We start from the raw sequence: 56,992 nt of genomic DNA on the forward strand, positions 1-56,992 counted from the left end.
AGTGGTGGCTGCCCCACTACCCCGAGCTCAGCGCGGTGCGTATCTCCGAGACCCCCACCTCCTCGGCGGAGTACCGGCCGTGAGCCCCGCCCGGCCGGTGGGGGGAGGTGGTGCCGTGGTGGATGCGAAGCTCGTCGTGAACGAGGTCTTCGGCCCCACTTGACCGTCCAGGGCGAGGGTCCCTCCCTGGGCCGGCGGTGCGCCTTCCTCCGGTTGGGCGGCTGCAACCTGTCCTGCCGGTGGTGCGACACCCCGTACACCTGGGACTGGACCGGCCGGAGCGATACCGGTGTGGCCCACGACCCCGGCAAGGAGCTGCGGGCCGTTCCCTGGCGCGAGGTGTACGAGGAACTCCGCGCCTTCGCCGTGCCGCTGGTCGTCGTGTCGGGCGGCGAGCCGCTCAACCAGCAGAAACGGCTGTTGCCGCTGGTACGGGCGCTGCGCGCCGACGGCTGCCTGGTCGAGATCGAGACCAACGGTACGGTCGCGCCCTCCGCCGAGCTGATCCGGCTCGGCGTGCGTTTCAATGTGTCGCCCAAACTGGCCCACGCGGGAGACCCGGCGACGCGCCGGCTGGTGCCCGACGCGTTGCGGGCGCTCGCGGAGGTGCCCGGAACCGCCTTCAAGTTCGTCTGCCGCGGTACGGCCGACCTCGACGAGGTGGCGGAGATCGAGCGCCGGTACGGGACCTCACCTGTCTGGATCATGCCCGAGGGGCGTACGGCGGACGACGTCGAACGGCGGCTCTCCGCCCTCGGCGACGAGACGGTGGCACGCGGCTGGAATCTGACAACCCGACTGCATGTCGCCGTGTGGGGCGACAGGAGAGGCGTGTGAAGCGATGACCACGGCACACGAACGGGAACTCCTGCCCGAGAGCGAGGAGCTGCGGGATCCCCTGGAGGACATCGCCCGCAGGCTGCTCGTGGAGATCGGGGAGGACCCCGAGCGCGACGGTCTGAAGGAGACACCCGCACGGTTCGCCCGGTGGTGGCGTGAGTTCAGCACCTTCGACCCCGGGGTGGTCTCCACGACCTTCCCCCAGCGGACCGAGGGGCAGCTCGTCATGGTGTCGGACATCCGTGTCTGGTCGCTGTGCGAGCACCATCTGCTGCCGTTCTCCTGCTCGGTCACGATCGCCTACCACCCCCGGGGCTCCGTGCTCGGCCTGTCGAAGTTCGCACGGATCGCCCAGCGCCACGCACACCGGCTCCAGGTACAGGAACAGCTGGTGCGCGACATCGCGGACGAGGTACGGAAGGTGACCGGCTCCGACGATGTGGCCGTGATCGCCAAGGGCGAGCACCTGTGCATGAGCATGCGGGGCGTCCGCACCGCCGCGGTGATGACCTCCACCGCCTTCAACGGGGTCTTCGAGACCCATGGCCCCGCGCGCCAGGAACTCATGGCGACGGGTTTCGGGGCCTAGAGCCCTGTCGGAACGGTCGCGGGCGCTCCGGGAGGAGCCGGAGACCATCCGGCGCCGCCCGGGGCCCCCACCGCGCACGCCACCCAGAGCAGACATCCGACCGAGGAGGACACCCATGAACGCGCACCCGGCCACCCGCCCGGCGGCGGCCCCCCGCCTCGATGCGGCGGGGGTGAGAGACCATCCGCTCTGTGGCCCGCTCGACCGCTGGCCGGCGGAGTACCGGGGACCGCACCGCCTGAGCCACACCGGCTGGCTGGACTTCACCAGCAGGCTCGAACGGCGGGAGGAGGTCGCCGCCGTGCGCTCCGCCGTGCTCCCCAACCGGCGTGTGCTCGATGTCGGCGGCGGGACCGGTGAGCTGACCCGCGCCATCGCCGCGCAGCTCGGACACTGCACGACCGTCGAACCCCACCGGAGCCGGGTGGCCACCCTGCGCGAGAGCGCGGAGACGGGAGGGATCGGCACCATCGAGATCCTGCCCGGCCATGCCGAGTCGCTGCCCTTCTCGGACGCGTCGTTCGACGCCGTCCTCGCGTCGTGGATCCTGCCCTATGTGGACGACATCGAGCGGTCCGTGGCCGAGCTGGCCCGGGTCTGCGACCCCGCCCACCCCGAGGCGAAGGTCGTCCTGATCGGCGGCTCCGCCGACAACGAACTCGTGAGCATCCTCAACGAGAGCTGTCTGACGCTCGTGGGCGAGGACCACGACCACCAGGGCTATCTCCTGGCCACCGCCGCGCAGGCGCTCTCCCGGCACGGGTTCGGCGACTTCGCGCTGCACCGTACCGAGGCCGCCCTCCACTTCCCCGAGCCCGATCCGGAGGAACGGGTACGGGCCGCCGCGTCGACCCTCGTCAACTTCTGGTTCGAGGACCATCCCCGGTCCGAGGAGTTGCGTACGGCCATCGCCCCCTCGGTACGCCGCCACTTCGCCCGCCGGCCCCATGCCATCGGCGACCAGGGTGTCGTCCTGATCGCCCGTCCGACGCCGGGGAGCACCGGATGAACATCGCCTTCGTCCTGCTGACCCACAGCCCCGACGAACCCGCGGGCATCGAGCGCGTGATCGACTCCCTCGCCGACGGCCTCCGGGAACTCGGGCATCGCGCCCTGATCGTGGCGGCCGGCCCGCCGACCGGGGCCGATGACGCCGACCTGCTGCGGCTGACCTCCCTGACGCTGCCGCGGCCCATGGTGGTCGACGAGATCCTGCATCTGCTCACCGACCCCACCCCCGTCGAGCGGGAGGTCGAGGAGCTGCTGCGCCGGCACCGGGTGGATCTGGTGTGCTGGGTGGACGCCGTCGCCGGCCTCGGCTATCTCAGCCCCGCTCCCGCCGGGGTACGGACCGCGCTCATGGTCCACTTCCTGCGGGCGGACGACGCCATGCGGCAGAGCCTCGGCCACCGGCCCGACGCGGTGCTGACGGTCAGCGACTTCCTGGCCGGTGAGTCGGCGCGCGCCGGTGTCGACTCCGGCGACTGGTACGTACTGCCGAACGCGCTGCCCCTGCGGAGCGCTCCCCCGGGCCGGGACGAGCGCGAGCGGCTGCGGTCGACCGGACCGGTGCGCACCCTGGCACGGGCCGATCCGCAGAAGGGCATCGTGCCGCTCCTGCGCGCCTACCCCGAGGCCGGTATCGGGCGCCCTGTCCAGATCGTGCTGGCCCATGCGCGATTCGAGTTCTGGCCCGGGATGCAGAACCAGGTGGTGGAGGAGTGCCGGAGGCTGGCCGCCGCGCTGCCGGAGGTCGAGATCCTGCCCGCCATGCCCTGGCACGAGGTGCAGCCCTTCCTCGCCGGCTCCGCCGCCGCCCTGATCCCCTCGATCGAGCCGGAGACCTTCGGCAATGTGGCCTCCGAAGCTCTGTCCGTCGGCACTCCGGTGGTCGGGTACGGCCTCGGGCACCTGCCCGCCCTGATCGGTGAGGGCGGTCGCACGGTCGACCTGGAGGACGGTCCGGAGCAGCTCTGGGAGTCGCTGACGCGGCTGCTCGACGACGCATCCGCGTACCATGCCGCCTCCCGGTGCGCCCCCGCGCAGGTGGCCGACCTCGCCCCGGATGCCGTGGCGCGGACGTTCCTCCGCGCGGTGGCACCGCCCGCCCGGTGAGGTACCGGGCCGGGCCCACCGGCCCGGCCGGGTCCTCGCGCTCCGGCTAGTTGGGGGATCCCCCGGGGTAGAGCAGAGCGATACGGGCGCCCCGGGTGGCCTTCTCCTCCTGGTACAGCTCCCGCAGCCGGTCGACGGTGTCCTCGCCGATCCCGAGCGCGCCCGCGGCCTGCTTGATCCGCTCGATCTCGCCGGGCGCGAGCGCCCCGTCCGCGTCGCACGCCCGCAGCGCGTCGAAGATCAGCGCGCCGCGGCTGTGGTCGACGATCTCCGAACCCGTGACCAGCTCGACGACATCGTCCTCGGCGGGATACGCGGCGATCTCCTCCAGCAGCCCGGGTGCATCGCCGGAGAAGGCGGCGATGTACCCGAGGACCCAGTCGCGTTCCTCCCGTGTGATGACACCGTCGCCCCGGGCACAGATCAGCAGGGCCTTGGCATACGTGAGGATGTCGCTGTCACCGGGCGAGCTGTTGAAGCCCCACTCGTGCCGGAACAGCCACGTCCGCGCGAGCGGGCCGGGCTCTGCTGCCGGTACGGCCATGTCGAACCTCCTGGGTACGTCGGATACTTCCGGCGGAACGGGGTGCCGGAGACCGTGCCCCCGCCCACCCCGCCGCAATGGCTTCCCCCCGTGCGGCGCGCGCACCGGCCCGCCGGGGGCGTGGAGGCCCGCGCACCGGGTTCACGGAAGCACGGCCCGGTGCGCGCCGGGACACGCGCGCCGGTGCGTACGGGAATCCGCGCCCGGGAAGGGATGTTGAGAGACACAGGCGGCCGGGGGCATCCCGGCGGCACGACCGCGACGGAGGGGCGGACATGGCCGGCGACTCAGCGATCATCTTCAGATCCGGGGAACCGGGGCCGGGGGACGGGCCCCCGCCCGCTCCGGTCCGTACGGGCCCGGAGGGCGCCGCGCGGTACATCCTCACCGCGCCGACCCCCGCCGCGGCGGCGGCTCTCGCGGCGGAGTACGTGGACCGGGGCGTGACCACCGTCGAACTCTGCGGCGCGACGGGCTTCCCCTGGCTGGCGGCGGTCGAGGCGGCGGTCCGGGGCCGCGCCCGGGTCGGGACGGTCCTCTTCGGCTTCGAGTCCCTCCTCGACGTCGCCCGCTACAAGCAGCGCGCGACGGACGGAGAGCCGCTGCGTCAGCTCTTCCTCCATGTCCAGCCGGGCGCGGACCCGGCCGAGGACCGCTTCGTCCGGGTGGAGGGACCGAGCACCTCGACCTTCGTGGCCGTACCGGACCCGTCCTCGGGCGCGGCGGTGGCGGCGGAGTTCGCGGACTCCGTGCAGTTGATCGAACTCTATGGCGGCTGGGACCCGGAGTCGGCGGCGTCGGTGATCGCGGCGGTGGGGGAAGGGGTCCCGGTGGGGGTGGCGGTGCGGGCGGCCTCGAAGGGGTGAAGGGCCGGGCCGGGTGACGCTCCCGGGGGGGACCGCCGGACACACCGACGTCCGACAGGGGACTGTCGCATCCCGGCGCTCCTGGTGAACCATGGCCCGGCTGACACCCGCCTGCCGGACCCGCACCTGGAGTCGCCCGTGCCGACCGTCGACCACACCGCCCTGGACGCCCTCTACCGCGACCCCTACCCCCTCTTCGCACGGGCACGCCGCACCGAGGGGCTCCTCCCCGTCCCGGAGTGCGACGCCTGGCTGGTCGCCCGGGACGAGGACGTACGGGAGGTGCTGCTGCGCCCCGATGACTTCTCCTCCCGTGATGTCCTCCGTCCCGATGTCCTCCCCGGCCCGGCCGCCCTGGCGGTCCTGGCCGGGGGCTTCGAACAGCGGCCCACCGTCGTCTCCAGCGACGGGGCCGAGCACCGCCGCCACCGCGCACCGCTCAACCGGGCCCTGTCGGCGGGTCAGGTGTCGGCCCTGATGCCGTACGCCCGGCGGTGCGCGGAGTCGCTCGTCGCCGCTTTCACGGGCGGCGGCCCGGACGCGGGCCCCGGCCCGGTCCCCCCGCACGGCACGGCCGAGCTGATGTCCGCGTACGCCCTCCCGCTCTCCGGCCGGGTCGTGGGACGGCTGATCGGCTTCGACGACGAGGCCGACGCGGACACCGCCGTCCGCCGGGCGAACCGCGCCGAAGCGCTGGTGTACCGGCCGCTGGCCCCGGACGAGCAGGTCGGCGCGGCCGAGGAGGTCGTCGCCCTCCAGCACCGGATCGACGCGCTCGCCCATGACCGGCGCGCCGCCCCGCGCGACGACCTGTGCTCGGCGCTCGTCACCGCCCTCGCGCCCGGCGACGCCCCGCTCACCCCGGACCAGCGCCACGAGATCGTGGCCCAGGTCCAGAACTTCCTGCTCGCCGGAGAGCTGACCACCACCGCACTGGTCGGTACGGCCCTGCTGCATCTGCTGACCGCCCGTGACCAGTGGGAGCTGCTCTGCGCGAAACCGGAGCTGATCCCGGCGGCGGTGGAGGAGGCGGTACGGTACGACACCGCGATCCAGGCGTTCCGCCGCACCACGACCCGGCCCGTCACCCTCGCCGGAACCCGTCTCCCGGCCGGAGCCGTCCTGCTGGTCGCCTATGGCTCCGCCAACCGCGACGAGGCCCGCCACGAACGGCCCGATGTCTTCGACATCACCCGCCTCCAGGGCCCCGGCCATCTCGCCTTCGGCCATGGCCCCCACCGCTGCCCCGGCGCCCGGCTGGCCCGGGAACAGCTCCGCCTCACCCTCGAACTGCTCACCGGCCGCCTGCCCGCGCTCCACCTCGACCCGCACCGTCCCGCGCCCGTGATGCGCCCGACGCTGATCCACCGCTCCCCGGAGAGCCTCCCCGTTCGCTGGTGAACCACCGCCGGTCGGCGTGACCGGACGGCGGCCGGCACGGTCACTTGCCGAAGTAGGCGTCGTACACGGTCACGCTCGCCCTGCCGCCCTTGGTGTCGGTGGCCTCGCCGCGCAGGGCGAGGGACTTCCCCCGGGCGGGGTTCTTCAGGGTGACCTTGCCCTGGGTCACCGTCAGCTTCTTCCAGGTCCTGCCGTTGTCGTACGAGACCGAGACCGCCAGGGACTTCAGCGCCTTGCCCGCCGCCGGGCCCTGCACCGTGACCGGGAAGGTGACCGTACGGCCCGCCGGGACCGTGCCGTCCAGCGCCACCTGGGCACCGAACCGTACCGCCGAGAGCGGGGTCCGCGTCTCGTCGTTCCCGGCCGGGCGGGTGCTGCGGAAGGTCCACGACGCGTCCACACGGGTGGAGACGCGGGAGACCGACGGGCTCCGCTTCACCGAGGTGGCCAGGGTGTACTCGGCGGCCTCGGCGGGGACGGCGAAGCCCGCGTCACCGCCCAGCGGCCGGTCGCTCCTCTTGATCCTGATGGCGCCCCGGTGGAGCGTGGTCCTCGCCGAGGTGTACGCGGACTCGCCGCTGTTGTCACCGCTGTCGGAGAAGAGCGGCACTTCGACCAGGATGCGGTTCTCGCGGCGCAGGACGCCGCTGCCCGGGTGCGTCATCGGCGAGTGGACGGCGCGGCCGAGGGTCACCTGGTGGGTCCTGCCGGGCGCGTACTCCCGTACCGGGGAGGTGTACTCGGCGCCGGGACCGGCCCCGGGACCGCCGTCGTCGCCGAACTGGTGCGCGAAGACGATCCAGGGGTTGCGCTTCCCGTCGGTGGCCACATGATGGGTCCGGGTGCCGGGCAGGGCGAAGGAGTGGCTGTTGGCGTGGATGGAGCCGTCCAGTCCGCTCACCACATCGGTGGCCGCCCGCTTGCCCTTGACGGAGACGCCCATGTTCACGGAGAGCTTCGCGAAGTCGGCGGCCTTGAACCTCTTGTCCACACCGGTGGCGAGCCGCTCGACCGGACCGCCCCAGGCGGCGTCGTACTGGCGCGCCCCGCGCACCCACTGGCTGTGGAAGGTCTGCCTCAGGGTGACGCCGGTGGGCCGCGCCGGGCCCAGCTGCGCGGTCCGGAAGTCCTCGGCCGTCCGGGCGTCGAGCGCGTACTCAAGGGACCGGCCGCCCTTCTTGATGACGTAGGTCATCCTGCTGCCGGTCTGCTCGGCCCGGGTGTCGGGGATCCTGATCGAGACGGGCTTGGCGCGGCGGGCGTCGAGGGTGACGGTGGTGTTCTTCGTCAGCGCCAGCCGGGGCTGGATCAGGCTGTCGAAGCCCGGCCGGTAATCGCTGTTCCGCGTGGTCTCCAGGGTGTAGTCGCCCTTGGGCAGCCGGAGCGTCGCGGAGGACCTGCCCTCCGCTTCGTCGAAGGGGGCGTCGGCCGGGCCGGAGAGCGGATACAGGTAGGTGGTGAAGTCCTTGCTGGGCCTGCCGTCGCGGCCGGTGTACTTGAGGGTCAGGGCGTACGACTCGACCTCGCGTTCCACGGCGGCGGTGGTGCGGACGGTCTGCCCGCCGCCGGTCGCGACGACGGTGGCGGTATGGATCCCGTTGTTGGTGCCGCCGATCCGGGTGTCGGCCGTCAGGGGGACGGACGCGGTGCCGCCGGCGGGGACCGTCAACCGGCCGGCGCCGAGGGCGAAGAGCCCCGCCGGGCCGGGCCTGCCCTTCGGGTCCACGGCCTTGACGGCCAGGTCGAGGGTGATGTCCTGCTTGCCGAGGTTGCGGTAGGTGATCCGCCGGGTGACCGGCTTGTCATCGGTGTGCGGCCACCGATGGAGGCCGAAGGAGAGGCCCGTCCGGTCGGCGACGACGCTCTGTGTCAGGGCACGGTCGACGGCGATCCGGCCGGTGCCCTGCTCGAAGACACCGTGGCCGCCGTCCTTCGCGGACGCGGTGAGCACGGTCTTGATCCGCTCCCCCGACCACGACGGGTACCGCTGCTTCAGCAGCGCCGCCGCCCCGGCCACATGCGGTGTGGCCATCGAGGTACCGGAGATGGTCACATAGCCGACCGGACTCTCGTTCTCCCGGACGGCGGTGGCGCTGCCGCGCGCGGAAGCGGCGGTGATGTCGACACCGGGAGCCGTCACGTCCGGCTTGATGCCGCCGTCACCGATGCGCGGACCACGGCTGGAGGTACGGGCCATCCGGCCCGCGCTGTCCACCGAACCGACCGCGAGGGCCGCGTCCGCGCTGGCCGGGGAGCCCACGGAGGTATGGACCGGTCCCTCGTTGCCTGCCGCGATGGCGAAGAGGACGCCCTTCTCCTTCGACAACCTGTTGACAGTGGCCTCCAGCGGGTCGATACCGGGGGCGTCCGAGGTGCCGAGGCTCATATTGATGATCTGGGCGCCCCGGGCCACCGCCCACTCCATGCCGGCGATGATGCCGGAGTCCTGGCCCCTGCCCTCGTCGTTGATCACCTTGGCGTTCAGGATCCTGGCCCCGGGGGCGACCCCCTTGAACCTCCCGCCCGAGAGCGCTCCGGTGCCCGCCGCCGTCGAGGCGACATGGGTTCCGTGGCCGTTCCGGTCCCGGGCATCGGGGGAGTCGCTGAAGTCGCGCTCGCCGACGACCCGCCCCTTCAGGTCGGGGTGGTTCCTGTCCACACCGGTGTCGACGACCGCGATGGTGACACCCGTGCCGTCGTACCCGGCCTCCCACGCCTTCGGCGCACCGACCTGGGCCACGCTCGTATCCATGTTCACCGTACGGACCGCGTCCAGCCAGACCTTGGCGACACCGGGGACGGTACGGGTGGTCCGCGCCCCCTCGGCGGCGGACCGGGTCAGGGTGTCCCAGAGCCCGCCCGCGTCCCGCTCCGGGATCGTGACCGCGTCGGCGTTGAGCGACGGCAGCGTGCGGCGGACCTCGGCGTCGCCCCGGACCCCCTTACGGGCGGCGGGGCCGTCGCCGCCCTCGTACGCGACGATGACCTTCAGGCCCTTGCGGTAGGCCCGGCGACTCTCCGGCGTACTCAGTCCGGTGACATCGAACAGCCGTCGGTCCAGGGTCCCCCGGGCGATCAGCCGCTCGGCGTCGGCCGGGACGACGAAGGTACGCCCGCTGTCGGTGAAGGACCGGACGGGTATCCTCCCGCGGCCCTGGGCCCGGTCGACGGAGACCGCCCTGCCCCGGGCGTCGACGCCGATACGGTCACCCGTGATCAGGGTGACCCACCGCAGCCCGGTGCCGGTGCCGCCCCCCGCGGCGTCGGGGACGGTGGTGGCGGCCGGGCCGCCGACGCCGGGTCCGGTGGTGTCCGCGAACGTGGTCGTGCTGGTCAGTCCGGCGACAAGAGCCGCCGCCACCAGCGCCGTGGTGACGGTCACGGCCCCCCGGCCCGGACATCCGATGGTGAACAAGCTGACTCCCCCATGCTCAGCGGGTTCGGACGGCGCAACGCCGGGAGTGGCCCCGCTCCCCACCCCCGGCGGGAAAGAGCGATCACCGGGTAACCGCGTTGTCACACGGTCCAGGGATGGCCAAAAATCGACCGCCCGGAGCCCGGTGACCCCGCCCGCCCCTCCCCGTCCTCCGGGGTGCTCAGCGGCGGTTCCACTCCTCCGCGAGGAGCTGGTAGGAGCGCACCCGGTCGGCGTGGCCATGGGTGATGGTGGTGATGATCAGCTCGTCGGCTTCGGTGGCCTCCTGGAGTTGTTCGAGCAGGTCGGCGACGCGTCCCGGGGAGCCGACGAACTGGGTGTCGACGCGGTCGGCGACCAGGTCCCGGTCCGCCTCGGTCCAGGGGTGGGCACGGGCCTCCGCCGGGGTCGGGAAGGGGATGGCGCCCTCGGCGGTGCGGATGCTGCGGACCCATGGGGCGTAACCGGTGGCCAGTTCGCGGGCGGTCGCGTCGTCCTCGGCGACGACCACGTCGGCGGAGACGCTGACATAGGGCTTGTCAAGGTGGTCGGACGGCTGGAAAGCGGCACGGTAGCCCTCGGCGGCCTCCAGGACGGTGGCCGGGCTGACATGGTAATTCGCCGCGAAGCGGAGGCCGTTGCGGCCCGCGACATCGGCGCTCTGTCCGCCGCTGCTGCCGAGGATCCACAGCTGTACGTCGGCGCCCTCGCCGGGGACGGCGTGCGCTTCGATCCCCTCGGCGGAGCGGTAGTCGCCGCGCAGCAGCGCCAGGATGTCGTCGATCTGGTCGCCGTAGTCCTGGCTGCCGGCGCCCGGCTGGTGCAGCAGCCGGTGCTGGAGCCGGAACCGGGGCTCGCCGAGGAGGTGCTCGAAGGAGAACCGGGGCGGGATCAGCAGCCCGTTGGGGGCCCGACCGTCCACGACCGGGACGGTGGAGGGACGGGTCTCGGCCGTCTTCCCGGAGGGGCGTCCGCCGGAGCGGCCGAGGCCCAGGTCGAGCCGTCCGGGGTGGAGGGCGTCGATCAGGCCGAACTCCTCGACCGTGGAGAGGGCGGTGCGGTGGCCGAGCTGGACGGCACCGGATCCGATCCTGATGGTGGAGGTCGCGGAGGCGGTCAGGGCCAGGACGACGGCGGGGGAGCTGCCGGCCACGCCCGGGTTGAGATGGTGCTCGGCGAACCAGTAGCGGCTGTAGCCGAAGCGCTCGGCCCAGCGGGCGAGGTCGATGGTGTCGCGCAGCGCCTCCGCGGCGGTGGAGCCGGACGGGATCGGGACGAGGTCGAGGACTCCGAGAGGTATGCCGGACATGATCGGGTGTTGCTCCTCAGCGGTCGATGGGCGCGGGCGCCGATGCGGATACGGGTGCCGATGCGGGTACGGGTGCGGGTGGCGATGCGCGTACGGGCGCCGGTGCGGATACGGGTACCGGCGCGGGCGCGGGGACCCGTACGGGCCGGGCATCTCATGACGCCGCCCGCCGGTTCCCCGGCCGGGCGCGGGCGGCGGCCCGGCGGGGCCGGTCCAGGCCGAGATGGTCGCGGAGCGTGGTCCCGGTGTAGTCGTGGCGGAACACCCCGCGCTCCTGGAGCAGGGGGACGACGGTGTCGGCGAAGGCGTCCAGACCGCCGGGGGTGATGTGCGGGACCAGGATGAAGCCGTCGGCGGCGTCCGTCTGGACGAAGGTGTCGATCGCCTCGGCGACGGTGGCCGGGGAGCCGATGAAGGACTGCCGGCCGGTGGTCTCGATGACCAGCTCCCGGATCGACAGCTTCCCGGCGGCGGCGCGCTCGCGCCACTGGCGGGCGACGGCGAGCGGATCGCGGACCATCCGGACACTGGCCCGGCCCCGGGCGACGGTGTTCTCGCCGGGGTACGGGTCGATGTCGGGGAGCGGGCCGTCCGGGTCGTAGCCGGACAGATCCCGGTTCCAGATGTGTTCGAGATATCTGATCGCGGTCTGACCGCTGACCTGCTGACGCCGTATCTCCCGGGCCAGTTCCCGCGCCTCCGCGTCGGTGTCGCCGAGGACGAAGGTCGCCGCGGGCATGACGAGCAGTTGGTCGGGGGTGCGGCCATGGCGGGCCAGACGCCCCTTGACGTCGGCGTAGAACTCCCGGCCGGCCTCCAGGGTGCTGTGCCGGCTGAAGATGGCGTCGGCACTCGACGCGGCGAACTCTCGGCCCTCGTCGGAGTCCCCGGCCTGGAAGATCACCGGGCGGCCCTGCGGGCTGCGCGGGACATTGAACCGGCCGGCGATGTCGAAGTGCCGGTCCCGGTGGACGAAGGCGCCCGCCCGTGCGTCCCCGAGGAAGACACCGGACCGCTGATCGGCGACGATCTCGTCGCCGTGCCAGGAGTCGAACAGCTCGGTGGCGGTGGTCAGGAACTCCTCGGCCCGGGAGTAGCGCTCCTCCTGCGGGAGGAAGCCGCCGCGCCGGAAGTTCTCACCGGTGAAGGCGTCCCAGGAGGTGACGACGTTCCAGGCGGCGCGTCCGCCCGACAGATGGTCGAGGGTGGCGAACTGGCGCGCCACCTCGTAGGGCTCGTTGAAGGTGGAGTTGATGGTGCCGGTCAGGCCGAGCCGCTCGGTGACGGCGGCGAGTGCGGTCAGGACGGTGAAGGTGTCGGGCCGCCCCACCACATCCAGGTCGTAGATCCGTCCGCCCTGTTCGCGCAGGCGCAGCCCTTCGGCGAGGAACAGGAAGTCGAACTTGGCCCGTTCGGCGGTCCGTGCCAGATGGGCGAAGGAGTCGAAGGCGATATGGCTGCCCGCCCGGGGGTCGCTCCAGACGGTGGTGTTGTTGACGCCGGGGAAGTGTGCCGCGAGATGGATCTGCTTCCGGGGCCTGCCCCCGGCCCGCTCGCGCTCGGTCGGCTCGCTCATGGTCGGACGGCTCCTCCTCGGTCAGGCGGTGGCGTAACGGTTGGCGGGGCGCGGGAGTCGGAGCAGCCCGCGCAGGGTGTCCGCCTCATAGGCGTGCCGGAAGACGCCCCGGCGCCGGAGTTCGGGCACCAGGCCCCGGGTGATCCGCTCCAGGTCGTGGCCGATCACTCCGGGGCGCAGCCGGAAACCGCTCAGACCGGCCCGGTGCCATGCGAGGAGCAGATCCGCGAGATGTCCGGGGGTCCCGGTGAAGATCTCGGCGTCGCTGGTCCAGGGGTGGCCCGCGAGACCGTCGAGGCGCGCCCTGCGGTCGGTCGCCGTGGCCTGGTGGTCATCCAGGAACACCACCAGGTCCCCGAAGATGTGCAGGGGCTCCTCCGCCCGCCCCGCCGCGGCCTGGGCGGCCCGGATCCCGGCGACGGCGGTACGGGCCTGTCCGGTGCTGTGCGGGGTGACATAGCCGATGTCGGCCGCCCGGCCCACCAGCGGGTACGGGAGGTTCCGGTGCGCGAGCACGCTGACGACGGGCTGTCCCTGCGGCGGCCGGGGGGTGATCGAGGGTCCCTTGACGCTGAAGTGCCCGCCCTCGAAGTCGATGTAGTGGAGCTTCTCCCGGTCGATGAAGCGTCCGGTGGCGACATCGCGGATCTCCGCGTCGTCCTCCCAGCTGTCCCAGAGGCGGCGCACCACCTCGACATGGTCGCCGGCCTCCGCGGAGAGCGAGGCGGTCAGCTCCCGTCCGGCGGGGGTGTCCCGGTCCTCGGGGCCGAGCCGGGGAAGCGTCCGGCGGCCGAAGTGCGCGGCCTCGTCCGGCCGTGCCGAGACCTGGACGAGCAGGCCCGCACGCCCGGTGCTGACATGGTCCAGGGTGGCGATGGCCTTGGAGATGTGGAACGGCTCGGTGTGGGTGGCGACCACGGTCGGCACCAGCCCGATGAAGCGGGTCAGCGGTGCGACGCGGGCGGCGACGAGCACCGCGTCCAGCCGGCCCCGTACCCGATCGGTGCGGGTGTCGGGCTCCGTGGGGTGCGAGGACTGCAAGCCGAGCGAGTCCTCGAAGGTCACGAAGTCGAGCAGGCCGCGTTCGGCCTCGGCCACCAGGCCGGCCCAGTAGCCGGCGGTGAACAGGGCCTCGGGCCGGGCGCCCGGCTCGCGCCAGGCGGCCGGGTGCCAGCCCGCGCCGTCCAGCGCCACGGCGAGATGGAGAGGGGAAGATGTGGACACGACAAGGGTGCCTTCCTGATCGACCGTCGAGGATCACGGGCCCTGCTGCGGAGGGCCCGGCGGCGGAGGGCCGGTCAGGAACGACAGAGCGCGCCGGCCACCCGGCGCAGGTCGATGTGGAGCCGGGCGTACAGAGGGGGGCGGTCCGGTACGGCGGGGGCCCCGGTGGGCGGGACGGGCGCACGGGAGCCGGGGATCAGCACCGTCATCTCCGCTCCTCCCCCCACCTGCCGCCCACCGCCTGCCACCGCCGCTGCCAGGGCCCTGGCAGGACCCCTGCCCTCGGAGCCTAGGCGGAGCCGGACGGCGGGAGGTGGAGGGCGTATTGCGGTTTCATGAAGCCGTCCATGGCCCGCGGGGAGGGCCCGCCGGTGGCCCCGTCCGGGATCTGCCCGGCCCAGTCGATGATCTGGACCGCCGCGCCCGCCGCCTCCAGCCCCCGGCAGTGGCCGTGGTGCCGGCGGGCGATGCCCTCCAGGTCGAGGTTGCCGCCGAAGGCGGGGTGGGCGGTCAGGCGCCGCGCGTACAGCCACAGCCGTGGATGGTCCGCGACACGATGGACCGCGGCGGCGTCCAGATGCAGGCGGTGCACGGTGTCCAGCTGCACCAGGGCCACCCACACCCGTACATCGGCGGCGGTCGGCGCGTCACCGAGGACGAAGGGCTGCACGGTGAGGAGCCGCTCCAGCGAGCCCAGGACCCGGAGCAGGGTGCCCAGCGCCCGCCGGCGCTCCGTGGCGTCGGCGTCGGCCCGTCCGGCGTGCTGCGCCGCTTCGTCGATGCCGTACTCGCAGAGGCGTCCGACGGCTTCGATCTCCTCCTGGGCCCCGGGCGGGTGGAGGGCGGCCAGGTCCGGGCCATGGGCGCCGAAGGGCCGGGTCAGGTCGCGGAGGATGTCCGGGGTGTGGGTGCTGACGATCCGACCCGTCCAGTCGTCGCTCAGGACGGGTGCGGCGGCCGGTCCGGGATGGCGGTGCGCGGTGGCCTCGTACAGGGGGCGCAGCGCGGAGTACCCGCCGTCGGGGCTGTCGGGCACGGCGGGCAGCAGGATCACCGGGAGGACCTCGCCGAGGCCGAGCAGGCTGTGGGTGACCGCGATGCGGAGACAGTGGGGGCAGGAGAGCGAGAGATGGAGGCGGTAGCGGCGCGACGCGGCGTAGTAGCCGCTGCGCGCGTCGTGGCCGATCCGGCCCCGGAACGGCGGTGGGGTGGCGGGGGACGGCTTCGCGGTCGGAGGCGTGCTGGTCAGGGGTGCGGCGGGCATGGGTCTCCCTGGGTCCGGGTCCGGCTTCTGAGGTGCGGAGGTACGGCGGGCGGCGCACACGGAGAAGGGGCGCGGCGACGCGTACACGACCGGGACGCGGTGCCGGTGGGCACCGCCGGTTCAGCGCGGAGGGCTCGCCGCGCTGCAGACGCGCAGGAGATCGATGTGGCGGCGGGAGGTCAGGAGCAGAAGCGGCCGAGGCGCGCACGCGGCGCGGTCGGCGGGCGACTCCGGACGCTCCGTCATGTCCTACCCGTCCACTAGGGATTCTGCTCTGGAGTGTCCGGCCGCTCGCGGGCCGCGTCAAGGGGGTATCGCCCACCTTCCGTACGGCGGCCCGCTCCGCCCCGGCTCCACTGCCCCCGGACGGCGGGGCCGCGGTCCATGGTTCCGCCGCTCATCCGGCGCACGACAGCAGGGCCGTACGGCCGTCGAGGGCCGCGGAGAACTGGTCCACGATCTGCGCCAGGGCCCCGGCCGCGCCCGGGGCGACGGTCACCGCGCCGTCGTCGCCCACCGTGATGTCCTTGTCCAGGGTGAACCAGCCCTGGACGACATGGGTGGCGCCCATCGAGCTGAGCACCGGGCGCAGGGCGTAGTCGATCGCCAGGACATGCGCGGTGGTGCCGCCGGTCGCCAGCGGCAGGACCGTCTTGCCGGCCAGGGCGTACTGGGGCAACAGGTCCAGCAGGGACTTCAGCAGCCCGGAGTAGGCGGCCTTGTAGACGGGGGTGCCGATCACCACTCCCTGGGCCCGGTCGAAGAGCGCGGTCGCCCCGGCGATGGCCGGGTGCCGGAGGTCGGCGCCGAGCAGTGCCTCGGCGGGGAGGGTGCGGACATCCAGGGGGATCACCTCATGGCCCTGGGCGGTGAGCCGCCGGTCCAGATGGCGCAGCAGACGGGCGGTACGGGAGGTGGCGGAGGGGCTTCCGGAGACGGACAGAACGGTGGCCATGGCGGACCCTTCGGGAGCGTGCGGTGGGTGGGGGTGACGGGGCGGGGGCGCGGCGGGAACAGAAGTAGGGCGGCGGTCCCCGGCGCCCGCGCGGGCTAACCGGTGGTCCTGGGCAGTCCGGGCGGGTTGATCTCGGATGTGGTCACGGCCTCGTCGGAGAGGCCCCAGCGCGCCAGCACCCGGGCGTAGGTCCCGTTGCGGATGGTCTCGTTCAGCGCGTCGGCGAGCGGCCCGACCAGGCCGTTGTCCTTCCTGGTCGTCGCCGCGATCAGGCCCTGGAGGGTGGCGCCCGCCCCGGAGTGGGTGCCGACGACCTCGGTCTCCCCGGTGGCGGCCGCATGGTAGGCGGCGGTCGGGTGGGGGCCGAGGTGGAGGTCGATCCGGCCGGACCGGAGGGCGAGATAGGTGTCGCCGGCGCTCTGGTAGTACTTGATGTCCACCGGTTCCAGGCCGTCCTTCACCCCCCGCTCGCTCCACTCGACCAGCAGCTTCTCCTGGTTGGTGCCGCTGGCCACGGCGATGGTCAGGCCGGCGGTGTCCTCGGGCCCGTCGATGGTCAGACCGCTGCCCTTCTTCGCCTCGAAGCCCAGGTTGTCCTTGCGGTAGGTGGCGAAGTCGTACTTCTCCTTGCGTTCCTCGGTGTCGGTGATGTTGCTGAAGCCGACATCGAACTTGGCGCTGTCGAGACCGACGAAGATGTTCTCCCAGGAGACCGTGGTGATACGTGGTTTCAGGCCGAGTACCTGGGCGACCAGATGGGCGATGTCGGTCTCGACGCCGATGACGGTTCTGTTGTCGTTGGCGTAGAAGGTCAGGGGTGCCGAGGAGCCGGACGATCCGACGATCTCCAGGGTTCCCCGCTCCCGGATCCTCGCGGGGACCCGGGCGGCGATGGAGTCGACCCGGGCGGTGGTGACACGGCGCTGGTCGGGGCTGAGGTTGATCTTCGTACCTGCTCCCTGGGCGTTCCTGACCTCGGTCGTGCCGCCGTCGGAGGGGTTGCCGCAGGCGGGGATGGCGAGGGCGGCGGCCACGCCCAGGGCGACGGCGGTGCGGCGGGGTATCGAGGTGGGCATGGTCCTGCTCCTCGCGGGTGGGGTGGGATGGGGTGGTCAGAGGACCTTGGAGAGAAAGGCGCGGGTCCGCTCGCGCCGCGGGGTGTCCAGGACGGCCCCGGGTGGGCCCTGCTCCACGATCACGCCACCGTCCATGAAGACCACGGTGTCGGCGACCTCGCGGGCGAAGCCGATCTCATGGGTCACGACGATCATCGTGGTCCCGGTGCGGGCCAGGTCCTTGATGACATCGAGGACCTCGCCGACCAGCTCCGGGTCGAGCGCCGAGGTGGGCTCGTCGAACAGCAGCACCTTGGGTTCGAGGGCGAGCGCGCGCGCGATGGCCACCCGCTGCTGCTGGCCCCCGGAGAGCTGCCCCGGGTAGGCGTCGGCCCGGTCGGCGAGTCCGACCCTCTCCAGCAGCCGGCGGGCGCTCTCCTCGGCCTCCTGACGCCGTCGGCGCAGCGCGGAGACGGGCGCCTCGACGAGGTTCTCCACCACGGTCAGATGCGGGAAGAGGTTGAAGCTCTGGAAGACGAACCCGATGTGGGTGCGCTGCTTCAGGATGTCCCGCTCCTTCAGTTCGTACAGCTTGTCACCGGAGCGGCGGTAGCCGATGGGTTCGCCGTCGATGCCGATCCAGCCCCGGTCGGCCCTCTCCAGGTGGTTGATGGTCCGCAGCAGGGTGGACTTCCCGGAGCCGGACGGGCCGAGGATCACGGTGACCTCGCCGGTGTGGACCCGGAGGTCGACGCCGCGCAGCACCTCCAGCGCGCCGAAGCTCTTGTGGACGCCCCGGATGTCCACCATCACCTCGCCGGTGTCCGCCCCCGGCCCGCTCATCGGCCGCCCCCCCGGGGGCTTCGCGGCGCGCAGGGCGCGGACCGAGCGGCGCAGGCGCTGGAGCGGGGTGGGCGGCGGGGTGCGGTCGGTGCCCCGGGCGAAGTACCGCTCCACGGAGTACTGGGCGACCGACAGCAGTGAGGTGAGGGCCACGTACCAGGCCGTGGCGACCAGCAGCAGCGGGATCACCCGGCCGTTGCGCCCGTAGACCACCTGTACCTGGTAGAACAGCTCACCGATGGCCATCACATAGACCACCGAGGTGCCCTTGAGGAGGCCGATGATCTCATTGCCGGCCGAGGGCAGGATGGCGCGCATGGCCTGGGGCAGGACGATCCGGCGGATCTGCCGCAGCCGGGGGATGCCCAGCGCGGCGGCGGCCTCCAGCTGTCCGTGGTCGACGGAGATGACGCCGCCCCGGACGATCTCGGCGGCGTAGGCGGCCTGGTGCAGTGTCAGCCCGATGACGGCGGCGCCGATGGTGCCGATCAGGCTGTTGCTGTCGACGGACCAGAACACCGGGCCGAACGGTATGCCGACGCCCAGCCTCTCGTACAGGGCACTGAGGTTGAACCAGAACACCAGCTGGACGATCATCGGAATGGAGCGGAAGATCCAGATATAGGTCCAGGCGACGGTCCGGAGCACCGGGCTGTGCGACAGCCGCATGAAGGCCAGTACGGTGCCCAGGAGAAAGCCCAGCACGGTGGCGTAGGCGGTGAGCTGGAGGGTGACCCAGACCGCCTGCACGATCGTCTCGGACAGGATGTAGTCGCCGAAGACACCCCACTCCCAGACCGGGTTGGTGGCCAGTCCATGGGCGAACTGGGCGACCAGCACGGTGACGGCGACCGCCGCCGCCCAGCGGGCGGGATGGCGGGCGGGGACGACCGTGAGGAGGGCCGGGTCCCCGGGGCCCGGCGGGGCCGCGCCGCCGGTGGCCGGGGAGGGTGCGGCCGTGGCATCGGTGGCGGATCGTCCCATCCCGGCTCTCCCGCTCACTCGCCGGAGCCAGGAGCGGTCGGTGCCGGTACGGGGATCAGTGCCGGTACGGGTGCCGGCGCGGCACCGGTGGGGGCGACGGCGGCGGGTGTACGGGGAGCCGGGGCGGCGGGGAGGCTCACCGGCCCGCTTCCTCTCCCCGGTGGTCCACGGCCGGCAGCTGCTTCTCGAAGGGCAGCAGGCCGATGGTCTCCGGGTCGGCCCCGGTGTCGAACAACGGGGTGTAGCCGGTGGTCAGATAGAGGCCCCGGGCCTCGGGCTGGCGCGGGCCGGTGGTCAGGTGGATCCGCCGGTAGCCACGGGTGATCGCCTCGGCCTCCAGCTCGGCGACGACCCGCCGGGCCAGCCCGCGCCGCCGGTGGGCGGAGTGTGTCCAGATCCGCTTCAGCTCGGCCGTGGTCCGGTCGTACCGGCGGAAGGCGCCGCCCGCGACCGGTTCGCCGTCTTCGAGGAGGAGCAGCAGGACTCCGCCGTACGGCGGGGTGAACTCCTCGTCGGGGTAGCGGGCGAGTTCGGCGTGGGCGTCCCCGCCGTAGCGCCTCGCGTACTCGTCGCCGAGTTCGCGCAGCAGGGGTCCGGTCCTCGGGTCGTCCACGGTCACCTGGAGGACCGTCGGGCCCGACGAAGCCTCCGGAGCCGGTGGGGCCGGTGGCGGTGGCGGTTGTGCGACCGAGGTCATCCGTTCACCGCCGTCAGGGTCTGGGGGCCGCGTACCGCCCGTGCGGCGTCGCGCCGGGCGACCTCCTCGCGGACGATCGGGATCACCTCGCGGCCGAAGTCGATGGCGTCGCCCAGCAGGTCGTAGCCACGGGCGGAGAGGATGTCGACGCCGAGGTCGTAGTAGTCCAGCAACGCCCGGGCGACCGTCTCCGGGGTGCCGACCAGGGCGTTGGAGTTGCCCGCGCCACCGGTGGCGGCGGCTGTCGGGGTCCACAGGGCACGGTCGTAGCGCTCCCCCGCCTCGGCGATGGCGATGAGCCGCTGGGATCCGGTGTTCTGGGGCCGGGTGGGTCCGCTGTGGCGCCCGGTGACCGACCCGCCCGCCCCTTGGCGGGCCTTGATCGCGGCCACCGTGCGGTGGGCCTTCTCCCAGGCCAGTTCCTCGGTCGGGGCGATGATGGGGCGGAACGCCACCTGGATGCGGGGAACGTCGGTGCGGCCCGCGGCCTTCGCGGCGGCCTTCACGGCCTCGATCTGCTCGGCGGTCCTGGCCAGGGGCTCGCCCCAGAGGCAGTAGATGTCCGCCTCGGCGCCCCCGGCGGCGTACGCGGCGGGTGACGAGCCGCCGAACGAGACACCCGGGCGGGGCCGCTGGAGCGGGCGGACATCGCTGACGAAGTCATGGAAGCGGTAGTGCTCGCCCTCGTGGTCGAAGGGTTCATCGCTGGTCCAGATCCTCTTGACGATCTGGATGTACTCGCGGGTCCGGGCGTAGCGCTCGTCCTTGGTGAGGGTGTCGCCCTCGCGGCCCTGCTCCTGGTCGTTGCCGCCGGTGATGAAGTGCACGGTGAGCCGGCCGTCGCTGATCCGGTCCAGGGTGGCGAAGGTCTTCGCGGCGTAGGTCGGGTACGAGACATTGGGCCGGTGGGCGAGGAGGATCTGGAGACGGTCCAGCCGGCTCGCGATATAGGCGGCGGCCGGTGCGGGATCGGGTGAGCCGGAACCATAGGCGAACAGCACCCGGTCCCAGCCGTGGTCCTCGTGCGCACGGGCGAGTCGGAGGGTGTACTCCTTGTCGAAGGCGGCGCCGGAGCGCGGGGTCGTTTCACTGCCGTCGTTGGTGGCGGCGATGCCAAGAAACTCCACGGGCATGGGAGATGGCCCTCTCTCAAGTCCTCTGGGGCCGTGCCCCGGGCGGCGCCGGGCACGGCGGAGCGATCCTTCGGTGGCGCCGGGTGCGACGGCGCTCCAGGAGGCGGGGAAGCGGATGGTGGCGGGGGCGGGGCCCCGCCGGGCTGTCCGTACGCGGTCGCGGCGCGCGCTCGGCGCAGGGGGAAGGGGGCCGCGAAAGGGAGGGATGGGCCGCTACGGCGCTACCGGGGGAGGGAAGGGCCGGTCGGCCGGCCCTGGTGCCGGGTCAGGCGCGACACGCGGCGGACCACACCCGACCGAAGTCGATGTGGTCGCGGGTGACCAGGTGCTGCTCGGCAGTCATGCCATCAATTGAGCAGTACTTATCGCTTCCCGTCAACCATGGACCGGGTGATGTGAGGGCGCTGGGCGCTTCCTGTACGTGGTCGGCCCATCGACGTGGTGGCCCGTGTCACCGCTGTGGGCGCCGGGTGATGAGGAGGGCGTAACCGAGTTCGGGGAGGGCGCCGAAGCGGGGGAGTTCGGCCGCGGCGGAGAGAAAGGGGTCGGTGTCCGCTTCCCCGGCCGCCGCTCCTGTGGCCGCCCCTCCCCCGGGTGCCGCGGCCGTGAGGGCCTTCGCGTAGGCCGCGTAGGTACGGCGCACCTGCTCGCCGATGTCGGTGAACTCCACGAGATGGAGCCCGGCGGCCCGTACCGCCTCCCGGTACTCCTCCGGGCCGGGCAGCGACGGCGCCTGATACGCCTCGCACATCCGCGCGACGAACTCCGCGGTCTCCCCGTGGACGGGCCGGCGCAGCAGCACATCGGCGATGACCAGACGTGCCCCGGGCCGCAGGGTGCGGGCGATCCCGGCCAGGGCGCGGGCCCGGTCGGCGATGTGCATCAGGCATTCGATCGCCCAGGCACCGTCGAAGACAGCGTCGCCGAAGGGCAGGCTCAGCACATCGGCGTGGCGGAACTCCACCTGGTCGGCGACGGCGGAGGCCCGGCCCCTGGCCTGGGCCAGCGCGCTCTCCTGGCGGCTCACCGTGACGCCGGTGACCCGGGCCCCGGTCGCGGTGGCGATCCTCAGCGCGGGGCGTCCCGTACCGCATCCCACATCGAGCAGCCTGCTCCCGGCCACAGGGGCGAGGCGGGCCGCCACCAGGTCGGTCAGCCGGTCCGTGGCCTGGTCGAGCGCGCTGGTGTCGGTCTCGTCCGCCCAGTACCCCGAGTGAATATTGCCGTCGGCGGCGCCGCCGACGAGGTCCAGATGGGTGTCGTAGAACTCCCCGGTGTCGGTGGAGGGGGCTTCCGTGGACGGCGGTACGGCAGCGGTACTCATGGGCGTACGGTCGCTCATGCGGGATTCCTCTCGGCGGTGGCGGGTCGGTAGGGGCCGGTACTTCGGCGTCGGCATAGGCATCGGTGTCACACCGTGAAGAGGCCCGCCTCCCGCATCTCGCCGAGCGACCGGTCGAAGGCCGTGACGACCTGCTCCACGTCCTCGTCGGTGTGTGCGGCGGAGATCAGGAAGACATGCAGCTCCGGCAGGTACACACCGTGGGTCCGCATCCAGTACGCGAGCGCGGTCGTCGCCCGGTAGTCGAGTCCGTGCAGCAGATCCCGGTAGTAGCGGAGCCTCCGGTGGGTGAAGCCGAGGGAGAAGATCGAGTGGTGCGCGTGCAGCCGGACCGGCACCTCATGGGCGTCGGCGGCCTTCCGCAGCCCCCGGGCGAGCAGCTCGGTGCGCCGGTCGAGTGCGGTGTACAGCTCGGGGTGGTCCCGCAGATGGCGCAGGGTGGCGAGGCCGGTGACACAGGTGAGGTGGTTGCCGCTCATGGTGCCGCCGAGGAAGGCCCGTTCCTCGCCGTCCCGGAAGGGGTCGCCGGTGCCCCGCCCGTACTCGGTCATCTCCTCGGTGCCGACCAGCGCCCCGCAGGGCAGCCCGCCGCCGATGACCTTGCCGAGTACGGTCAGATCGGGGGCGATTCCGGTCCGGGTCTGGATCCCGCCGTAGGCGACCCGGAAGCCGGTGACCACCTCGTCGAAGACCAGCGGGATGTCCAGCTCGGTGCAGAGGGCGCGCAGATCGGCCAGATAGCCGGGGTCGGCGCCGTCGGCGGTGATGGCCATCGGTTCGATCAGGACCCCGGCGACGTCGGCGGCATGGCGGCGGAGCAGATCGAGGCTGTGGGGGTGGCCGGCCTGGAGGACCAGGGTGTCGCGGACGGCGGCGGCTGAGGTGCCCGGGAAGCCGGCGATCGGCTCGGGGGCGTGCGGCGGCCCGGCGACCCGGAACCAGGAGCTGACGGAGGCCGGGTCGGCGAAGCCGTGGAAGTGGCCCTCGTGCTTGGCGATCAGCCGGGCGTGCGGGCGGCGGGCCCGGCAGAGCCGGATCGCGTGGAGGGTGGCCTCGGTGCCGGAGTTGGCGAGGATGGCCCGGTCGGCGGCGGGGAAGGCGTCGACCAGGAGTTCGGCCAGCTCCACCTCCGCCTCATGGGCGAGGGCGTTGACATTGCTGGTGGCCGCCGCGCGGGTGAGGGCCTCCCGGACGGCGGGGTGCCCCCGGCCGAGGAGCGCGGGACCGCCGCCGCCGCCGAGGTCGATGTACTCGTTGCCGTCCACGTCGGTGAGGCGTGCGCCCTGGGCCTCGGCGACGAAGAGCGGATAGGCGCTGGGGAAGTAGTACCGGTCCAGATGGGTGGGGGCGACCAGACAGGAGCGGGCGCGGGCGCGCAGGGCGAGCGAGGTGGGGGTGGTGGCCGCGAAGTACCGGTCGAAGCGTTCCTTGACGGCTCCCCGGACGACGGGCGAGTGGCGGTCGGCGAAGCGGCGGGTGTTCTCCCAGATGTCCATCGCGGGGTCGATCTGCGCCATGTAGCCCTCGCAGGAGAGCATGGCCAGCTCGCCCTTGGTGTAGCTGGGGGTGTACGCGGCGCCGTGCCGCCCGAGGACCTGGTTGACGTCCTGGAAGAAGGCGGTGCCCGACCAGCGGTCGGCGACGGTCTCGAAGTGGTGGACCAGGACGGCGCGCAGCTCGTCGGCGTAGCCGGGGCTGGTCAGGGGGTCCCGGTCGGCGAGGACGAAGAATTCGGTGAAGCGGCGCACGGCGAGGTCCCACTCATGGCGGGTGGCGGCGCTGTTGAAGGAGGCGAGGCCCCATCGCTCGGTCTCGGTGTAGTAGGCGGTGATGCCGAAGTCGAGCAGGATGAACCGGCCGTCGGGGGTGAGCAGGACATTGCCGGGATGCAGATCGCCGTGGACGACTCCGTCCAGGTAGAGCATGGTCAGCAGGATCTCCTGGAGCCTGCGGGCCAGATCGGCGGGGGGCAGGTCGACCCGGTGGGCCTCACCGCCCGGGATGCCCTCCATGTACTCCATGACGAGCACGCCCTCACCGCTCAGCTCGGGGTGGGCGCGGGGAACGATGACGAAGGGGTGGCCCTCGAAGTTCCGGGCGATGGCGGTCATGTTGGCCAGCTCGGTGGTCATGCTGAGCTGTTCGCCGAGCAGCCGGGTGATCTCGGCGATACGGGCGGGCATCCGCAGCGGGCGCAGCGGCGGCAGCAGGGTGTGTGCGGTACGGACGAGGGTGGTCAGGACGGCCAGGTTGACGCGGAGGGTGGTGGGGACCCCGCGTTTGACGACCTTCACGGCGACCTGGGTGCCGTCGTGGAGGGTGGCGCGGTGGACCTGGGCGATGGAGGCGCCGGCGAGGGGGACGGGGTCGAAGGTGGCGAAGACCTCATGGGGCGGCCGACCGTAACGCCGGGTCAGGACGCGGGTGACCCGGGCCGGTCCCATGGTCCGGCCCCGGTCGCGCAGGGTGCTCAGCTCCTCGATCGCCGCCGGGGGCAGCCAGTCGGAGCGGGTGGAGAGGATCTGTCCGAATTTGCTGTACATGGGGCCGAGTGCCTGGCAGAGCCGGCGGGCCCAGCGGCCCCGCCGCCGTCCCCGGTCGGGGGTGGCGGCGGTGGCGGGCCGCTCCGTGGCGGTGGGACGTACCGTGGTCATGCCGGGTCCTTCCCCGCCGCCCGGGCGCGCGGCCAGACCCGCAGGGTGACCCCGCTCCCGGGGTGGAGTGTGGTCAGCGGCCGGGGGACGATCGGGGCCTGTCCCGGCGGGCGGGTGAAGCGGTGGCGCTGGGCGATGGCCATGAGGACGAGCTGGAGCTCCATCAGGGCGAAGTGCTGCCCGATGCAGACGCGTTCACCGGCGCCGAAGGGCATATAGGCGCGGCGCTGGCGGTCGGTGAGCCGTTCGGGGGCGAAGCGGCCGGGGTCGAAGACGGCGGGGTCGTCCCAGTAGCCGGGGTGGCGGTGGAGCAGATAGGAGTTGATGTAGATATTGGCCTGGGCGGGGATGCGGTAGCCGTCGATGGTGTCCTCCTCGCGGGCCCGGCGCATGAACTGCCAGGCGGGCGAGTACATGCGCAGGGTCTCCTCCACGATCCGGCGGGCGTAGGGGGCCCGGGGCAGGTCCTCGAAGGTCGGGGGGCGTCCGCCGAGGACGGTCGTCAGCTCCTCGTGGAGCGCGGCCTCGATCTCCGGCTGCCCGGCGAGGACATAGAAGGTCCAGGCCATGGCGTTGGTGGTGGTCTCATAGGCGCCGACGACGATATTGAGGACCTCGTGGTGCAGCTGTTCGAGGTCCATGCCCCGGCCGTCGGACTCGTCGACGGCGTGTCTGAGGATGCTGAGGAGGTCGATGCGCCCGCCGGGCTCCTCGGCGCGGTGGACGAAGGCGGAGACGCACTCGTCCATCCGGCGGATGGCCCGGCGCAGCCGCAGATGCTCGGGGGTCGGCACCGACAGCGGGGGGAAGGGGAACCGGAAGAAGCGGCCGAGGATGTCATTGGCCTCGGTGAAGGCCGCCGCGAACCGCCGGGCGGTGTCGCCGACCTGGGCGCTGAAGAGGGTGCGGGTGACGATGTGGAGGGCGAGTTCGCTGAACTCCTGGCTGAGGTCGGCGCTCTGGCCGGGGCGGAGCGTGGTGTCCCAGCGGTCCAGCATCCGCTGGGTCTCCTCGGTCATCCCGGCGGTGAACTGGCGTATCGCCGCGGGCCGGAAGGCGGGTTGCATCATGCGCCGCTGCCGGAGGTAGAAGGCGCCACCGGGGTTGGTGATCAGGCCCTGGCGGAGCACCGGGCGCACCAGCCGGTAGAGCATCACCTCCTTGTCGTACCGGTGACGGTGACCGACGAGGACCTGGTGGATGTGGTCGGGGTTGTTGAGCACGATCACGGGGGCACCGAGCAGCCGGAAGCGGAAGATGTCGCCGTGCTCGGCGGCGGCCCGTTCGAGGAAGCGGATCTGGTCGCCCCGGAAGCTGACGCGGCCGGGTGGGAGGCCGGTGGCGCGTGCGGTGGGGATCTCCCGGCGGTGCGTTGCGGGCGCGGACACCGCTCACCTTCCGTTCGGTCGTGGTCCGGTGACGCCGTGCAGGCGCTGGGGTGTGTGCGGGGCCTGGGGGGTATGCGGGGTGTGGGGAGTCCGGGGGGTGTGCGGGATCCAGGAGGCGAGGGTGGTCTCCAGATAGGCGGGGGTGCCGTGTTCGCGCTCCGTGTACCGCAGGGTGGCGCGGGACCAGTCGAAGTTTCCGCGCATCCAGGACTCCATGCCCGCGAGGCAGCGGGTGAGCGCGGTACGGTGGCCGGGGAAGGCGGTGAGGAGCCGCTCGCGCAGTACCCCGTACCGCTCGATCTCGGTGTTGACGGCGGCGGCGGTGTGGTCCAGGGCCTGCCGGTGGCCCAGTCCGCGTTCGGCGGCGACGACGGTGACCAGGTTGTGGTATTCGCCGAGGGCGGTCTCCTTGCCGAGGGAGTACCAGTCGTTGGTCCAGACGACGACATCGGACGCGGCCCGCAGGGTGGCCTGGAACTCCAGCCCGGCGTGGATCCGGTCGGGGATCTCGGCACCGGTGACGATGTCGATGAGGTCCATGCAGACGAGGATGGCGCCGGTGTGCCGCCGCTGTTCGATGTACTCGGCCTCGCCGGGGATCACTCCGGCGACCCGGTTGGCCGCCTCCCAGCAGGCGGCGTCGAGGCAGGCGGTGAGATGGCGGGTGAACCTGTCCCGCCAGTGCGCCCCGGCCCGGGGCGCGGTGCGGTACCAGAGGTCGCGCAGGGCCAGCACCAGCGGGGCGCCGGTCTCACCGGCGCCCACCGGCCGTACGGGACCGTCGAGGACATCGAGGAGGGTGCTCGCGGCGGCGCGGGTCGCGGTCAGGTCGCGGCCGACCCGGCCGTCGTCGAGCTGGTCGTCGACGAGGAAGAGCCAGCCGAACCAGTCGGCCATCAGACAGAGGGACTCCAGATCGGCGGTGGGGTAGGTGACGGCGGCGAAGGTGCCGAAGCCGGCGCGGGCGAACCGCTCCCGGGCCGTGCGCTCGCGCACCGCGCCGAACCGGGCCGCCCAGAGGTCGAGCTGGGCGCCCGCCTCCTGGGCCCAGGGGCTGATCCGGGGCGGGAAGGGGCAGCGGATCGGCAGCAGGGCGGTGTCGTCGCCGATGCGGGGGCGGGGGCTCACCGGGGCCACACCTCCAGCGGCACCCCGCCGCGCGGATGCAGGGTGATCAGCGGTTCGGGGCGGACGGGGGGACGGCCCGGCGGCAGGGTGAAGCGGTAGCGCCGGGCGATGGTGAGCAGGACGAGATGGAGTTCGGTGAGGGCGAAGTGCTGGCCGATGCAGATCCGTTCACCGCCGCCGAAGGGCATATAGGCGTGGCGGTGGCGGCCCTGGGAGCGTTCGGGGCTGAAGCGCTCGGGGACGAAGGAGTCGGGGTCGTCCCAGAGGTCGGGGTGGCGGTGGAGGACATAGCTGTTGAGATAGATATGGGCACGGGCGGGCACCCGGTAGCCGCGGATGGTGTCGGGGCCCTTGGCGCGCCGCATGAACTGCCAGGCGGGCGAGTACATGCGCAGGGTCTCCTCGACGACCCAGCGGGCGTACGGGGTCCGCGCCATGTCGTCGAAGCCCGGCACCCGCCCGCCGAGTGCCCGGTCGGCCTCCTCGGTGAGTCTGCGGGCCTCCTCCGGGTGGCTCGCCAGCAGCCAGAAGATCCAGGAGAGGGCGTTGGTGGTGGTCTCATAGGCGCCCACGACCAGATTGAGCACTTCGTGGTGGAGCTGTTCGGCGGCCATCCGGGAGCCGTCCCGCTCGTCGGCGGCCTCCATCAGCAGACCGAGCAGATCCGGCTCGTCGGAGGGCTCGGCGGCCCGGCGGCGTACGAAGGAGGCGATGAAGGCGTCCATCCGGTCGATCGCCCGGCGCAGCCGGCGGTGGGCGGGGGTCGGTACCGACAGCGGGGGGAAGGGGAAGGTGAAGAACCGGCCCAGGATGTCATTGGCCTCGGTGAACGCGGCGGCGAAGTCCCGTGCCGCGTCCCCGACACGGGCGCTGAAGAGGGAGCGGTTGACGATCCGCAGGGCCAGTTCGCCGAAGTCGCGGTGGACGTCGACCACGGCGCCCCGGGGGTGGTCGCGCTCCCAGCGGTCGAGCATCCGGGTGGTCTCGTCGGTCATGGTCGCGGCGAACCGGGCGACGACGGCGGGCCGGAAGAGGGGCTGCATCAGCCTGCGCTGCCGCTGCCACGGCTCGCCGCCGGGGCTGCCGATCAGCCCGTCCCTCAGCACGGGGCGGACCAGACGGTAGAGCAGGGCGTCCTTGTCGTAGTTGGCCCGGTTCTCCACCAGCACCCGGTAGATGTCCTCCGGATGGTTGAGCATGATCATCGGTAGGCCGAAGACCCGGAAGCGCAGCACGTCCCCATGGGTTCTGACCGCCCACTGGAGGAAGCCCAGCTGGTCGCGGCGGAAGCTCGTGCCGTCGCGGACCCGCTCGGCGAACCGGACGGCGGGCACCGTCCGCCCCTGGCCCGTCCGGCCACCCGGCCGTAAGTCTGACGCCATGCGTGTCCCACTCCCTCGCTGGAAGATGTGTGCCGTGTGCTGTTCGCGGGCAGGGCGAGAGGGGCCGATCGCAGGGCGTCGGCCGCCGTAGCACCGAGGGGTTCCGGCCGGACGGTGGGAGGCCGTGCCCCATAGATCTCCACGGCTCCTTCTGACCGATGGTTCAGGACTGTTCGAACGGTGTCCGGGAGCCGGCGGTGCCGGGAGTGTCACCGCCCGGGTGTACGGGGTTCACCGCCGCGGCCGGTGCTCCGGCCCCGGGGCCGCGTTCCGCAGGGCCGTGCGGCGCACCTTCCCGGAGGGGGTGCGCGGCAGCGCGGCCCGGAACTCCAGGGCACGGATCCGCTTCTCCTCGGGGAGTTCGGCCCGCAGCAGGGCGAAGACCGCGTCGGCGGCGGTGTCGGGGCGGACACCGGGCGCGAGGACCGCGTACGCCTTCGGGACCTGGCCGCCCGCCCGGTCGGGTACGGGGACCACGGCGGCCTCGCGGACGGCCGGGCAGCGCAGGACGACGGCCTCCAGCTCCTGGGGGGAGAGACGGTGGCCGAAGGAGTTGAACAGGTCGTCGGTGCGGCCGAGGCAGCGCAGGACTCCGTCCGGGGAGCGGACCAGGAGATCCCCGGTGCGGTAGCGGCCGCCGGCGAACGCCTCGGCGGTGCGGGCGGGGTCGTCCGCGTAGCCGCGCATCAGTCCGACGGGGTGTTCCGCGAGGTCGAGGCAGAGTTCGCCGGGGGTCCCGTCGGGGACCTCGCGCCCGGTGCCGGGGTCGATCAGCAGGGCCCGGCAGCCCGGCAGGGGGCGGCCCATGCGGTCGGGGACGGGGCGGGTGCCCGGCGTCCAGCCGAGCCGGGCGGTGGTCTCCGTCTGGCCGTAGCCGTCGCGTACATCGATCCCCCACGCCCGCCGGACGGCGTGGAGCACCCCCGCGTCCAGGGGTTCACCGGCGGAGACCGCCTCCCGCAGCGCGGGCGGCCTCGGCCCGGGTCCCTCGGTGAGGAGGGCCCGCCACACGGTCGGCGGGGCGCAGAAGGAGGTGACCGCGCGGGTGCGCAGCACCTGGAGGACGGTGTCCGGCCGGGCCGCCGCGGCCGGGTCCAGGGCCACCACGGTGGCCTCCGCGTTCCACGGGGCGAAGAAGGAGCTCCAGGCGTGCTTGGCCCAGCCGGGCGCGGAGAGGTTGAGGTGGACATCGCCGGGGAGCAGCCCGTTCCAGTACATGCCGGAGAGATGGCCGACCGGATAGCTGGTGTGGGTGTGCTCGACGAGTTTGGGCCGGGCGGTGGTGCCGGAGGTGAAGTACCGCAGCAGGGGGTCGTCGGCGCCCGTCGGCCCGTCGGGGCGGAAGGCAGCCGAGGCGGCGCGGTGGTCCTCGTACGGTGTCCAGCCGGGTCCGGCGGCCGGGACGGCGATCGTGAGCGGGACGTCGGGGCGCCACTCCCCCAGCCGTTCGATGAGCGCGGCTCCGGCGACGACGCACCGTACCCGGGCACGTTCGACGCGTTCGGTCAGTTCGGCGGCGGTGGCGGTGGGGTAGGTCGGGACCAGCACCGCGCCGAGTTTGATGGCGGCGAGCATGGTCTCCCACAGCGCCCGCTCGTTGTCGAGGAGCAGCAGGACGGGGTCGCCGCGCCGCAGCCCGAGGCCGTGGAGCCGGTTGGCGAGCCGCGCCGAGCGGCGGGACAGCTCGCCCCAGCCGATGGTGGTGTCGTCCTCGGGGCGGGGGTGGGCTCCGCGCACCAGGCGCAGCGCCGTCCGGTCGCGCCGGGCCGGGTCGGCGGCGACGGCGTCGAACCAGTCCAGTGCCCAGTTGAAGGTGGCGGGGCGCGGCCAGTGGAACTCCCGCTGGGCGGCGGCCGGGTCGGTGCGCAGGCGCAGCAGGGTGTCACGCGCCGCCCGGAAGACGGCTGTGGGGCACGGTGCCGGGGGGTCGGGGGTGGTGTTCATCGCGGGGCCTCCCTCACGGGGGCGGGAAGGAGCACGGCGGGGCTTTGCCGTACGGGGCGGTGGAGCGGCGGCCGGGAGGGGCCCCGGTCGGGGCTCCCGTCGGGGCGGTCGGCGAGCATCGCGGCGGCGACGGCGTCGGCCTCCTGGTGGAAGCGGGTGGGCGCGCCGGGCCGGCCGCTGCCGACCTGGGTGAACCAGCGGGTGTGCTCGGTGGGGATGCCGAGGGCGTAGAGGCCGGGGGTCGGCTCGCCCCGCCCGTCCAGGACCCGCCCGCAGCCCTCGGTGATGTCGAGTCCGCCGGTGGGGTGCCGTTCCCCGTCGGGGCTCACGGTGACGAACTCCCTGATCAGCCCCTGGGCGAGCAGCCATCGGGTCAGGGGTGCGGTGTCCCGGCGCAGATCGGGCGCGGGGATACGGGCGTCCACGAGCACGGCGGCCGTGCGGGCGGAGCCCCGTACCCGGGGTGAGGAGACGGCGAACCGGCCGCTCTCCTCGTCGGCCCGGAACACCGTCTCCGGGCCGATGATCTCGACCAGGCCCCGGCGGACCAGGGCACGGAGCTGTTCGACCCGTTCGGCGGGCGGGCCCGCCGACAGCAGCGCGTTGAGGGGGAGGAAGCCGCCCACGAAGGCGTCCCGGTGGGAGCGGGGCAGCAGCCCGCCGTGGTCGACGGCGTCCCGGAGGGTGGAGCGGATGTCCCGCAGCACATCGAGCGCGGCCTTCAGGGGGCCGCTGACATTGCCGAGGGCGGCTTCGGCCAGATCCTGGTCCAGGGCGCGGAGCATCCGGTCGCGGAAGGCGCCGGGGCCGGCGAACTCCTCCCCGGCGAACGGCCGGGCGAGCGCGGTCAGATCGAGCGGGGGGACATCGCCGAGCCGTTCCCGGGCGAGGAGCGGCGCGGGGTCGCGTCCCTCGTGCAGGGCGGCGGCGTGGAGGGCGGCGAACCGGGCGGCGCGGCGGGGTCCGAAGCGGGCCCGGACCTGCGCCGTCCAGTAGATCTGCGCCACCTCCCGCAGCAGCGCCGGCAGGACGTCCTCGGCGAAGTCCAGCCGTCGGTCGCCCCCGGTGGCGGCGGCGCGGCGGGCGCGGGCGGCGGCGAGCGCGGCCGGGGTGAGGAAGAGCGCCCGGTGACGGTGGCCGGGGCCCTTCTCGTTCCGTCCGCGCGCGGGGATGGGGAGTCCGCCGCGCGATCCGGCGAGGATGCGGGGTTCCCGGCCGCCGGGCTCGTAGCGCAGTACGCCGCCCGGGTCGCGGACGAAGCGTCCGCCCCGGCCCACGGTGAGGGTGAGCAGCACATCGTAGAAGGAGAGTCCGAGCCCTCGTACGGCGATCGGGGCACCGGGCGGCACGGCCGACTCGCCGAGCCGGGGCTCCAGGTCGGCCGCCGAGTCGCCGCGGAGATAGTGGACTCCCGGGTGGCGGCGGGCGAATTCCAGCAGCGCGCGCTCCCGGGCGTCGGGTTCGTTGTGCGGATGGCCGGTGGCGAGCAGGACCGCGTCGGCGCGCAGGGTGTACGGGGAGCGGTCCAGGGTGAGCCGGTATCCGCCGCCGGGCAGCGGTGCGAGGGTGTCGACCCGGGCGGTGTGGGCGACGAGCCGTGCGTGCGGCGGGAGATGCGTGGCGATCGAGCGGTGCACGGAGCGCAGATAGCGGCCGTACGCGGCGCGGGGGGCGTAGTCGTCGGGTCCGGTGACCGGTTCGCCGGGCCGGTCGCGGGCCCCTCGCCCGGCGAGCCATTCCCCGAGCGAGGGGCCCGCCCCCGGGCGCGCCGGGCCGCCGTCGGGGCCGCCGGAGTACATGGTGACCTGGCCGGCGACGGTGTTCATCGTGTACCAGCCGGACTGGTCGGTGCGCCAGATCCGGCCGGCGCCCACCTCATGGGCGTCGATGGCCCGGAGGGTCACGGGGACGGGCCGCACGCCCGCGCGCCGGGCCCGCTCGGCCTCCTCGGTCAGCCGTACGGCGATCCGCTCCAGTACGGCGATGCCCCGGGGGCCGGTGCCGACGACGGCGAGGGTGGCCCCGGTCGCGGTGGGCAGGGTGTCTCCTTCGTCCGACCCCGAACCAAGGGGGCCCCGGGGATGCGGCAGCCACCCGGGGTGCGCGGGGTCGGCCGTCGCGGGGTCCCCCGTCACGGGGTCGGCGGTGCTCATGGAGGGTTGTACGGGGGGTCGCACGGGTCTCACCTGTCCTGACGGAGGGGGTCGCGTGAGGTGTGGAGGGGGTCGCACGGGGTAGGGAGCGGCCTTCGCGGGACGGCGGGCCGTAGGGCGGGCGGTGTCCCGGGGCGCAGGGGCGGTCTCCCGGGGACAAGGGCCGGGATCTCGCGTTCGAGGGCAGGGGCACCGGGCGCGAGGTCCGGGGTGGTCTCGCGGTCGTGGGCGCGCTGGACGTACCCGAGCATGTCGAGCAGTTCCCCGGCCCGCAGCGGCCGCCCCTCGGCACCGGCGGCGGTCCGCACCGGCATCGCCCCGCCGCTGCGCCACTGGAGGCTGCCGCGCCGGTCGATGAAGCCGCGCGCGCGATTGGCGTTGTCGGCGTGGAGGCAGTACGGCACATCGAGCAGCCCGGCGGCGAAGGCGCGGACCAGGGCGGTGCCGATGTCGGGGGCGAGCGCGCGGGCGGTCTCCACCAGGGTGCGGGCCTCGGCGAGGACACCGAACTCGCCCTCGTCCGCGCCGGGTCGGGCGGGCGCGGCGCGCGGTGTGCGCCGGGCGGCGTCGGCGGCCTCCTCCAGGGCGAGGACGTTCTCCTCGACGGTGGGGATGCGATGGGCCTCGGCCGGGGTCTTCACGATGAGCCGCTCGACGCCGCCGCGCACGGCGAGTTCGGCGCTGGCCCGCAGCAGCCGCAGCGCGCCGCCCCGGGAGCGCGGGAACACGCCCATATAGGTGTAGAGGACCAGATGGGTGTCGGCGTCGGGGAGGTGCTCGGCCGCGAGGGTCCGCAGGGCGGTGAGCGCCTCGGCGTCCTGGGCGGGGCTGGTCTGCTGGGCGTAACTCAGGGAGATGCTGCGGAGCCCGTACCGGCGGAAGAACAGCCCTTCCAGGACGGCGAGCGCGACCAGCAGGGAGGGCGGGCAGAGCTGGCCGAGCAGACAGCCGCCGAAGCTCTCCAGATGGGCGGTGCCCCCGGAGCGCTCGGCGAGCAGTTCGCAGCTGCGGGCCCAGGCGTCGACGGAGGTGGCGAGCGGGGTGCGACTGTAGGGCAGGCAGTAGGAGACCGGGCCGCCCTCGGTGGCGTCGAGCCCCGCGTCCAGCAGGGTCCGCACGATCGTGTACGGGTCGGCCGAGCCATGGCGTATCTGCACGGCGAAGCCCGGCGTTCCGTCGCCGAGGTCCCCGAGCATCCGCCGGGTGGCGTCCGCGCCATGGGCGACGAGCGGGTAGCCGTTGAGGGCGGCCCCGGAGTCGAGCGCGGCACGGGCGTGGCGGTGGTCGCCGACCCGGGTGTAGCTGTCGAGGGTGACGGTGCCGACGGTGCGGGCGCGCGCGGCCCGTACCGCCAGCAGCCCGCGCCGCATCGTCCTCGGGTCGGGGAATCCCATCCGGGGCTGGACCACCAGTTCTCCGCTCCGGCGCGCCGCCTCGACGGCGGCGGCGAAGGCGGAGCCCTGCCGGGGGTGGTGGGCGTTGCGGGGGCCGGGGCCCTGCGGGAGGTTCACGACGCTCCTTCCGGGGCGGTACGGGGACGGGGCACCCGGCTGTCGTGCGGGGGGCCGTAGGGCGTGCGGGGCACGGTCGCCTTCGGGTGCGCGGTCCCCGGGGCCAGGGCCACGGGGGCGGCCCGGCCGAGGTGGCGGCGGAAGTCCTCGACGCCCTGTCCGTCCTCGAAGACCGCGTCGAAGCCGGCGGCGAGCAGCCGGGGGCCGTGCGCGCCGGGGTTCCCCGATCCGCCGTCGACGCCGAGCTTGCCGCCGATGACGGCGAAGAGCCGCCGGAGTTCGGGGTGGCGCCTCAGGCGGGCGATCACCCTGCCGCCGTCCAGGGCGCCATGGCCGTTGACGCTGCTGATGACCAGCGCGTCGGGGCGCAGTCGGCGGCAGGTGTCGATCAGCAGTTCGTCGGGGACGCAACTGCCGAGGTTGGTCACCCGGTAGCCCATCTCTTCGAGGAGCAGATGGAGGAAGACGAGGTTCCAGGTGTGGGCGTCGGAGGAGACACCCGAGACGAGGACATGACGGCGCCGGGGGGCATGTGTGTGCACGGGGCGGATGTCGGCGGGGCCGGAGCGGGGCCGCCGGGGGGCGGCGGGGTCCGGCTCGGGAAAGGCCATGGGGGATCTCCTCTGCGGCTGCGGCAGGGGCGCGGTGCTGCGGCGGGGCGCTGTCGGAGCTTCGTCCGCCGCCGGACCCGGGAGCCTGCCCGCCTCGGATGAGGGCCGGGGGCGCCGTACGGGCGGGCCGTACGGGGTTCGTGCCTGCTCTTCGAGTCTCGGCCGGGGGGACGGCGAGGGGTATCCCGAGTTTCGGGGGGGCGACGGCCGGCCGGTCTCCTGGTGCGGCCGCGCGGGCGCCGGGCGTCGGGCGCCGGGCATCGGGCATCAGGTGTCGGGCATCAGGTGTCGGGCGCCGGGGCGGAAGGAGGCGGGCGGAAGGAGGCGGCCCGGGTCAGTGGCCCAGCGCCGCGATGAGTTCGTCGCGACCGTCCGCGCCCGTCTTGCGGAAGACCGCCTTGAGGTGGTCGTTGACGGTGTGCACGGAAAGGTCGAGCCGGTGGGCGATGCGCTGGGTGGCGGCCCCGGTACGGAGTGCGTCGACGACATCGCGTTCGCGGGGCGTGATCCCGTACCAGGCACAGAACGACGGCAGGACGAGATCACCGACGGGGGCCTGGATCACCAGGGCGATATCGCCCCCGACGCCCATGGTCTGCCCCTGACAGACGATCCAGCGGCCGCAGACGGCGGGCGGGGAGCAGACCAGCGGGGCCGAGGCGTTCCTGCGGTGCTCCGGGCTCCGGGTGGAGAGGGAGAGCGCCATCAGAAAGACATCGGGCATCCACTCCGGGATGACCCGCCGCCCACGGGCACGGAACAGTTCCAGCCATGCGCCCGCCTGCGGGCTGACCGTTCTGACCCGGTGGTCGGGTCCCATGGTGATCACTCCGGCCGGCAGCGCCGGGGCGGCGGGCAGCAGCGGACCCGCGAGGACATGCCGCCGGACCGCGACGATCAGCGCGGGCGCGAGCAGGGCGGCCAGGCGGGCGTCGTCCGGGTCGAAGGGCAGGCCGCCCGTGGAACGGATCAGGGCGAGCATGCCCCAGACACCGCGCTCGTCGCGGAGCAGCAGCCGGAGTTCGGAGAGGGCCCCATGGGCCGCGAGCACCTCGGCGCGCAGCCGGTCGGCCGGGGAGAGCGTGGGGTCACCGACGGTGACGACATGGGTAAGGGCGGCACCCCGGGCGACCGCGCCGGCATGCCAGGGGCCGCCCTGCTGGTGGCGGTGGCGGACCAGCGCCTTGACCAGCGGGGTCGGGAATCCGTGCCAGAAGCTGAAGCTCCCGAAGCCCAGGCCGATCGCGGGGTCGGAGCCCACGAGGGTGAAGGCGTCATGGGGCACGACCGGGGCGATCAGCTGGGAGAAGGCTCGCCCCCGGTCGTCGGCGTCGGCCTGCTGGACCGCGACGAAACCGAGCTCGCGTGCCAGTCGGCCGTCGACCGTCACACGACGCATGACTTCAAAATTATCCTAAATGTCACTTTCTGCGCAATCTTGATTGAACGTCGCACCATCGCTGCGGGACGGGGGAGAGTGTGCGCCGGCCCGTTCCCCGTGGAAGAAGGATCCCGTCCCATGGCTCTGCCTCCTCCCCCGTCCCTGCTCGGGGTGTTCGCCCACCCCGACGACGAGTCCCTGCTCGCCGGTGGGGTCCTCGCCCGGTCCGCCGACGCGGGTGCGCGGACCTCGGTCACCACCGCCACCTGGGCCGAGGACAGCGCCCGGGCCGGCGAACTCGCCGACGCGCTCGCCGTCCTCGGTGCCGGTGTGCCACGGATGCTCGGGTACGGGGACGCCCGCGACCCGGCCGCCGCCCCCGGGCGGGCCCGGCTTCTCGACGCGCCGCTCGATGAGGTCGTCGCCCGTCTGGTCGCCCGGATCAGGGAGTTCCGTCCGGATGTCGTGATCACGCATGACGCCGTCGGCCAGTTGACCGGGCATCCGGACCACCGCCGTACCCATCAGCTGACCCTGCTCGCGGTGGAGGCCGCCGCGCTCGGCCATCTCCATCCCGAGGCCGGGGAGGCCTGGGCGGTGGGCGCGCTGTACGCGGCCACACATCCGGAGTCCGGGGTCGGCGACCTGGCGCCGCTCCTGGCCGGGGTGGGCAAGTCCCTTCTGAGCGTGCCGGACACGTATGTCACCACGGCCGTGGATGTGACGCCGTGGCTCGACCGGAAGTGGCGGGCGATCCTGGCGCACCGCAGCCAGGTGGCGAGGGAGCGGCCGCTGCCGGGGATCCTGTCGCGGCTCGGGGAGGAGCGCCGGAGGCGGATCCTCGGCACGGAGCACTACACCCGTATCGGGCTCGCGCCCTGTCGGGAGGGGGCCCCGCCGACTCTCTGACCGGGGCCTTCCCGGGGGGCCCGGCACGCACTCCGCCCCGCGCCCCCTCCCGCACTCTCTCCCTCGCATTCACTCGAACGAGTGGTATCGCCCGAGAGAGGAACGACGCGTCCACCCGGGCCCGTTGTCCGTGTAGATGTTCGACGAGGCGAGTCTTCGGCACCGGACGGTCCGGCCCGGTGGGGTCCGGTGCCGCTCGCACAGGGGGGAGGAAAGATGACGGTGGTTCAGAGCAGAGGAGTCGGTGGCGGCCGTCGGAGAGGCCTGCTCTCACCGGGGCGGACCTCCTCACCGCACCCGCCCCGGCCGGGCCCGCGCACACCGCCCCCGTCCCCGGCGCCCTGGACACGGGTGCGGCGGCGCGCCCGTTTCGCTACCGTCGCCGGTGGACTTCACCGGCGACAGCACGGACCGGAGGCACGTGTGGACACGGGCACGATGGTGGTGGGTTTCCGGCTCGGACACGATGTCCGCAGATGGTCGGGGACCGTGCTGGTGACGGAGAGCGGTGTCACGCACCGGGGTTCGGGCCCCTACGGCGCTCCGGTGCGGGCCACCCACGCCCGCGCCCCCGTGAGCACCCGGGAGGAGCATCCCCTGCCGTCGCAGATCGCCTGGCTCCGCAAGGAGTACGCGCGCTACCGCCGTGACGGCTACCTCCGCCCGCTGATCCCCCCGGCGTGTGTACGGCTGCCCGTCGCCGAGGTTCCACTCCACCCCGAGCCCTGGGGTGAGCACGCCCCCCGCCCGTCCGCGCCGCTGCTGGAGGCGTTCATCGACGCCCGGCCCGCCGATCCGGAGGGACCGGAAGGGCTGGGCGGTCCGCAGGGGCTGGAGGCGGCCGTCGGCACCTTCTACCGCGCCCTCGGCCTCCCGGCGCGCCCGCCTCGGCAGCTCCGCCGCCCCGGAGAGCCCGCGCTGCCCCCGCGCGCGGCCACGGTGCTGCGGGCCCTGGCCACCGGGAAGCCGGTCGTCTTCCCGCCCCGGCGGGGCATCGGGTACACCTTCACCCCACGGACCGCCGTCATCGAGATAGGCGACCGCCGCGTCCATCTGGACCACCAGGGAGCCCTGGAACTCCAGGCCGCGCTGACCGCATGGCTCGTCCACACCCGGCGGACCGCTCAGGGCCCGCCACCGGCCGTCGGCCCGGAGGAGGACCACAGCTGAGCCCGTCGCCCTCGTGAGGGGTGGTCAGCGGCGCTGCTGGGCCGCCGCGATCCGGTCCCGGAACGGACGGCGGCGTACGGCATCGGCCACCTCTACCAGCAGTTCTCCCAGCGGCATCGTGAGTTCCGCGTCCAGCTCCGCCATCGCCGAGGTCGTCGCCGCCCACTCCGCCTCGATCTGCGGCAGCAGGGTCCGCGCCTTGGGGGTGAGCCCGACCAGACGACGGCGGGCGTCGCGCGGGTCGGGGGTGTGGGTGACCAGGCCCGCGCGGGCCATCTGCGCGGCGGTCTGGCTGGCGGCGGAGTGGGTGACCCCCACCGCGGCGGCCAGATCACGGACCGGGAGCGGACCCTCCGCCAGCAGCGCGCGGACGACGGGAGAGAAGCGGGGCCGGTACTCGGCGAGCCCCCGCTCCTCGTAGAACGCGGCCACATCCCCGTCCAGCAGCTCAAGGACATGGCGGAGCAGGGTGCCGATGGCGGCGGTCTCGGGATGATTCTTCACCCTGTTAATGTAACAGCACTGTTAGATCCAAGGAGGGTGTGTCGGATGTCCGAGCTCTATCCCCCCATCGAGCCGTACGCGTGCGGCATGCTGGATGTCGGCGACGGCAACAGCGTGTACTGGGAGACCTGCGGCAATCCAGCGGGCAGACCCGCCCTGGTGCTGCACGGCGGGCCGGGCTCCGGCGCGAGCCCGTTCTGGCGGCGGCTCTTCGACCCCGCCGCGTACCGCGTCGTCCTCTTCGACCAGCGCGGCAGCGGACGGAGCACCCCCGACGCCGGCGATCCGGAGACCTCGCTCGAAGCCAACACCACCCCGCATCTGATCGCCGACATCGAGCTGCTGCGGCAGCATCTCGGCATCGAGAAGTGGCTGGTCATAGGCGGCTCCTGGGGGACGACCCTCGCCCTGGCGTATGCCCAGCGGCACCCCGGGCGCCTCTCCGGGCTGGTGCTCTTCAGCGTCACCAGCACCACCCGCCGCGAGGTGGAGTGGGTCACCCGGGACATGGGGCGGGTCTTCCCCGGGGAGTGGGCGAGATTCCGTGACACCGTCCCGGAGGGGGAGCGCGACGGCAGCCTGGTGGACGCGTACGCCCGGATGCTCGCCGATCCCGATCCGGCGGTACGGGAGCGGGCGGCACGGGAGTGGTGCCGGTGGGAGGACACCCATGTGGCCACCCACCCCGGCCACTCCCCCGACCCCCGGTACGAGGACCCCCGCTTCCGGCTCCGCTTCGCCCGCCTTGTCACCCACTACTGGCGGCACGCCGGCTTCCTGGAGGACGGGGCGCTGCTGCGCGACGCCGGGAGGCTCGCGGGCATTCCCGGGGTGCTGGTCCATGGGCGGCTGGACATCAGCGGGCCACCGGACATCGCCTGGCAGCTGGCGCGGGTATGGCCGGACGCGGAGCTGGTGCTGATAGGCGACGAGGGGCACGGACTGGGGAAGACCACCCGGAGCGCCGTGGTGGCGGCCACGGACCGGTTCCGGTCACAGCGCTAGGTCGTCTCTTTCGGATCTTGCTGGGCTCGCGTGCCCTGGCACCGCACCTCGCCGCGTTGTCGTCAATCACCAATGCTCCGCAGTGGCTCAATCCTCCGCCTTGCGATGCACGTCACCAGACCCCGCTCCCTGATCCAGCCTGATCCGTAAGAAACTCCCTAGGGAGTTGGCTGGATCAGGGAGTGGGGGCACCTCCCACGCCCTTCGGGCGCAGAGGGAGGACCGGGGTGACCTCCGGGGTGTGGAGGACGACATCGAACCAGTCGGCGAGCGATCCGCCGGAGAGATGGTGGACCGTGTCGCCGCCGGGATCCGGGGTGGGGAAGAGCAGGCGGGTCCTGGCCGGCGCGTCGAGCCAGGCCCGTACCGGAGGCGGACCACCCGCGCGCAGATCCAGGAGGTAGGGGTCCGGTCCGGCACTTCCCAGGACCGCTTCGGCGAACTCCGCCGGCGGCGCGGGAACGGGGTGGGGAGCCCTGCCGTGATGAAAGGTCAGGCCGATGGAGACATAGCCCGCCCCGAAACGCTCGCGGAGGTGGCTGCCCGCGCTCCGGAGCGTCATCGGCGGGGACGAAGGGGAGAGCGTCAGGGAGTCTCCGTCGGCGGTGTGCGCGAGACCGCCCCAGTAGACGATCCGGTCCCCCGTGTGGTCATGCCATCGGATCACCCCCTGGGCCAGACTCCGCTCCACACCGGCGGGGCCGTCGAGCGGGGGCGCGTCCCCCGGGGCCGAGCCGGTGGCCCCGACGAAGCGGACCGGGTCGTCGGGGTGGAGCCGGTTGAAGGAGCGCATCCAGTGGACGGCGCCGAGGATCTCCTCCGTACGCCAGAAGGACCGGGCCCCGGCCAGCAGCCTTCTCGGGTCCCCCGCCCCGGTTTTGACATAGGTGTCGAGTCCGACCCTTGAGGCGTCGTCCCCCTCCAGCGCCAGTGCACGGAATCCCCCCTCCTCGACCAGTGCCCGGAGGAGCCGGTGGGAGAGAACGGAGAGTTCGTGGGTCTCACGGGCCGAGGCGCCGATGGCCACGACCGTGGCATCGCGCACCAGGTCGGCGAGTGGCAGGAGATCGGTCAGCGGGGCTTCGGGGTCGAGGGTGGTGAGTCGATGGGCGTGCCGCCGGATCCATGGGGTCACTGTCCTGTGCATGGGCAAAGCCTCCGGGCTCAAGCGGACTTGAGGTCAAGCCCGGGGCGACCCCTCCCACGCGGAGCCCGACGGCAGACGCGGGAACGGTGTACCCCATGGATCCGGGGAGTCGGGGTAGTGTGCGGTAAGAGAGACCTGTCGCATCGGCCGGGTGAGACGGACGCATCCCAGCGGCTGAGGTGACATCGGTGAGCGGAGGACGGCGGCCCGGAGCGGGAGGTTCGCGCCACGGGTCCGCGTACGCGGGACCGATGGGCGAAGACAGGCCGGACACCGGGTCGGCACGGGCGGGCGGAGGCTCCGCGCGAGTCGGCCGGCCCGGTTGACGAGGAGACACCGGAGCCGCAACAACCCCGTCCGCTCCTGGGACAGGTCCCTCTCCACCGGAACTCGACCGGAGCCCGTACAGCGGGCTGCGCATCCACGCGCGGGGCCGGTCCGGCGGCCACCATCGGAAGGATGTGCCGTGACCACACCGACACCGTTCACCCACCGCACCGTTTTCATCGGCCCGCTCGACGCACACGAGCACTGGGCTGTCATGTACTTGACGGGTGAGGTGGATCTCGACACGGGGACCCGGCTGGAGGCCGCCCTCGGTCTCTGTGTCGAGTGCCGCCCCGGGGTCATACTGGTCGACCTCACCGGGGTCACCCTGATGGACTGTGCGGGCCTCGGGGTCCTGTACGGCGCGCACCAGGCCGCCGCCGACCGGGGCATCTCGCTGGTCCTCACCGGCCGGCCCGCCCCCATCGTGGCCCGTCTGCTCCGGCTGACCGGGACCTTCGCGGGGCTGGAACGGCCCCGCCGCTCCCGAGCGCGCCCACGGGACCCACAGCCGTCCCGGCACCCGGGGACCGATCTGTCGTACGGGAGCGGGCCCCGTCCTCCGGCAACCTCGCGGACGGCGCCGTCCCGGTGGGGGGCCCGGCGCCCCGTCGGCGCCCCGGGCGGGTCCACCCCCGGCCGGCCGCGCGCCCGCGCCCTTCGCTGGTCCGCCGCCACGGGGCGCGGCCGGCCCATGATGGCGCTCCTGATCGCCTGTGCCGTTCTGGTGTCGTTCGTCGTCTCCGGACCATGACCCATCGCGACCGGTCCGACCACCGGGCCCGGGGATCCGCCCAGGACGCCCTACGACGCCCTCCGCCGGGGCCGGTTCGCCCTACGCCGGAGCTGGTTCGCCCTCCGCCAGCAGGATCGCCGTACCGATCTCGGCCAGGCGGTCGGCGATGTCCGGGCGGTCGCCGGAGTTCGCCGTGCGGACCGTGTTGTCGACGACGGTGAGGACGGCGGCGACGGTGATCCGCGCCTCGGCCGGGTCCAGACCCGGGCGCACCCGGTCCAGCAGCCGCACCCAGAGCGCCAGATACTCGCGCTGGGCCTGGCGGGCCGCCCGGCGCTCCTTCTCCGGCAGTTGGTCCAGCTCGCCGATGAGCAGACCGATCAAGTGGCGCTGGTTCAGGGCGAAGGCGACATAGGAGCGCAGCAGCCGTTCCAGGGTCTCGCCCGGTGTGCCGGGCCGGGACAGCGCCTGGGCGGTGCCGGCCCGGCGCTCCTCGCCGCCCCGTATCACGGCGGCGACCAGCAGGTCGGTCTTGGTGGGGAAGTGCTTGTAGATGCTCGGGCCCGTCGCACCCGCCGCCTCGCCGATGTCATCGGTGCTGACCGACTGGAAGCCCCGCTCGTCGAAGAGCCGGATCGCCTCGACCAGGATCTCCTCGCGCCGGGAGAGCGCCAGAGCCGTATAGCCGCCCTCGGCGGGTACGGGCCCGGCGGCCGGGCCGGTACCGAGCGGGCAGTGGGCGGCGGCGGACGCCAGCCGGTACAGCAGCTCCTCGAAGCGACGGCGCGGGAGGGAGGTGCGGTGCCAGGAGATGGAGCCGTACACGGCCAGCACCGACCAGGCCAGCAACTGCCGGTCGGCGGGGCCCGCTTCGGGCCGTGCGGCGTGGATCAGGGCGCCGATCCCCTCGGCGACCCCGCTCAGCGCACGGCGCTGCTCCCTGCGGCGGTCGGCGGGCAGATGACGCGCCTCGCGCTGCCACAGGACCGCCGCGCCACGGCGGTCGGGGCTCTCGGCCGCCGTGGTACGGAGATAGGTGTCGAGGTCGGGCGCGGCCGCCACGGACGCCGCGACCGTGGCGACGGTGGAGTCCACGACATGGAGCAGTAGATCGGGCTTGCCCCGGAAGTGCCGGTAGAGCGCCGGGGCGGTGATCCCGACCTCGGTCGCCACATCGGCCAGCGAGACATTGTGGTAGCCGCGCGCACGGAAGAGCCCGGACGCGGCGGCGACGATCCTGGCCTTGCGGTCGGGAGGTCTCCGCGCGGTCCTCCGCCTCGGCTCCTCGGTCTGCATTCCCGCTGGTCCCTCGCTGTCGGCCACCTGGGCAAAATACCGCATCCGAGCGGTGTTGTTACCAGTGACTCACCGTGCGTTACGGCATCCTTGCTCCGCAAGAGAGTGGATCTGCCCACGAAAGTGAATTGCTGCTCACTCATGCGTCCGGATCACGAGGGAGCCGGGCCGACTCCGCCGTATCGCCCCCCGCCGCACGGCAGGCCCGCCACCGCCCCCACCGCTCCCTCCTCGCATGGCCTGAGCACCCTCACGTTAGAGAAAACTCACTCATACATCCAGCATCAGGCAATAGATGCCGGATCTCTTGTCGAGGTGAGTTAGGGGTGGTTCACTTCCAGCCACATTCCCCCCGCTGGACAAGGGAGGGCCGTCATGGCCGTCGAACAGCAGGAAGCGTCCGCACCCGAGCCGGGGGGCACGGCCTCGGGCCGCGCGGCCCCCGTGCGGCGCAGGGCATGGACCGTCCTCGCCCTGCTGGTCTGTTTGATGCTGGTCAACTACGCCGACAAGGTCGTGGTGGGACTGGCCGGGGTCGGCATGAAGGAGGAACTCGGCCTGACCGACGCCGAGTTCGGTGTCATCCAGAGCAGCTTCTTCTGGCTCTTCGCCGTCGGGTCGGTCCTCGGGGGCTGGCTCGGGGGCAAGGTGCGGGCCCGCTGGCTGCTCGCCATCATCGCGAGCCTGTGGGCCCTGAGTCTGGCGCCGATGGCCGCCCAGGTCGGCTTCACCACCATCGTCGCCTGCCGGGTGCTGCTCGGTTTCGCGGAGGGGCCGACCACGGCGCTGGCGATGCAGGTGGCGCACTCCTGGTTCCCGGCCCATCAGCGGGCGGTGCCCAGTTCGATCGTGGTCGCCGGTGCGGGCATCGGCCCGCTGATCGCCGCACCCGCGCTGACCTGGGTCATCCTCACCCACTCCTGGCATGCCGCCTTCGGGGTGCTCGCGATCTGCGGTGCCGTGGTCACCGTGGCCTGGCTGATCGGCGGCGACTCCGGCCCGGAGGACACCCGGGGCGGCGGCCATGGCCCGGCGGGCGCGGCGGCGCTTCCCGAACGGGTGCCGCTGCGGCGGCTCTTCTCGACCGGCACCCTCATCGGGATGTCCCTGCTGTTCTTCGTCGCCTACGCCAATACCTCGGTCAAGGTCAGCTGGCTGCCGCTCTACCTCAGGGAGGGGCTCGGCTACGACGCCATCACGGCCGGGAGGCTGGTCGCGCTCCCCTATCTGGGCTCGGCCGTCGCGGTGATCCTGGTCGGTGTGGCCTCCGCCGCCCTGACCAGGAGGGGGGTGGGCGGGCGGCTGACCCGGGGCATCCTGCCCGGGGCGATGGTCCTGGCCTCTGGTGTGTGCACCATCGCCTTCTCCTCGCTGGACCGGGGCGTGCCGCAGATGGTGCTGCTGGTGCTCAGCTCCTGCCTGAACTCGGCGGGGTACGGGGTGGCCTTCGCCGGGCTCGCCGATGTCGTACCGGCGAAGCAGCGCGGAGTCGTCTTCGGGATCGTCACCGGTATCTACAGCCTCGGCGGGGTGGTGGCCCCGCTGGTCGTCGGCCGGCTGGTCAGCGCGGGAGAGTCCGTGGCACTCGGCTACGGGGACGGCTTCCTGGTCCTGGGCGTGACAATGATCGTCGGCGCGCTGGCCGCGCTGCTGCTGGTCAACCCGGCCCGCGACGCCGCGAAGCTCACCGCCGAACGAACCGCCGGGTGAATCACCGGGCGAACCACCGGGTGAACCGCTCACACCCCATCCCTTCTGCCAAACACCCCTTGACACCGGGCGAGATCGGCAAGAAAGTGAATCTGCAATAACCTACTGAAGGGAGGGTCGCATGGGCCGCAGAGTGCTGGTGGCCGGGGTCGGGATGGTCCCCTTCGCCAAGCCCGGCGCAGCCAGGACCTACGACGAGCTGGGCGCCGGAGCCATGGCCGCCGTACTGGCCGACGCGGGGCTGCGCTATGACGAGATCCAGCAGGTGTACGCCGGTTATGTCTACGGCGACTCCACCTGCGGCCAGCGGGTGGTCTATGGATTCGGGCTGACCTCGGTACCGGTCCTGAACGTCAACAACAACTGCGCCTCGGGCTCCTCCGCCCTCTGGCTCGCCCGCCAGGCGGTGGAGAGCGGCGCGGTCGACTGCGCGCTGGCCCTCGGCTTCGAGCAGATGCCGCCCGGCGCCCTCGGCGCCAAGTGGACCGACCGGCCGAGCCCGCTGACGGCCTTCTCCTCCGTACTGGAGGAGGTGCACGGCATCGACCCGGACCGCCCGCTGACCCCGCAGTACTTCGGTGCCGCCGGTGTCGAGTACATGGAGCGGTACGGGATGCGGCCGGAGACCTTCGCCAAGGTGTCCGTCAAGGCCCGGCGCCATGCCGCGAACAACCCGTACGCCGTCTTCCGCGACCCGATCAGCGAGCGGGAGGTGCTGGACTCCCCCCGATTGGCCGGTCCGCTCACCCGGCTCCAGTGCTGCCCGCCCACCTGCGGGGCCGCCGCCGCGATCGTCTGCTCGCCGGAGTTCGCCCGGCGGCACGGGCTCTCCCCGAAGGTCGCCGTCGCCGCCCAGACGCTCCGGTCGGACGCCCCCGGGGTCTTCGACAGGAAGAGCGCGATGTCCCTCGTCGGCACCGAGGTCACCCGGGCCGCCGCCACCGAGGTCTACGAGCGGGCCGGGGTCGACCCGCGCGACATCCGGGTCGTGGAGCTGCACGACTGCTTCACCGTCAACGAGGTGCTGAGCTACGAGGCGCTGGGCCTCTGCGACGAGGGCGGCGCCGAGGAGTTCATCCTCGGCGGCGACAACACCTACGGCGGCCGGGTCGTCACCAATCCGTCCGGCGGGCTGCTCTCCAAGGGCCATCCGCTGGGTGCCACCGGTCTCGCCCAGACCGCCGAGATCACCTGGCAGCTGCGCGGGGAGGCGGGGGCCCGCCAGGTCGAGGGCGCGACCCTCGGCCTCCAGCACAATCTCGGCCTCGGCACCGCCGGTGTCGTCACGCTCTTCGAGAAGGTGTCCTGACCCATGGCCATCGATCCCGCCGTCATCGGCACCCGCACCCCACCGCACTCGGTCCAGGTCGAGCGGGGCCGGCTGCGCTTCTTCGCCCGGGCCACCGGGCAGACGGAGGCGCTCTACACCGACCCGGCGGCCGCCTCGGCGGCCGGTCACCGCGATCTGCCCGTCCCGCCGACCTTTCTCTTCTGTCTGGACATGGACCGGCCCGACCGGGACGGGTTCCTCGCCGGTCTCGGTGTGGACATCCGTACGATCCTCCACGGCGGCCAGGCGTTCACGTACCACGCCACCGCCTACGCGGGTGACACCCTGACCTTCTCGACCGAGGTCACGGATGTGTACACCAAGAAGGGCGGGGCGCTGGAGTTCATCGTGCGCGACACCCGGGTGACCCGCGACGGTGCGCCGATCGCCACTCTCACCAGCACCGTCGTGGTGCGCGACCCCGGGGCGGGCCGATGACGGGGACGGTTCTGACGGCGGGCGACTCCGTGACGCTGCGGGCCCCGGAGATCACCCGCACCACGCTCGCGCTGTACGCGGGGGCCTCCGGCGACCACAACCCGGTGCATATCGACACCGACGCCTGCCGGGCCGTCGGCATCCCGGATGTCTTCGCCCACGGCATGCTCTCGATGGCGTACCTCGGGCGGCTGCTGACCGACTGGGTCCCCCAGGAGCGCATCCGCTCGTACGGGGTACGGTTCGCCGCCATCACCCCGGTCAACACCACCCCGTTCTGCACGGGAACGGTCGTCTCGGTGGCGGACGGCCTCGCCCGTCTCGATCTCACGGTCTCGCTGCCCGACGGCACGGTGACCCTGCGGGGTTCCGCCGTGGTCACCGCCACCGCCGGCTGACACCGCCACCACGGCCCCGCGCCCCGCGCTGCCGCTGACACCACCTCACCACCCCTCCCCCACCCCCTGACAGCGAGGACACATCCACCATGGGAACCCTGGACGGCAAGGTCGCCATCGTCTCCGGATCGGGCCGCGGCATCGGCCGCGAGGTCGCTCTCAAGCTCGCCTCCGAGGGAGCCGCCGTCGTGATCAACGACCTGGACGCGGAACCGGCCGAGGAGACCGTCGCGGACATCACCGCCGCCGGTGGCAGGGCCGTCGCCTGCGCCGGCTCGGTCACCGGGGACGGCTTCGCCGAGCGCTTCGTGAACACCGCCGTCGAGACCTTCGGCGGCCTGGACATCATCGTCAACAACGCCGGCTACACCTGGGACACCGTCGTCCAGAAGATGACCGACGAGCAGTGGGACGCCATCCTCGATGTACATCTGAAGGCGCCCTTCCGGATCCTCCGCGCCGCCCAGCCGTATCTCAAGGCGCACCCGGTCGACCACCACCGCAAGGTCGTCAACGTCTCGTCCGTGTCGGGCCAGTACGGCAACCCCGGCCAGGCCAACTACTCGTCCGCCAAGGCCGGGCTCATCGGACTGACCAAGACCCTGGCCAAGGAGTGGGGCCGCTACCGGGTCAATGTCAACGCCGTCGCCTACGGCTTCATCCTGACCCGGATGACCGAGGCGACCGCGGACGACGATTCGTTCGTGGAGATCGAGGGCCGGCGGATCAAGGTCGGCGTCAATCCGCAGCTGGCCGCCGCCGTCTCCCGTACCAATCCCTTCGGCCGGCCCGGCACCCCGGCCGAGGCGGCGGGCGCGGTCTACCTGCTCTGCCTTCCGGAGGCCGACTACATCAGCGCACAGGTCGTGACCGTCGACGGCGGATCCCGCTAGAACCCGACCGCCCGCCCGCCCGACCGCCCGATGACAGGACCCCCATCATGAAGCGCACGCTGTACACCCAGGAACACGAGCATTTCCGGGCGATGATCCGGGACTTCATAGCCCGGGAGGTGAAGCCCCACGCCGAGCGGTGGGAGCGGGACAACCTGGTCGACCGCGATCTCTTCCGCAAGCTCGGCACGCTCGGGGTGATGGGCTTCGACATCCCCGAGGAGCTGGGCGGCACCGGCCGGACCAGCTACCGGTACCAGGTCGTCATCGCCGAGGAGTGCGCCCGCGCCGCCGTCTCCTTCGGCCACTACGGTGTGTCCACCGGCATCGTGCTGCCCTATCTGCTGGATCTCGCCAACGACGAGCAGCGGAAGCGCTGGCTGCCGGGGGTCGCCTCGGGCGACCTCATGCTGTGCATCGCGATGACCGAGCCGGGCACCGGATCGGACCTGGCGGGCATCCGTACCACCGCCCGTCTCTCCGGGGACGGTACCCACTATGTCCTCGACGGCGCCAAGACCTTCATCACCGGCGCCCGCAACTCCGAACTCTGTGTCGTCGTGGCCCGCACCGCGCCGGCCACCGCCGGGGACCGGCGCCATGGCCTGAGCCTGCTCGTCGTCCCGACCGACAGCGAGGGCTTCGCCCTCGGCCGCAAGCTGGACAAGATCGGCCTCAGGTCCTCCGACACCTCCGAGATCTCCTTCACCGAGGTGCGGGTGCCGGTCGGGAACCTCCTCGGCGAGCAGGACAAGGGCTTCTCCTACCTCGGCCGGAACCTGCCCCGGGAGCGGCTCTCGATCGGTGTCGGCGCCGTGGCCACCGCCACCGCCGCCATCGCGTTCGCCCGTGACTACGTCCGGGAGCGCCAGGTCTTCGGCAGACCGGTGGCCGCCTTCCAGAACACCAAGTTCGTCCTCGCCGAGTGCTCCGCCGAGGTCGAGGCCCTCCAGGCCATGGTCGACCGGGGCGTCGAGCTGGACGACTCGGGCGAGCTGACCGGGGCGGACGCCGCGAGGATCAAGCTCTTCGGCACCGAGGTGGCGGGGCGGGTCATCGACAAGTGCCTCCAGCTGCACGGTGGTTACGGCTACATGCTGGAGTACCCGATCGCACGGCTGTACGCGGACACCCGGGTCTCCCGGATCTACGGCGGCACCAGCGAGGTCATGAAGACCATCATCGCCAAGGACCTGGGTCTGTAGCCGTACCACCCGCGAAGAGAAGGATCGGAAGGAGCAGTCCCATGGGTCCCGTGTCCCCTCCCACCGGCCCGCTGGCCGGTATCCGCGTCGTCGAGCTGGGCGGCATCGGCCCCGGCCCGTTCGCCGGCATGCTCCTGGCCGACCAGGGCGCCGATGTCATCCGGGTCGACCGGCCCGCCGAGGCCGGTGCCCCGTCACGCCACCCCGTACTGCACCGGGGCCGGCGCTCCGTCACCCTCGATCTGAAGGATCCGGCGGACATCGAGGCCGTCCTCGCCGTCGTCGACACCGCCGACGCCCTCATCGAGGGCTTCCGGCCCGGGGTCGCCGAGCGCCTCGGCCTGGGGCCGGACCGCTGTCTGGCCCGTAACCCCAAGCTGGTCTACGGGCGGATGACCGGCTGGGGACAGGACGGGCCACTCGCCCGGGCCCCCGGTCATGACATCAACTACATCGCGGTGGCGGGCGCCCTCGGGGCGCTCGGCGGGGCCGGCGAGAACCCTCCCGTTCCGCTCAATCTCATCGGTGACATGGGCGGGGGCGGCATGCTGCTCGCCCTGGGCATCACCACCGCACTGGTCCACGCCGGGCGCACCGGTACGGGTCAGGTGGTCGACGCCGCCATGACCGACGGCACCGCCGTCCAGCTCGCCCTCGTCCACGGTCTGCTGGCGGTGGGCCGCTGGGAGGACGCGCGGGGCGTCAATCTCTTCGACGGCGGCGCCCCCTTCTACCGCACGTACCGCACATCCGACGGCGGCCATATGGCCGTGGGCAGTGTCGAGCCGCAGTTCTACGCGGTGCTGCTGAGGACGCTCGGGCTGACCGGCGATCCGCTCTTCGCGGGCCAGCACGACCGGGGGTGCTGGCCGGCGATGGCCCAGCGGCTCGCCGGGATCTTCGCGGGCCGCACCCGCGCGGAGTGGACGGCCCTCTTCGACGGTACGGAGTCCTGTGTCACCCCGGTGTACGGACTGACCGAGGCCGCCGCCCACCCGCACAATGTGGCGCGCGGTACCTATCTCACCGAGGGCGGGGTGCTCCAGCCCGCGCCCGCCCCCCGTTTCCTGGGCACTCCCCCGGGCACGCCCCGGCCCGCGCCGGTGATCGGCGCGCACACCCGGGAGGTGCTGGCGGAGGTCGGGCTCGTCCGGTGAGACCCCGCGTCCACCGCGTACACAAGAAGGGGGGTGCTGCCCGAGGGCGGCACCCCCCTTCTCCTGGGCGGCGTCCGGAAGAGGCCGGGAAGCGGCTCAGAGCAGCTCAAGGATGGTCGCGTTGGCCATCCCGCCCGCCTCGCACATGGCCTGGAGGCCGTAGCGGATGCCGTGGTCGCGCATATGGTGGACGAGGGTGGTCATCAGACGGGCGCCGGAGCCGCCGAGGGGGTGGCCGATCGCCATCGCACCGCCGTTGGGGTTCATCAGGGCGGCATCCGCCCCGGTCTCCTCCAGCCAGGCGAGGGTGACCGGGGCGAACGCCTCATTGATCTCGAAGGCGCCGATGTCGCCGAGGGCCAGCCCGGCGCGGTCGAGGGCCTTGGCGGTGGCGGGGGCCGGGCCGAGGGCCATGGTGACCGGGTCGACCCCGGCGAGAACGGCGGTGTGCACCCGGGCGAGGGGGCGCCAGCCATGGCGCCGGGCGATCTCGCTGGTGGTGATGAGGAGCGCGGCGGCGCCGTCGGAGATCTGTGAGGAGTTGCCGGCGCTCACCACCCCGTCCGCTCTGAACGGGGTCCTGAGGGCGGCGAGCTGCTCCAGGGTCGAGCCGCGCCGGATGCCCTCGTCGGTGTCGACGACCCGCACGGTGCCGTCCTCGCCGGTCACCGTGACGGGGGTGATCTGCGCGGTGAAACGGCCCTCGTCGACGGCGCGGGCGGCGCGGGCGTGCGACTCCAGGGCGTGCCGGTCGAGCCGGGTACGGGTGAAGCCGTACCGCTCGGCGATCATCTCGGCGCCGACGCCCTGGTCGAAGGTGCCCCGCCCGTCGGGGAAGTAGCGCTGGAGGAGCCGCGGCCCGTACGCCTCCCCGGCGCCCTCGACCCTGCGGGCGGAGCCCATCGGCACCCGGCTCATCGACTCGACACCCCCGGCGACGGCGATGTCGTACTGGCCCGCGACGACCAGTCCGGCGGCGAAGTGCACGGACTGTTGCGAGGAGCCGCAGGCGCGGGAGACGGAGACGCCGGGCACCGACTCGGGCCAGCCGGCCGCGAGCGCCGCGAACCGGCCGACGACGCCGGACTGCTCGCCGACCTGGGAGACGGTGCCCCAGACGATGTCGTCCACGGTGGCCGGGTCCAGCGCGTTGCGCTCGGCGAGGGCGGTCAGGACCTGGGCGGAAAGATCGACGGCATGGAGGCCGGAGAGGGCCCCGCCACGCTTTCCGACGGGGGTCCGGACGGCGTCCACGATCACTGCGTCACGCATGGGCTGCTCCTGGAGGAAGGGGAGGGGTGCGGGCTCGCATCCCCTTCAAGTTATTTCAAGCTAACCTCTGCGTCCAGGTCACGGCTCGCTTAACGATCCCTTGACAGTGGGCCTACAGGGCGTAAAAGTGAAATCCAGCTAACCTCGGAGGAGCTACCTCGGAGCAGGGAGAGGGGCAAGGATGCCGCGCACGGTTTTCACCGCGGAGCACGAGGCGTTCCGGCGGACGGTCCGGGACTTCCTGGCCAAGGAGGCGGTTCCGCACATCCAGGAGTGGACGGCCGCGAGGTCGGTACCGCGCGACTTCTACCGCCGCCTCGGTGAGCTGGGCGTCCTCGGTGTCGAGGTGCCCGAGGAGTTCGGCGGCGGCGGGGAGACGGGCCATCACTTCGGTGCCGTGTTCGCCGAGGAGGTCGCCCGCGCCGGTGCCACCGTCGGCACCGCGATGACCCACGCCCACATCATCCTCCCGTATCTGCTGCACTTCGGGACCGAGGAGCAGCAGCGGCGGTGGGTCCCGGGCTGTGCCTCGGGCGATCTGCTGCTCTCCATCGCGATGACCGAGCCCGGCACCGGATCGGACCTGGCCGGCATCCGCACGACGGCGGTGCTCTCCGAGGACGGCACCCACTATCTCCTCAACGGCGCCAAGACCTTCATCACCGGCGGGACCCAGTGCGATCTCGTCCTGGTGGTCTGCCGTACCTCGCCCGCCCCGGAGGAGAACCGGCGCGAGGGGCTGTCGATCCTGGTCGTCGACACCGCCAGCGAGGGCTTCGCGGTCGGCCGCAGCCTGCACAAGATCGGTCTGCATGCCTCCGACACCGCCGAACTCTCCTTCACCGATGTGCGGGTGCCGGTGGAGAATCTGCTGGGCGAGCGGGACCGGGGCTTCTTCCACCTCGGCCGCAACCTCGCCCGCGAGCGCCTGGTGATCGCCGTCCAGGCGGCGGCCGCCGCCGCTGCCGCGGTGACCTTCGCCCAGGAGTACACCCGGAACCGCCAGGTCTTCGGCCGGCCCGTCGCCGCCTTCCAGAACACCAAGTTCGTCCTCGCCGCCTGTGCCACCGAGGTCGAGGCCGCCCGGCTCATGGCGTACGAGGCCCTGGAGCGCGACGCCCACGGCGAGCTGACCCCGGAGTACGCGGCCATGGCGAAACTCCTCTGCACCGAGACCGCGAGCCGGGTCATCGACCACTGTCTCCAACTGCACGGCGGCTACGGCTACATGCTGGAGTACCCGATCGCCCGCCTCTACGCCGACACCCGCGTCATGCGGATCTACGGCGGGACCAGCGAGGTCATGAAGACCATCATCGCCAAGTCGCTCGGCCTCTGAACCTCAGAGCCTCTCAGCCGCTGAACTTCAGAACCTCAGAACCTCTCAGCCTCTCGACCCGATCGGAACCCTCCATGCAGATCCAGGGAGTCTCCGCCGTCATCACCGGTGGCGCGTCCGGCCTCGGCCTCGCCACCGCCGAGCGCCTGCTCGACCAGGGCGCCCATGTCGTCCTGCTCGACCTGCCCACCTCCCGGGGCGAGCAGCTCGCCCGGGAACTCGGCGAGCGCGCCCGCTTCGTCGCCGGTGATGTCCGTTCCGCCGACGACGCCGCCCGCGCCGTGGCCACCGCCGCCGGCCTGGCCCCGCTGCGCATCGCGGTCAACTGCGCCGGTCTGGGCAGGGGCGGCCGTACCGTCGGCCGCGACGGCACGCCCTACGCCCTCGCGGACTTCGAGTTCGTCGTCGGCGTCAATCTGATCGGCACCTTCAATGTGCTGCGTCTCGCCGCCGCCGAGATGGCCCGTACCGAGGAGGTCGACGGCGAGCGCGGAGTCATCGTCAACACCGCCTCCGCCGCGGCCTTCGAGGGCCAGATCGGGCAGTGCGCCTACGCCGCCTCCAAGGGCGGCATCGTCGGGATGACCCTGCCGATCGCCCGTGATCTCGCGGCGGCGCGGATCCGGGTGGTCACCATCGCCCCGGGTCTCTTCTCCACCCCGCTGCTCAACCGGAGGCCGCAGGAGTTCCTCGACGCCCTCGGCGCCCAGGTCCCGCACCCCTCCCGGCTGGGCGACCCCGCCGAGTACGCCCATCTGGTCACCTCGATCGTGGAGAACCCCATGCTCAACGGCGAGACGATCCGCCTCGACGGCGCCATCCGCATGGCCCCGAAGTAGCCCGCCCCCGTAACCCCGACGGCACGACCCGCCGGCACGAACCGGTGGTCGGCCTCCGCCGAAGAGTCCGAAGCGACTGAAGATCCGAAGAGACGGAAGAGAGGGACGGCGATGGCCGATCTCCAGTACACGGTCCGGGACGGGATCGCCACCGTCCTCCTCAACCGCCCCGAGCGCAGGAACGCCTTCACCATCGCCATGGTCGACGCCTGGGCCGACCGGCTGACCGAGGCCCAGCGCGACCCCGGGGTGCGGGTGATCGTCGTCACCGGCGCCGGTGGCTCCTTCTGCTCCGGTGTCGACCTCACCGCCTTCACCGGCGAGAAACGGCCACCGCTGGGCGAGAAGGAACTGCTGACCCAGCATGTCCACCGCGTCGCGCTCGCCCTGGAGGACATCGACAAGCCCGTGATCGCCGCCGTCGCCGGGCCCGCCGTCGGCGCCGGAATGGACATGGCGCTCCTGTGCGATCTGCGCTTCGCCGGCCGCAGCGCCCGCTTCTCCGAGGGCTATATCAAGGTCGGCCTGGTCCCCGGCGACGGCGGCTGCTGGCTGCTGCCCCGCGCCGTCGGCACCTCCACCGCCCTGCGGATGCTCTGGACCGGCGACTTCGCCGACGCCGACGAGGCGCTGCGGATCGGTCTGGTGGACGAGGTGCACCGGGACGAGGAGCTGATGGACGCCGTGTACGCGTACGCCGCCCGGCTCGCCGCCCGCCCGCCGGTCGCGATCCGCACCATCAAACGCGCCGTCCGCCAGGGCGCCCGCCACGATCTGCGGACCGCGCTGGACCTGATCTCGTCCCATATGGCCGTCATCACCTCCACCCAGGACTCGCGCGAGGCGCTCACCGCCTTCCAGGAGAAGCGCCCCGGCGTCTTCACCGGCCGCTGACCCCCGACCCGTACCGCCCGAAAGATCGCCCTGAAAGGCCACCATGGACCACTCCCCCGGTACGGACGGCTGCGCCGAGCTGCGCGGCCGGGTCCGGGAGCTGACCGCCGCCTGGCGGGACGCCGGACGCTACACCCCCCGCAGCGACTCCTGGCTGCGCTCCTTCGACCTGGAGTTCAGCCGGGAACTCGCCGCCCGCGGGCTCATCGCCATGACCTACCCCCGGGAGTTCGGCGGCGGCGGGCGCACCCATGTGGAACGGCTCGCCGTCACCGAGGAACTGCTGCGCGCGGGCGCCCCGGTGGCCGCGCACTGGATCGGCGACCGGCAGATCGGCCCGGCGGTCCTGCGCCATGGCACCCGGGCGCTCCAGGAGGAGATCGTGCCGGGGATCGCCTCCGGCGAGGCGGTCTTCTGTCTCGGGATGAGCGAGCCCGGGGCGGGCTCGGACCTCGCCTCCGTACGGACCTCGGCCAAGCCGGTCGACGGGGGGTGGCGGATCGACGGGCACAAGATCTGGACCACCCAGGCCCACCACGCCACCCATGTCTATCTGCTCGCCCGGACCTCGCGCGGCGGACGCAAGCACGAGGGGCTGACCGAGTTCATCGTCGACATGGACACCGAGGGGGTGTCCGTGACCCCCATCCTCGACCTGGCCGGGGAACACCACTTCAACGAGGTCCGTTTCGAGAACGTCCGCGTCCCGGCGGGCCGGGTCCTCGGCGAGGTGGGCCAGGGCTGGCGGCAGGTGGTCGAGCAGCTCTCCTTCGAGCGGGGCGGCGCCGAACGCGCGCTCTCCAGCTATCCGGTCCTGGTGGAGCTGATCGCCGAGACCGCCCGGCAGCGGGACGACCGGGAGCTGCACGCCCTGCTCGGCACGCTGGTGGCCCGTCTCGCGGTGCTGCGCCGGCTCTGCTTCGAGGTCGCCCGGGAGATGGACACGGGCGAGGCCCCCGTCCAGCGGGCCGCCGCGCTCAAATACCTCGGCAACGCCTTCGAGCACGATGTCGTCGAGGCGCTGCGCCGTACCGGTCTCTGCCGGGAGGCCACCTTCGACAGCGGGTTCGGCCAGGCGCTGCTCGCCTCGCCCGCGTTCGGTCTGCGCGGGGGCTCGGCCGAGGTCCTGCTCTCCCTGATCGCCCGACAGGAGGCCCGTTCATGAGGGAAAGCCCCTTCACCGAGGAGCTGCGCAGACTGGTGGACGACCTGGTGGACGACCGAGGGGACGAACGGGGGGACGATCGGGGTGCGGCCGGCGGCCCCGGGTTGTGGGAGAGCCTGGTCGGCCTCGGTCTGCCCCGGATCGGCGTCGCGGAGGACCGGGGCGGCTCCGGCGGCTCGCTCGCCGATCTGCTGGTGGTGGTCGAGTCCCTGGCGGGGCACGGTGTCGGGGTGCCGATCGTGGAGGCGTCCGTCGCCGACTGGGTCCTCGGGCATACGGGGCCCCTCGCCGACGGGCTCGCCACGCTCCGGCTGCTCGACACGGCGCCCGAGGTCGTCTCGGGCACCGTCACCGCCGAAGTGACCTTTGTGCCCTGGGCCCGTGACGCCGGCCGGCTGGTGCTGTGCGCGCCGGGGGCCGCGCCGCTGCTGGTCGATCCGGCGCACCCCTCGGTGACCGTCCGTACCGTGGACGACATCGCGGGGGATCCCCGGGACACCGTGGTCCTGGCCGGTACGCCGGTCACCCCTCTCGCGGAGGCGCCCCCGTACGCGGAGGTCCGGGAGCGGCTCGCCCTGCTCTGGTCGGCGGCCGTGCTGGGCGCCGCCCGGGGTGCCTATCGGCTCACCCGGACCCATGTCCGCGAGCGCGAGCAGTTCGGGGCGCCGCTGGTGCGGATCCCGGAGGTCGCCGCCCACCTCGCCCGGATGCGGGTCCAGCTGGTCCAGGCCGAGGCCGCGCTGGCCCTGGCCCGGGACGGGGCGCCGCTCGGCGGCGGGGTCGACATCGCCCGGATCACCACGGCCGCCGCGGCCACCGGGATCGCCCGGATCGCCCATCAGCTCCATGGCGCGCTGGGCATCACCGCCGAGTACCCGCTGCACCGGCTCACCCGCCGGCTGTGGTCCTGGCGCGACGCGGTCGCCTCCGAGCGCGGCTGGGCCGAGGAGCTGG

General features: G+C 72.9%; 50 protein-coding genes and 1 pseudogene (2 of these 51 cut by a window edge). 23 read left to right on the top strand and 28 right to left on the bottom strand.

Translation table 11 applies throughout. The annotated features are described in order from the left end of the window. The 5 genes from queD to ABT354_RS13515 all read left to right on the top strand — a co-directional run. A protein-coding gene (queD, locus tag ABT354_RS13495) for a 6-carboxytetrahydropterin synthase QueD (protein ID WP_351492908.1) crosses the window boundary here: on the top strand, window positions 1-83 show its 3' portion. Its footprint begins 283 nt before the window's first position; 83 of the gene's 366 nt are visible here — the last part of the coding sequence; its start codon lies off the left edge, out of view; the stop codon is at window positions 81-83. Between the two features lie 76 nt (window positions 84-159). Further along, window positions 160-837: a 7-carboxy-7-deazaguanine synthase QueE gene (locus ABT354_RS13500; protein ID WP_351492910.1), complete on the top strand. Its 678-nt coding sequence runs from the start codon at window positions 160-162 to the stop codon at window positions 835-837. 4 nt (window positions 838-841) lie between these two features. Next, window positions 842-1,429, top strand: coding sequence for a GTP cyclohydrolase I (gene folE / locus ABT354_RS13505; RefSeq protein WP_351492912.1), 588 nt, complete (start codon window positions 842-844; stop codon window positions 1,427-1,429). Window positions 1,430-1,544: 115 nt separating this feature from the next. Continuing rightward, on the top strand, window positions 1,545-2,438 hold the full coding sequence (locus ABT354_RS13510; RefSeq protein WP_351492915.1) for a class I SAM-dependent methyltransferase: 894 nt from the start codon (window positions 1,545-1,547) through the stop codon (window positions 2,436-2,438). Continuing rightward, window positions 2,435-3,544 (top strand): glycosyltransferase family 4 protein, encoded by a 1,110-nt coding sequence (locus tag ABT354_RS13515; RefSeq protein WP_351492917.1) that lies wholly within the window; start codon window positions 2,435-2,437, stop codon window positions 3,542-3,544. Before ABT354_RS13510 ends, ABT354_RS13515 begins: the two co-directional genes overlap by 4 nt. Before the next feature lie 46 nt (window positions 3,545-3,590). Here the strand turns inward: ABT354_RS13515 and ABT354_RS13520 are convergent, their stop codons facing one another. Further along, entirely contained in the window at window positions 3,591-4,088 is a 498-nt protein-coding gene (locus tag ABT354_RS13520; protein ID WP_351492919.1) for a tellurite resistance TerB family protein, read from the bottom strand. Window positions 4,089-4,363: 275 nt separating this feature from the next. Here ABT354_RS13520 and ABT354_RS13525 point away from each other — a divergent pair, with 275 nt between their 5' ends. Both ABT354_RS13525 and ABT354_RS13530 read left to right on the top strand, forming a co-directional pair. Further along, the gene (locus ABT354_RS13525) at window positions 4,364-4,954 is read left to right on the top strand and encodes a DUF6506 family protein (protein ID WP_351492921.1); all 591 of its coding nucleotides are present in this window, start codon (window positions 4,364-4,366) and stop codon (window positions 4,952-4,954) included. 138 nt (window positions 4,955-5,092) lie between these two features. Further along, complete coding sequence (locus ABT354_RS13530; RefSeq protein ID WP_351492923.1) at window positions 5,093-6,355, top strand: cytochrome P450; 1,263 nt, start codon at window positions 5,093-5,095, stop codon at window positions 6,353-6,355. Window positions 6,356-6,395: 40 nt separating this feature from the next. Here the strand turns inward: ABT354_RS13530 and ABT354_RS13535 are convergent, their stop codons facing one another. From ABT354_RS13535 to ABT354_RS13645, 23 genes and pseudogenes are all read right to left on the bottom strand, one after another. Continuing rightward, window positions 6,396-9,770 carry a S8 family peptidase gene (locus ABT354_RS13535; protein ID WP_351492925.1) on the bottom strand — a complete coding sequence of 1,125 codons (3,375 nt, stop codon included), beginning with the start codon at window positions 9,768-9,770 and terminating at the stop codon, window positions 6,396-6,398. 181 nt (window positions 9,771-9,951) lie between these two features. Then, the gene (locus ABT354_RS13540) at window positions 9,952-11,079 is read right to left on the bottom strand and encodes an LLM class flavin-dependent oxidoreductase (RefSeq protein ID WP_351492927.1); all 1,128 of its coding nucleotides are present in this window, start codon (window positions 11,077-11,079) and stop codon (window positions 9,952-9,954) included. 154 nt (window positions 11,080-11,233) lie between these two features. Then, entirely contained in the window at window positions 11,234-12,655 is a 1,422-nt protein-coding gene (locus ABT354_RS13545; RefSeq protein WP_351492929.1) for an NtaA/DmoA family FMN-dependent monooxygenase, read from the bottom strand. A 21-nt stretch (window positions 12,656-12,676) separates the two neighbouring features. Then, on the bottom strand, window positions 12,677-13,879 hold the full coding sequence (locus ABT354_RS13550; protein ID WP_351492931.1) for an LLM class flavin-dependent oxidoreductase: 1,203 nt from the start codon (window positions 13,877-13,879) through the stop codon (window positions 12,677-12,679). Between the two features lie 74 nt (window positions 13,880-13,953). Next, a complete protein-coding gene (locus tag ABT354_RS13555; RefSeq protein WP_351492933.1) occupies window positions 13,954-14,088 on the bottom strand; it encodes a putative leader peptide in 135 nt (44 codons plus the stop codon). An 80-nt stretch (window positions 14,089-14,168) separates the two neighbouring features. After that, complete coding sequence (locus tag ABT354_RS13560) at window positions 14,169-15,143, bottom strand: glutathione S-transferase C-terminal domain-containing protein (protein ID WP_351492936.1); 975 nt, start codon at window positions 15,141-15,143, stop codon at window positions 14,169-14,171. 397 nt (window positions 15,144-15,540) lie between these two features. Further along, complete coding sequence (gene ssuE / locus ABT354_RS13565; protein WP_351492940.1) at window positions 15,541-16,098, bottom strand: NADPH-dependent FMN reductase; 558 nt, start codon at window positions 16,096-16,098, stop codon at window positions 15,541-15,543. A 95-nt stretch (window positions 16,099-16,193) separates the two neighbouring features. Continuing rightward, window positions 16,194-17,174, bottom strand: coding sequence for an ABC transporter substrate-binding protein (locus ABT354_RS13570; RefSeq protein ID WP_351492942.1), 981 nt, complete (start codon window positions 17,172-17,174; stop codon window positions 16,194-16,196). Between the two features lie 36 nt (window positions 17,175-17,210). Then, window positions 17,211-17,996, bottom strand: a complete 786-nt coding sequence (locus tag ABT354_RS13575; protein ID WP_351493181.1) for an amino acid ABC transporter ATP-binding protein — start codon at window positions 17,994-17,996, stop codon at window positions 17,211-17,213. 81 nt (window positions 17,997-18,077) lie between these two features. Beyond that, a pseudogene (locus tag ABT354_RS13580) lies at window positions 18,078-18,980 on the bottom strand (amino acid ABC transporter permease); the annotation flags it as partial. Window positions 18,981-18,994: 14 nt separating this feature from the next. After that, window positions 18,995-19,120, bottom strand: a complete 126-nt coding sequence (locus tag ABT354_RS13585; RefSeq protein ID WP_351492945.1) for a hypothetical protein — start codon at window positions 19,118-19,120, stop codon at window positions 18,995-18,997. Beyond that, window positions 19,117-19,677 (bottom strand): GNAT family N-acetyltransferase, encoded by a 561-nt coding sequence (locus ABT354_RS13590; protein ID WP_351492947.1) that lies wholly within the window; start codon window positions 19,675-19,677, stop codon window positions 19,117-19,119. The genes ABT354_RS13585 and ABT354_RS13590 overlap by 4 nt, the downstream gene beginning before the upstream one ends. Then, on the bottom strand, window positions 19,674-20,810 hold the full coding sequence (locus ABT354_RS13595) for an LLM class flavin-dependent oxidoreductase (RefSeq protein WP_351492950.1): 1,137 nt from the start codon (window positions 20,808-20,810) through the stop codon (window positions 19,674-19,676). The genes ABT354_RS13590 and ABT354_RS13595 overlap by 4 nt, the downstream gene beginning before the upstream one ends. A 451-nt stretch (window positions 20,811-21,261) precedes the next feature. Further along, window positions 21,262-22,152, bottom strand: a complete 891-nt coding sequence (locus ABT354_RS13600) for an SAM-dependent methyltransferase (protein ID WP_351492952.1) — start codon at window positions 22,150-22,152, stop codon at window positions 21,262-21,264. Between the two features lie 68 nt (window positions 22,153-22,220). Then, complete coding sequence (locus ABT354_RS13605; protein WP_351492954.1) at window positions 22,221-24,806, bottom strand: aminotransferase class III-fold pyridoxal phosphate-dependent enzyme; 2,586 nt, start codon at window positions 24,804-24,806, stop codon at window positions 22,221-22,223. Next, the gene (locus ABT354_RS13610) at window positions 24,803-26,194 is read right to left on the bottom strand and encodes a cytochrome P450 (protein ID WP_351492956.1); all 1,392 of its coding nucleotides are present in this window, start codon (window positions 26,192-26,194) and stop codon (window positions 24,803-24,805) included. The genes ABT354_RS13605 and ABT354_RS13610 overlap by 4 nt, the downstream gene beginning before the upstream one ends. A gap of 3 nt (window positions 26,195-26,197) precedes the next feature. Continuing rightward, entirely contained in the window at window positions 26,198-27,322 is a 1,125-nt protein-coding gene (locus ABT354_RS13615) for a terpene synthase family protein (protein WP_351492958.1), read from the bottom strand. Next, window positions 27,319-28,704 (bottom strand): cytochrome P450, encoded by a 1,386-nt coding sequence (locus tag ABT354_RS13620; RefSeq protein WP_351492960.1) that lies wholly within the window; start codon window positions 28,702-28,704, stop codon window positions 27,319-27,321. The genes ABT354_RS13615 and ABT354_RS13620 overlap by 4 nt, the downstream gene beginning before the upstream one ends. Window positions 28,705-28,935: 231 nt before the next feature. Beyond that, window positions 28,936-30,648 carry an acetate--CoA ligase gene (locus tag ABT354_RS13625; RefSeq protein WP_351492963.1) on the bottom strand — a complete coding sequence of 571 codons (1,713 nt, stop codon included), beginning with the start codon at window positions 30,646-30,648 and terminating at the stop codon, window positions 28,936-28,938. Beyond that, window positions 30,645-32,801, bottom strand: a complete 2,157-nt coding sequence (locus ABT354_RS13630; protein ID WP_351492965.1) for an FAD/NAD(P)-binding protein — start codon at window positions 32,799-32,801, stop codon at window positions 30,645-30,647. The genes ABT354_RS13625 and ABT354_RS13630 overlap by 4 nt, the downstream gene beginning before the upstream one ends. A gap of 29 nt (window positions 32,802-32,830) precedes the next feature. Further along, a complete protein-coding gene (locus ABT354_RS13635; RefSeq protein ID WP_351492968.1) occupies window positions 32,831-34,312 on the bottom strand; it encodes a methylaspartate mutase in 1,482 nt (493 codons plus the stop codon). Next, window positions 34,309-34,923 carry a cobalamin B12-binding domain-containing protein gene (locus tag ABT354_RS13640; protein WP_351492970.1) on the bottom strand — a complete coding sequence of 205 codons (615 nt, stop codon included), beginning with the start codon at window positions 34,921-34,923 and terminating at the stop codon, window positions 34,309-34,311. Before ABT354_RS13640 ends, ABT354_RS13635 begins: the two co-directional genes overlap by 4 nt. A 334-nt stretch (window positions 34,924-35,257) precedes the next feature. Then, on the bottom strand, window positions 35,258-36,322 hold the full coding sequence (locus ABT354_RS13645) for a helix-turn-helix transcriptional regulator (protein WP_351492972.1): 1,065 nt from the start codon (window positions 36,320-36,322) through the stop codon (window positions 35,258-35,260). Window positions 36,323-36,442: 120 nt separating this feature from the next. Here ABT354_RS13645 and ABT354_RS13650 point away from each other — a divergent pair, with 120 nt between their 5' ends. Together ABT354_RS13650 and ABT354_RS13655 are read left to right on the top strand one after the other, a co-directional pair. Next, entirely contained in the window at window positions 36,443-37,213 is a 771-nt protein-coding gene (locus ABT354_RS13650; protein ID WP_351492974.1) for a PIG-L deacetylase family protein, read from the top strand. Between the two features lie 423 nt (window positions 37,214-37,636). Then, window positions 37,637-38,383, top strand: coding sequence for a hypothetical protein (locus ABT354_RS13655; RefSeq protein ID WP_351492976.1), 747 nt, complete (start codon window positions 37,637-37,639; stop codon window positions 38,381-38,383). 24 nt (window positions 38,384-38,407) lie between these two features. Here the strand turns inward: ABT354_RS13655 and ABT354_RS13660 are convergent, their stop codons facing one another. Continuing rightward, window positions 38,408-38,887: a MarR family winged helix-turn-helix transcriptional regulator gene (locus ABT354_RS13660; protein WP_351492979.1), complete on the bottom strand. Its 480-nt coding sequence runs from the start codon at window positions 38,885-38,887 to the stop codon at window positions 38,408-38,410. 45 nt (window positions 38,888-38,932) lie between these two features. Here ABT354_RS13660 and pip point away from each other — a divergent pair, with 45 nt between their 5' ends. Beyond that, entirely contained in the window at window positions 38,933-39,892 is a 960-nt protein-coding gene (pip, locus tag ABT354_RS13665; RefSeq protein WP_351492981.1) for a prolyl aminopeptidase, read from the top strand. A gap of 175 nt (window positions 39,893-40,067) precedes the next feature. Here pip and ABT354_RS13670 read toward each other — a convergent pair whose 3' ends face one another. Further along, on the bottom strand, window positions 40,068-41,039 hold the full coding sequence (locus ABT354_RS13670) for an erythromycin esterase family protein (protein WP_351492983.1): 972 nt from the start codon (window positions 41,037-41,039) through the stop codon (window positions 40,068-40,070). A gap of 466 nt (window positions 41,040-41,505) precedes the next feature. On the opposite strand from ABT354_RS13670, the gene ABT354_RS13675 reads away from it, so the two are divergent. After that, on the top strand, window positions 41,506-42,120 hold the full coding sequence (locus ABT354_RS13675) for an STAS domain-containing protein (RefSeq protein WP_351492985.1): 615 nt from the start codon (window positions 41,506-41,508) through the stop codon (window positions 42,118-42,120). A gap of 81 nt (window positions 42,121-42,201) precedes the next feature. On the opposite strand, the gene ABT354_RS13680 is transcribed toward ABT354_RS13675, so the two are convergent. Then, a complete protein-coding gene (locus ABT354_RS13680) occupies window positions 42,202-43,398 on the bottom strand; it encodes a TetR/AcrR family transcriptional regulator (protein ID WP_351492986.1) in 1,197 nt (398 codons plus the stop codon). Window positions 43,399-43,773: 375 nt separating this feature from the next. Here ABT354_RS13680 and ABT354_RS13685 point away from each other — a divergent pair, with 375 nt between their 5' ends. From ABT354_RS13685 to ABT354_RS13715, 7 genes are all read left to right on the top strand, one after another. Then, window positions 43,774-45,108 (top strand): MFS transporter, encoded by a 1,335-nt coding sequence (locus tag ABT354_RS13685; protein ID WP_351492988.1) that lies wholly within the window; start codon window positions 43,774-43,776, stop codon window positions 45,106-45,108. A gap of 121 nt (window positions 45,109-45,229) precedes the next feature. Then, the gene (locus ABT354_RS13690) at window positions 45,230-46,417 is read left to right on the top strand and encodes a lipid-transfer protein (protein ID WP_351492990.1); all 1,188 of its coding nucleotides are present in this window, start codon (window positions 45,230-45,232) and stop codon (window positions 46,415-46,417) included. A gap of 3 nt (window positions 46,418-46,420) precedes the next feature. After that, window positions 46,421-46,876, top strand: a complete 456-nt coding sequence (locus ABT354_RS13695; RefSeq protein ID WP_351492992.1) for a MaoC family dehydratase N-terminal domain-containing protein — start codon at window positions 46,421-46,423, stop codon at window positions 46,874-46,876. Further along, on the top strand, window positions 46,873-47,274 hold the full coding sequence (locus tag ABT354_RS13700) for a MaoC/PaaZ C-terminal domain-containing protein (protein WP_351492994.1): 402 nt from the start codon (window positions 46,873-46,875) through the stop codon (window positions 47,272-47,274). Before ABT354_RS13695 ends, ABT354_RS13700 begins: the two co-directional genes overlap by 4 nt. An 89-nt stretch (window positions 47,275-47,363) precedes the next feature. Beyond that, entirely contained in the window at window positions 47,364-48,167 is an 804-nt protein-coding gene (locus ABT354_RS13705; protein WP_351492996.1) for an SDR family NAD(P)-dependent oxidoreductase, read from the top strand. Window positions 48,168-48,214: 47 nt separating this feature from the next. Further along, window positions 48,215-49,372: an acyl-CoA dehydrogenase family protein gene (locus tag ABT354_RS13710; RefSeq protein ID WP_351492998.1), complete on the top strand. Its 1,158-nt coding sequence runs from the start codon at window positions 48,215-48,217 to the stop codon at window positions 49,370-49,372. Between the two features lie 41 nt (window positions 49,373-49,413). Further along, on the top strand, window positions 49,414-50,529 hold the full coding sequence (locus tag ABT354_RS13715) for a CaiB/BaiF CoA transferase family protein (protein WP_351493001.1): 1,116 nt from the start codon (window positions 49,414-49,416) through the stop codon (window positions 50,527-50,529). Between the two features lie 96 nt (window positions 50,530-50,625). On the opposite strand, the gene ABT354_RS13720 is transcribed toward ABT354_RS13715, so the two are convergent. Continuing rightward, window positions 50,626-51,801 carry a thiolase family protein gene (locus ABT354_RS13720; RefSeq protein ID WP_351493003.1) on the bottom strand — a complete coding sequence of 392 codons (1,176 nt, stop codon included), beginning with the start codon at window positions 51,799-51,801 and terminating at the stop codon, window positions 50,626-50,628. Window positions 51,802-51,982: 181 nt separating this feature from the next. Between ABT354_RS13720 and ABT354_RS13725 the strand changes: the two genes are divergently transcribed. The 5 genes from ABT354_RS13725 to ABT354_RS13745 form a co-directional block, all read left to right on the top strand. Beyond that, window positions 51,983-53,140 (top strand): acyl-CoA dehydrogenase family protein, encoded by a 1,158-nt coding sequence (locus tag ABT354_RS13725; protein WP_351493006.1) that lies wholly within the window; start codon window positions 51,983-51,985, stop codon window positions 53,138-53,140. A 74-nt stretch (window positions 53,141-53,214) separates the two neighbouring features. Next, window positions 53,215-53,979 carry an SDR family NAD(P)-dependent oxidoreductase gene (locus ABT354_RS13730; protein WP_351493008.1) on the top strand — a complete coding sequence of 255 codons (765 nt, stop codon included), beginning with the start codon at window positions 53,215-53,217 and terminating at the stop codon, window positions 53,977-53,979. Between the two features lie 111 nt (window positions 53,980-54,090). Next, window positions 54,091-54,873 carry an enoyl-CoA hydratase/isomerase family protein gene (locus ABT354_RS13735; RefSeq protein ID WP_351493010.1) on the top strand — a complete coding sequence of 261 codons (783 nt, stop codon included), beginning with the start codon at window positions 54,091-54,093 and terminating at the stop codon, window positions 54,871-54,873. A gap of 43 nt (window positions 54,874-54,916) precedes the next feature. Next, on the top strand, window positions 54,917-56,038 hold the full coding sequence (locus ABT354_RS13740) for an acyl-CoA dehydrogenase family protein (protein WP_351493012.1): 1,122 nt from the start codon (window positions 54,917-54,919) through the stop codon (window positions 56,036-56,038). Beyond that, window positions 56,035-56,992, top strand: partial view of an acyl-CoA dehydrogenase family protein gene (locus tag ABT354_RS13745; RefSeq protein WP_351493014.1) — the 5' portion only. It continues 68 nt past the right edge of the window; the window shows 958 of its 1,026 coding nt (coding positions 1-958); its start codon is at window positions 56,035-56,037; the stop codon falls past the right edge of the window. Before ABT354_RS13740 ends, ABT354_RS13745 begins: the two co-directional genes overlap by 4 nt.

It is taken from the genome of Streptomyces sp. NPDC000594, from assembly GCF_040299965.1.
Taxonomy (GTDB): Bacteria; Actinomycetota; Actinomycetes; order Streptomycetales; family Streptomycetaceae; genus Streptomyces.

Bases quoted from the DNA above. Each gene is read 5' to 3' on its own strand.
- ABT354_RS13595 (WP_351492950.1), bottom strand. From the start codon at position 20,810: ATGCCCGTGGAGTTTCTTGGCATCGCCGCCACCAACGACGGCAGTGAA.
- ABT354_RS13650 (WP_351492974.1), top strand. From the start codon at position 36,443: ATGGCTCTGCCTCCTCCCCCGTCCCTGCTCGGGGTGTTCGCCCACCCC.
- ABT354_RS13640 (WP_351492970.1), bottom strand. From the start codon at position 34,923: ATGGCCTTTCCCGAGCCGGACCCCGCCGCCCCCCGGCGGCCCCGCTCC.
- ABT354_RS13510 (WP_351492915.1), top strand. From the start codon at position 1,545: ATGAACGCGCACCCGGCCACCCGCCCGGCGGCGGCCCCCCGCCTCGAT.
- ABT354_RS13575 (WP_351493181.1), bottom strand. From the start codon at position 17,996: ATGAGCGGGCCGGGGGCGGACACCGGCGAGGTGATGGTGGACATCCGG.
- ABT354_RS13690 (WP_351492990.1), top strand. From the start codon at position 45,230: ATGGGCCGCAGAGTGCTGGTGGCCGGGGTCGGGATGGTCCCCTTCGCC.
- pip (WP_351492981.1), top strand. From the start codon at position 38,933: ATGTCCGAGCTCTATCCCCCCATCGAGCCGTACGCGTGCGGCATGCTG.
- ABT354_RS13570 (WP_351492942.1), bottom strand. From the start codon at position 17,174: ATGCCCACCTCGATACCCCGCCGCACCGCCGTCGCCCTGGGCGTGGCC.
- ABT354_RS13525 (WP_351492921.1), top strand. From the start codon at position 4,364: ATGGCCGGCGACTCAGCGATCATCTTCAGATCCGGGGAACCGGGGCCG.
- ABT354_RS13540 (WP_351492927.1), bottom strand. From the start codon at position 11,079: ATGTCCGGCATACCTCTCGGAGTCCTCGACCTCGTCCCGATCCCGTCC.
- ABT354_RS13670 (WP_351492983.1), bottom strand. From the start codon at position 41,039: ATGCACAGGACAGTGACCCCATGGATCCGGCGGCACGCCCATCGACTC.
- ABT354_RS13620 (WP_351492960.1), bottom strand. From the start codon at position 28,704: ATGGCGTCAGACTTACGGCCGGGTGGCCGGACGGGCCAGGGGCGGACG.
- ABT354_RS13645 (WP_351492972.1), bottom strand. From the start codon at position 36,322: ATGCGTCGTGTGACGGTCGACGGCCGACTGGCACGCGAGCTCGGTTTC.
- ABT354_RS13740 (WP_351493012.1), top strand. From the start codon at position 54,917: ATGGACCACTCCCCCGGTACGGACGGCTGCGCCGAGCTGCGCGGCCGG.
- ABT354_RS13600 (WP_351492952.1), bottom strand. From the start codon at position 22,152: ATGAGCGACCGTACGCCCATGAGTACCGCTGCCGTACCGCCGTCCACG.
- ABT354_RS13725 (WP_351493006.1), top strand. From the start codon at position 51,983: ATGCCGCGCACGGTTTTCACCGCGGAGCACGAGGCGTTCCGGCGGACG.
- ABT354_RS13695 (WP_351492992.1), top strand. From the start codon at position 46,421: ATGGCCATCGATCCCGCCGTCATCGGCACCCGCACCCCACCGCACTCG.
- ABT354_RS13735 (WP_351493010.1), top strand. From the start codon at position 54,091: ATGGCCGATCTCCAGTACACGGTCCGGGACGGGATCGCCACCGTCCTC.
- ABT354_RS13590 (WP_351492947.1), bottom strand. From the start codon at position 19,677: ATGACCTCGGTCGCACAACCGCCACCGCCACCGGCCCCACCGGCTCCG.
- ABT354_RS13630 (WP_351492965.1), bottom strand. From the start codon at position 32,801: ATGAGCACCGCCGACCCCGTGACGGGGGACCCCGCGACGGCCGACCCC.
- folE (WP_351492912.1), top strand. From the start codon at position 842: ATGACCACGGCACACGAACGGGAACTCCTGCCCGAGAGCGAGGAGCTG.
- ABT354_RS13715 (WP_351493001.1), top strand. From the start codon at position 49,414: ATGGGTCCCGTGTCCCCTCCCACCGGCCCGCTGGCCGGTATCCGCGTC.
- ABT354_RS13680 (WP_351492986.1), bottom strand. From the start codon at position 43,398: ATGCAGACCGAGGAGCCGAGGCGGAGGACCGCGCGGAGACCTCCCGAC.
- ABT354_RS13515 (WP_351492917.1), top strand. From the start codon at position 2,435: ATGAACATCGCCTTCGTCCTGCTGACCCACAGCCCCGACGAACCCGCG.
- ssuE (WP_351492940.1), bottom strand. From the start codon at position 16,098: ATGGCCACCGTTCTGTCCGTCTCCGGAAGCCCCTCCGCCACCTCCCGT.
- ABT354_RS13685 (WP_351492988.1), top strand. From the start codon at position 43,774: ATGGCCGTCGAACAGCAGGAAGCGTCCGCACCCGAGCCGGGGGGCACG.
- ABT354_RS13720 (WP_351493003.1), bottom strand. From the start codon at position 51,801: ATGCGTGACGCAGTGATCGTGGACGCCGTCCGGACCCCCGTCGGAAAG.
- ABT354_RS13560 (WP_351492936.1), bottom strand. From the start codon at position 15,143: ATGCCCGCCGCACCCCTGACCAGCACGCCTCCGACCGCGAAGCCGTCC.
- ABT354_RS13730 (WP_351493008.1), top strand. From the start codon at position 53,215: ATGCAGATCCAGGGAGTCTCCGCCGTCATCACCGGTGGCGCGTCCGGC.
- ABT354_RS13625 (WP_351492963.1), bottom strand. From the start codon at position 30,648: ATGAACACCACCCCCGACCCCCCGGCACCGTGCCCCACAGCCGTCTTC.
- ABT354_RS13520 (WP_351492919.1), bottom strand. From the start codon at position 4,088: ATGGCCGTACCGGCAGCAGAGCCCGGCCCGCTCGCGCGGACGTGGCTG.
- ABT354_RS13700 (WP_351492994.1), top strand. From the start codon at position 46,873: ATGACGGGGACGGTTCTGACGGCGGGCGACTCCGTGACGCTGCGGGCC.
- ABT354_RS13710 (WP_351492998.1), top strand. From the start codon at position 48,215: ATGAAGCGCACGCTGTACACCCAGGAACACGAGCATTTCCGGGCGATG.
- ABT354_RS13555 (WP_351492933.1), bottom strand. From the start codon at position 14,088: ATGACGGTGCTGATCCCCGGCTCCCGTGCGCCCGTCCCGCCCACCGGG.
- ABT354_RS13545 (WP_351492929.1), bottom strand. From the start codon at position 12,655: ATGAGCGAGCCGACCGAGCGCGAGCGGGCCGGGGGCAGGCCCCGGAAG.
- ABT354_RS13605 (WP_351492954.1), bottom strand. From the start codon at position 24,806: ATGACCACGGTACGTCCCACCGCCACGGAGCGGCCCGCCACCGCCGCC.
- ABT354_RS13705 (WP_351492996.1), top strand. From the start codon at position 47,364: ATGGGAACCCTGGACGGCAAGGTCGCCATCGTCTCCGGATCGGGCCGC.